Annotated in this window: 42 protein-coding genes; 13 read left to right on the top strand and 29 right to left on the bottom strand. The window is 71.3% G+C overall.

Features of this window, described 5'->3' with window-relative positions; all coding sequences use genetic code 11:
• Window positions 1–90: 90 nt before the first annotated feature.
• The 17 genes from ACZ6I1_RS30690 to ACZ6I1_RS30770 all read right to left on the bottom strand — a co-directional run bounded on the left by ACZ6I1_RS30690 (window position 91) and on the right by ACZ6I1_RS30770 (window position 22,052).
• Window positions 91–2,160 (bottom strand): peptidoglycan binding domain-containing protein, encoded by a 2,070-nt coding sequence (locus tag ACZ6I1_RS30690; RefSeq protein WP_469292161.1) that lies wholly within the window; start codon window positions 2,158–2,160, stop codon window positions 91–93.
• A gap of 205 nt (window positions 2,161–2,365) precedes the next feature.
• Entirely contained in the window at window positions 2,366–2,749 is a 384-nt protein-coding gene (locus ACZ6I1_RS30695) for a DUF6113 family protein (RefSeq protein ID WP_469292162.1), read from the bottom strand.
• Window positions 2,746–3,645: an N-acetyl-1-D-myo-inositol-2-amino-2-deoxy-alpha-D-glucopyranoside deacetylase gene (mshB, locus tag ACZ6I1_RS30700; protein WP_469292163.1), complete on the bottom strand. Its 900-nt coding sequence runs from the start codon at window positions 3,643–3,645 to the stop codon at window positions 2,746–2,748. Before mshB ends, ACZ6I1_RS30695 begins: the two co-directional genes overlap by 4 nt.
• Before the next feature lie 23 nt (window positions 3,646–3,668).
• The gene (locus tag ACZ6I1_RS30705) at window positions 3,669–3,863 is read right to left on the bottom strand and encodes a hypothetical protein (RefSeq protein ID WP_053677094.1); all 195 of its coding nucleotides are present in this window, start codon (window positions 3,861–3,863) and stop codon (window positions 3,669–3,671) included.
• 361 nt (window positions 3,864–4,224) lie between these two features.
• On the bottom strand, window positions 4,225–5,280 hold the full coding sequence (locus ACZ6I1_RS30710; RefSeq protein ID WP_469292164.1) for an ABC transporter ATP-binding protein: 1,056 nt from the start codon (window positions 5,278–5,280) through the stop codon (window positions 4,225–4,227).
• Window positions 5,273–6,247 carry an ABC transporter ATP-binding protein gene (locus ACZ6I1_RS30715; RefSeq protein WP_469292165.1) on the bottom strand — a complete coding sequence of 325 codons (975 nt, stop codon included), beginning with the start codon at window positions 6,245–6,247 and terminating at the stop codon, window positions 5,273–5,275. The genes ACZ6I1_RS30710 and ACZ6I1_RS30715 overlap by 8 nt, the downstream gene beginning before the upstream one ends.
• 12 nt (window positions 6,248–6,259) lie before the next feature.
• Window positions 6,260–7,306: an ABC transporter permease gene (locus tag ACZ6I1_RS30720; RefSeq protein WP_469292166.1), complete on the bottom strand. Its 1,047-nt coding sequence runs from the start codon at window positions 7,304–7,306 to the stop codon at window positions 6,260–6,262.
• Window positions 7,299–8,222, bottom strand: a complete 924-nt coding sequence (locus ACZ6I1_RS30725) for an ABC transporter permease (protein ID WP_469292167.1) — start codon at window positions 8,220–8,222, stop codon at window positions 7,299–7,301. Before ACZ6I1_RS30725 ends, ACZ6I1_RS30720 begins: the two co-directional genes overlap by 8 nt.
• A gap of 30 nt (window positions 8,223–8,252) precedes the next feature.
• A complete protein-coding gene (locus ACZ6I1_RS30730; RefSeq protein ID WP_469292168.1) occupies window positions 8,253–9,887 on the bottom strand; it encodes a peptide ABC transporter substrate-binding protein in 1,635 nt (544 codons plus the stop codon).
• Between the two features lie 106 nt (window positions 9,888–9,993).
• Entirely contained in the window at window positions 9,994–10,950 is a 957-nt protein-coding gene (locus ACZ6I1_RS30735; RefSeq protein WP_469292169.1) for a GNAT family N-acetyltransferase, read from the bottom strand.
• Between the two features lie 171 nt (window positions 10,951–11,121).
• Window positions 11,122–12,174 carry an ABC transporter ATP-binding protein gene (locus tag ACZ6I1_RS30740; RefSeq protein ID WP_469292170.1) on the bottom strand — a complete coding sequence of 351 codons (1,053 nt, stop codon included), beginning with the start codon at window positions 12,172–12,174 and terminating at the stop codon, window positions 11,122–11,124.
• Window positions 12,167–13,222, bottom strand: coding sequence for an ABC transporter ATP-binding protein (locus tag ACZ6I1_RS30745; RefSeq protein WP_469292171.1), 1,056 nt, complete (start codon window positions 13,220–13,222; stop codon window positions 12,167–12,169). Before ACZ6I1_RS30745 ends, ACZ6I1_RS30740 begins: the two co-directional genes overlap by 8 nt.
• Before the next feature lie 13 nt (window positions 13,223–13,235).
• A complete protein-coding gene (locus tag ACZ6I1_RS30750) occupies window positions 13,236–14,192 on the bottom strand; it encodes an ABC transporter permease (protein WP_469292172.1) in 957 nt (318 codons plus the stop codon).
• Window positions 14,185–15,132: an ABC transporter permease gene (locus ACZ6I1_RS30755; RefSeq protein WP_469292173.1), complete on the bottom strand. Its 948-nt coding sequence runs from the start codon at window positions 15,130–15,132 to the stop codon at window positions 14,185–14,187. Before ACZ6I1_RS30755 ends, ACZ6I1_RS30750 begins: the two co-directional genes overlap by 8 nt.
• 96 nt (window positions 15,133–15,228) lie before the next feature.
• A complete protein-coding gene (locus ACZ6I1_RS30760; protein ID WP_469292174.1) occupies window positions 15,229–16,848 on the bottom strand; it encodes a peptide ABC transporter substrate-binding protein in 1,620 nt (539 codons plus the stop codon).
• A 594-nt stretch (window positions 16,849–17,442) separates the two neighbouring features.
• The gene (gene typA / locus ACZ6I1_RS30765) at window positions 17,443–19,347 is read right to left on the bottom strand and encodes a translational GTPase TypA (protein WP_469292175.1); all 1,905 of its coding nucleotides are present in this window, start codon (window positions 19,345–19,347) and stop codon (window positions 17,443–17,445) included.
• 347 nt (window positions 19,348–19,694) lie between these two features.
• The gene (locus tag ACZ6I1_RS30770) at window positions 19,695–22,052 is read right to left on the bottom strand and encodes an ABC transporter family substrate-binding protein (protein ID WP_469292176.1); all 2,358 of its coding nucleotides are present in this window, start codon (window positions 22,050–22,052) and stop codon (window positions 19,695–19,697) included.
• A 349-nt stretch (window positions 22,053–22,401) separates the two neighbouring features.
• Between ACZ6I1_RS30770 and ACZ6I1_RS30775 the strand changes: the two genes are divergently transcribed.
• From ACZ6I1_RS30775 to ACZ6I1_RS30800, 6 genes are all read left to right on the top strand, one after another.
• Complete coding sequence (locus ACZ6I1_RS30775) at window positions 22,402–22,635, top strand: hypothetical protein (protein ID WP_469292177.1); 234 nt, start codon at window positions 22,402–22,404, stop codon at window positions 22,633–22,635.
• A 108-nt stretch (window positions 22,636–22,743) separates the two neighbouring features.
• Complete coding sequence (locus ACZ6I1_RS30780) at window positions 22,744–23,568, top strand: hypothetical protein (protein ID WP_469292178.1); 825 nt, start codon at window positions 22,744–22,746, stop codon at window positions 23,566–23,568.
• Window positions 23,569–25,470 (top strand): fumarate reductase/succinate dehydrogenase flavoprotein subunit, encoded by a 1,902-nt coding sequence (locus tag ACZ6I1_RS30785; protein ID WP_469292179.1) that lies wholly within the window; start codon window positions 23,569–23,571, stop codon window positions 25,468–25,470.
• Entirely contained in the window at window positions 25,467–26,243 is a 777-nt protein-coding gene (locus ACZ6I1_RS30790; protein ID WP_469292180.1) for a succinate dehydrogenase/fumarate reductase iron-sulfur subunit, read from the top strand. Before ACZ6I1_RS30785 ends, ACZ6I1_RS30790 begins: the two co-directional genes overlap by 4 nt.
• A gap of 119 nt (window positions 26,244–26,362) precedes the next feature.
• On the top strand, window positions 26,363–28,465 hold the full coding sequence (locus tag ACZ6I1_RS30795; RefSeq protein WP_469292199.1) for a TPM domain-containing protein: 2,103 nt from the start codon (window positions 26,363–26,365) through the stop codon (window positions 28,463–28,465).
• A 46-nt stretch (window positions 28,466–28,511) separates the two neighbouring features.
• Window positions 28,512–29,231 carry a PspA/IM30 family protein gene (locus tag ACZ6I1_RS30800; protein ID WP_469292181.1) on the top strand — a complete coding sequence of 240 codons (720 nt, stop codon included), beginning with the start codon at window positions 28,512–28,514 and terminating at the stop codon, window positions 29,229–29,231.
• 293 nt (window positions 29,232–29,524) lie between these two features.
• On the opposite strand, the gene ACZ6I1_RS30805 is transcribed toward ACZ6I1_RS30800, so the two are convergent.
• The 7 genes from ACZ6I1_RS30805 to ACZ6I1_RS30835 all read right to left on the bottom strand — a co-directional run bounded on the left by ACZ6I1_RS30805 (window position 29,525) and on the right by ACZ6I1_RS30835 (window position 37,656).
• Window positions 29,525–32,131: a SpoIIE family protein phosphatase gene (locus tag ACZ6I1_RS30805; RefSeq protein WP_469292200.1), complete on the bottom strand. Its 2,607-nt coding sequence runs from the start codon at window positions 32,129–32,131 to the stop codon at window positions 29,525–29,527.
• A 158-nt stretch (window positions 32,132–32,289) separates the two neighbouring features.
• Window positions 32,290–32,718, bottom strand: a complete 429-nt coding sequence (locus tag ACZ6I1_RS30810; protein ID WP_469292182.1) for an ATP-binding protein — start codon at window positions 32,716–32,718, stop codon at window positions 32,290–32,292.
• Between the two features lie 154 nt (window positions 32,719–32,872).
• The gene (locus tag ACZ6I1_RS30815; RefSeq protein WP_469292183.1) at window positions 32,873–33,307 is read right to left on the bottom strand and encodes a (deoxy)nucleoside triphosphate pyrophosphohydrolase; all 435 of its coding nucleotides are present in this window, start codon (window positions 33,305–33,307) and stop codon (window positions 32,873–32,875) included.
• A gap of 28 nt (window positions 33,308–33,335) precedes the next feature.
• A complete protein-coding gene (locus ACZ6I1_RS30820) occupies window positions 33,336–33,521 on the bottom strand; it encodes an SPOR domain-containing protein (protein ID WP_469292184.1) in 186 nt (61 codons plus the stop codon).
• 368 nt (window positions 33,522–33,889) lie between these two features.
• Window positions 33,890–34,642, bottom strand: coding sequence for a GntR family transcriptional regulator (locus tag ACZ6I1_RS30825; RefSeq protein ID WP_469292185.1), 753 nt, complete (start codon window positions 34,640–34,642; stop codon window positions 33,890–33,892).
• Window positions 34,643–34,779: 137 nt separating this feature from the next.
• Window positions 34,780–35,946: a DUF4190 domain-containing protein gene (locus tag ACZ6I1_RS30830; RefSeq protein WP_469292186.1), complete on the bottom strand. Its 1,167-nt coding sequence runs from the start codon at window positions 35,944–35,946 to the stop codon at window positions 34,780–34,782.
• A gap of 138 nt (window positions 35,947–36,084) precedes the next feature.
• Window positions 36,085–37,656, bottom strand: a complete 1,572-nt coding sequence (locus ACZ6I1_RS30835; RefSeq protein WP_469292187.1) for a S8 family peptidase — start codon at window positions 37,654–37,656, stop codon at window positions 36,085–36,087.
• A gap of 224 nt (window positions 37,657–37,880) precedes the next feature.
• Here ACZ6I1_RS30835 and ACZ6I1_RS30840 point away from each other — a divergent pair, with 224 nt between their 5' ends.
• The 3 genes from ACZ6I1_RS30840 (at window position 37,881) to ACZ6I1_RS30850 (ending at window position 40,879) form a co-directional block, all read left to right on the top strand.
• Window positions 37,881–38,978, top strand: a complete 1,098-nt coding sequence (locus tag ACZ6I1_RS30840; RefSeq protein WP_469292188.1) for a pyridoxal-phosphate dependent enzyme — start codon at window positions 37,881–37,883, stop codon at window positions 38,976–38,978.
• A 133-nt stretch (window positions 38,979–39,111) separates the two neighbouring features.
• Complete coding sequence (locus ACZ6I1_RS30845; protein ID WP_469292189.1) at window positions 39,112–39,930, top strand: isocitrate lyase/PEP mutase family protein; 819 nt, start codon at window positions 39,112–39,114, stop codon at window positions 39,928–39,930.
• Window positions 39,931–39,943: 13 nt separating this feature from the next.
• Window positions 39,944–40,879 carry an EamA family transporter gene (locus tag ACZ6I1_RS30850; RefSeq protein WP_469292190.1) on the top strand — a complete coding sequence of 312 codons (936 nt, stop codon included), beginning with the start codon at window positions 39,944–39,946 and terminating at the stop codon, window positions 40,877–40,879.
• 35 nt (window positions 40,880–40,914) lie between these two features.
• Here ACZ6I1_RS30850 and ACZ6I1_RS30855 read toward each other — a convergent pair whose 3' ends face one another.
• The 4 genes from ACZ6I1_RS30855 to ACZ6I1_RS30870 form a co-directional block, all read right to left on the bottom strand.
• Window positions 40,915–41,712 (bottom strand): trypsin-like serine peptidase, encoded by a 798-nt coding sequence (locus ACZ6I1_RS30855; protein ID WP_469292191.1) that lies wholly within the window; start codon window positions 41,710–41,712, stop codon window positions 40,915–40,917.
• Window positions 41,709–42,836: an alpha/beta hydrolase gene (locus ACZ6I1_RS30860; protein WP_469292192.1), complete on the bottom strand. Its 1,128-nt coding sequence runs from the start codon at window positions 42,834–42,836 to the stop codon at window positions 41,709–41,711. Before ACZ6I1_RS30860 ends, ACZ6I1_RS30855 begins: the two co-directional genes overlap by 4 nt.
• Before the next feature lie 136 nt (window positions 42,837–42,972).
• On the bottom strand, window positions 42,973–44,070 hold the full coding sequence (locus ACZ6I1_RS30865; RefSeq protein ID WP_469292193.1) for an alpha/beta hydrolase: 1,098 nt from the start codon (window positions 44,068–44,070) through the stop codon (window positions 42,973–42,975).
• Between the two features lie 232 nt (window positions 44,071–44,302).
• Complete coding sequence (locus ACZ6I1_RS30870) at window positions 44,303–44,740, bottom strand: MarR family winged helix-turn-helix transcriptional regulator (protein WP_469292194.1); 438 nt, start codon at window positions 44,738–44,740, stop codon at window positions 44,303–44,305.
• 82 nt (window positions 44,741–44,822) lie between these two features.
• On the opposite strand from ACZ6I1_RS30870, the gene ACZ6I1_RS30875 reads away from it, so the two are divergent.
• The 4 genes from ACZ6I1_RS30875 to ACZ6I1_RS30890 all read left to right on the top strand — a co-directional run bounded on the left by ACZ6I1_RS30875 (window position 44,823) and on the right by ACZ6I1_RS30890 (window position 47,930).
• Window positions 44,823–45,824, top strand: a complete 1,002-nt coding sequence (locus tag ACZ6I1_RS30875; RefSeq protein ID WP_469292195.1) for an SMP-30/gluconolactonase/LRE family protein — start codon at window positions 44,823–44,825, stop codon at window positions 45,822–45,824.
• A 61-nt stretch (window positions 45,825–45,885) separates the two neighbouring features.
• Window positions 45,886–46,668, top strand: coding sequence for an SDR family oxidoreductase (locus ACZ6I1_RS30880; RefSeq protein WP_469292196.1), 783 nt, complete (start codon window positions 45,886–45,888; stop codon window positions 46,666–46,668).
• 79 nt (window positions 46,669–46,747) lie between these two features.
• Entirely contained in the window at window positions 46,748–47,389 is a 642-nt protein-coding gene (locus tag ACZ6I1_RS30885; RefSeq protein WP_469292197.1) for a HEAT repeat domain-containing protein, read from the top strand.
• The gene (locus tag ACZ6I1_RS30890; protein ID WP_469292201.1) at window positions 47,382–47,930 is read left to right on the top strand and encodes a Uma2 family endonuclease; all 549 of its coding nucleotides are present in this window, start codon (window positions 47,382–47,384) and stop codon (window positions 47,928–47,930) included. Before ACZ6I1_RS30885 ends, ACZ6I1_RS30890 begins: the two co-directional genes overlap by 8 nt.
• Before the next feature lie 54 nt (window positions 47,931–47,984).
• On the opposite strand, the gene ACZ6I1_RS30895 is transcribed toward ACZ6I1_RS30890, so the two are convergent.
• The coding region (locus ACZ6I1_RS30895) for an SDR family NAD(P)-dependent oxidoreductase (protein ID WP_469292198.1) at window positions 47,985–52,340 on the bottom strand (4,356 nt) is incomplete at its 5' end.

A 52,340-nucleotide genomic window follows, 5' to 3' on the forward strand; every position in this document is an offset into this window, starting at 1 on the left:
CAGCGATCTGGCACAACCGGGCCAACGGCACAGCCATCACACGATCACTCATCGCCTACGACCACTGACGAAGACTTCGGACTTACTCGTCTAGGTGGCGTTGGTGTCGACGACCACGGTCCGTTCGGCCGTGGTCTTGCCGCGCAGGGCCTTGCCGAGGGCGCCGGCCACGTCCTGCGGGGTGACGGCGGTCTTGTCGCCGGTGCCCCGGGTGATCGTGATGCCGTCGAAGGTGTTCCCGTAGGTCTCCTTGAGGGCCTCCAGGTCGAACTTCTCGACGAGGTGGCCGTCGACGGCCTGCATGCTCAGGATCTTGGGCAGGGACTTGGCGCCGAAGGCGATGGACTTGCTGCCGATCTTGACCGTGGCGTTGGCGGACATCGCCGGTTCGGCGAACTCCTTCATCGCCCGGTTGAGTTCGGCCTCGTCGATGACCGGCGCCTTGGTGGTCACGGGCAGTTCGGCCACGGCCGCGTTGCCGGTGGCGACCATGTCGCGGAAGGCCTGGGTGACCTTGTCCACGGAGGCGTCCACGTCGAGGGTGGTCCCGGGGGTGCCGGGGACGGCCACGGCCTTGCCGGTGTCGAACTTGATCGTGCCCTCGGTGACCGTTCCGGCGGTGCCCGCGAGCTCCTGGAGCGCGACCTGGAGCTTCTCCTCGTCGACCGGCATCACGGGGTCGGCCTTGCGCTCGTTGCCCAGGAGGGAGCCGATGACGGTGATCGGGTTGTAGTCGCTGCCCGCGGCGTTGCGGACGGTGGTCTGGCTGTCCAGGGTCAGGCCGGCCTTCTCGGGCTTCAGCTCGACCTGCTTGCCGCCGACGCTGAGCTGGAGCGGGGCGGCGGCGCGGGTGCCGAAGGCCGTCTGGAGCTTGGCCACGGCCTCGTCGCGGCTGCCGCTGATGTCGACGCTGAGGACGGTGGTGCCCTTGGGGACGTCGGAGTGGTTCAGGAGCAGCCCGGCGCCGTAGGCCACGCCGAACAGGACCACGATGCCGCCGCCGAGCAGGACCAGCTTGGAGCGGCCCTTCTTGGCGGGCTTCGCGGCCTTGGCGCCCGCCTTCTGCTGCGCGGGCGCCGGGCGCGGGGCGGCGGGCGCGGGGGCCGGTACCGGGGTGGGCGCCGACGACGGGTCCACCTCGGGGCCGGGCCAGCGCGGGGCCTCCGCGCCGCCGGGGCCGCCGACGGGGCCGCTCCCGTACCCGGGGCCCGCGGTGGGACCGGCCGGGATGCCGTCGCCCTGGCTGCCGTAGGCGGGGAACGCCTCGGTGACCGGGCCGGTGTCGTCCCGGTCGCCGGGGTACGCCGGGAAGCCCTGGCCCTGGGCCGACCCGGCGCCGGGGGCGCCGGGGCCGCCGGGCGCGCGGGGGCCGGCCGTGAGCGGGCCGTAGTCCGCGACCGGCGGGGGCGGGGTCCGCGGCGGTGCGAAGCCCGCGTCGGGCGCGGGCGCGGCCTGGGTGCGTACGGGCAGCGGCGGGTAACCGGCGCCCGGCCCGGCCGGAGGCGGCGGGGTGGTCCCCGGAGCGGGGGCCGGGGCGGGACGCGGAGCCGCAGACGACGCCTGGTGCGGGGCCGGGGCCGGGGCCGGTGCGCGCCCGGCGGCGGTCCCGGGCGGCGGCGTGGGCGCCGGGGCGGTAGCCGGGGCGGGGGCGGGCGCCTTGCGCGGAGCGAACCAGTTGCTGGCGGGCTCCTCGGCCGGCGCCGGGGCCTGGGCTGCGGGCGCGGGCGCCGGCCGCCCGTCGGGCTCCCGCTCGGCTTCGATCCGGGTCGGCACGGGCTGCGGCCGCTGGGCGAGCGGCGGCGCGGCCTCCCGGCCCGGCGCCGGCTGGGGCGCCTGCGGCCCTGCCGGCGGCGCGGCCTCGGCCGCGTCGCCGGCAGGGCCCATCGCCTTGCGGACGACCACCGGCGGGATCGGCCGCGAACCCGGGATGTTGATCCGGATCCGGGTCGTCAGGGTGGTCTCGGTCTTGGGCCCGTCCGAGTCGGGCGTGGACGGCTTCGAGGTCACAGGGTTCTCCTCCGGGGCAGTCGACGCGCCAGGCCCAGCAGGCACAGCCGTGGACGGGTACTGGCCGGTTCCGTACGGCGGTGTACCCGAGGGGTAGGCGGCTCCACCGCGCCCTGTGGGCCCGGAGGACGAACTGTCGGTTTCACGACTCAAGGCAGGTTCTCCCGGTTGGCTCCGCCGCCCGTCATACCGTGCGCGGGCAGCTCGGCGGCCCGTCCACCATACTGGCCGCCGCCCTCGCGCAACTGACCACCAGGAATCAGGGGTTCCTCATAGCTCCCGCCAAACCCCCCTGAAGCCGCCCTCGAGGCCCCGCGCAGCACGGGGACCGGCCACCTCTACGGAGTCCGACACCACGTCACTTGGCAGGACGCGCGGCCGAAACCGGCCGGTCCAGCGGACCGCGCATCGTGGCGCACATCACAGCGAAGACCGTTCCACCCAAAAGGTAGACGTACATGCCGATTCCGGACGAACTGAGCAGGAAGTCGCCCTCGGGACGCGGGAAACCGAGCAGCACGTACGCCAGGAACCAGCCGAAGGCGGCCCCGCCCACGCCGAGTCCGGTGCCGAGCGCGATCCGGCCGCCGAGGAAGAGCCCGAAGGCCGCCAGCACGGCGAGCAACAGGCCGCCGGGGAACCACAGGTCGACCACCAGCCAGCCGGCCGCGCCGGTCAGCGCGCCCAGCACCAGCAGGCCCAGGCAGCCGGCGATCCGGGCCGGGGTCGGCGTCCCGGTCACGAGGCCACTCCCGCGAACAGGTCGCGCTCGCGCTCGCCCGCCGGTACGCCCGGCCGTCCGGCGACGAGTTCGTAGTACTCGCGGGCGAACAGCGGCTGCGCCAGGTCGTTGGAGAGGGCGAAGAAGGGCCCGTCCACGGCGATCTGGGTGGCGTGGGCCCGCATGGCGGCCGCCTTGGCCGCCACGAGCTCTTCGGCGGCCTCGATCTCGGCGGTGATCTTCTCGTCGGGCACGACCCCCGGCACGTCCTCGGGCGAGGCCAGTCCCGGGAAGGGCACCTCGGAGCCGGTGGCCGCGCGCAGTGCGGCGAAGCCCTCCTCGACCACCGAGCGGGGGACGCGGTTCCAGTAGATCTTCCCGACCGCGTGCGGCTCGCCCAGGTCGCGCCGGTACGCGCCCTCCGCGGCCAACTCGGCGCCGCGCATGGCGACGCGGTGGGCCTGGATGTGGTCGGGGTGGCCGTAGCCGCCGTGCGGATCGTAGGTGACCAGCACCTGGGGCCGTACCTCCCGGATCACCTCCACGAGGTGGGCGGCGGCCTCGTCCACGTCGGCGGACCAGAAGGCCTCGGGGCGGCGGTTCTGCGGGGCGCCCATCATCCCGGAGTCCCGGTAGCGGCCGGCGCCGCCGAGGAACCGGTGGTCGGTGACGCCCAGTTCGGCCATGGCGGCGGCGAGTTCGCCGACCCGGTGGGCGCCGAGCATGTCCTCGCGGTCGGCCGCCAGGTGGGCGAGACCGGGCGGGATGACCTCGCCCTCCTCGCCGAGGGTGCAGGTCACCAGGGTGACGTGGGCCCCCTCGGCCGCGTACTTGGCCATGGTGACGCCGTTGTTGATCGACTCGTCGTCCGGGTGCGCGTGCACGAGGAGCAGCCGACGGGCGGGAAGACCGTTCATGGCCCTAGCCTACGAGGCACGGCTCAGAACTTGAGGCCACTGATCATGCTGGCCACGTTCGAAGTGAGCTGGCTGAGGGTCGGGGCGATGGTGGAACTCGCCAGGTAGAAACCGAGGAGCACACAGACCACCGCGTGTCCCGCCTTCAGGCCCGACCTTCGGACCAGCAGGAATACGACGATCGCCAGCAGCACCACGGCCGAGATCGAGAGTGCCACGGCGTTTCACCTCCACGTCGAGCGGACATCGGTACGCGTATCAGTGCTCGGCGGGACTCATACCCACCGTGCGCTACGGATCATAACTTTCCGTACCAGCGCATCGATCGAATTCCGGCAGCACGAGGGGCGCATGGCGCGCACGTTCGGGGGCACACGCGTGGCCGGCCGAAGGGGTGTACGCCCCTCCGGCCGGCTGTCGGCACCCGCACGGCCGCACACCGCCCAGGCTGCACGCCCCAGATCTCGGGGCAGAAACGGTCAAGTTGCCCGCGTGTAAACGGTGTTGGCGATGAGGCGGCCGTCGTGGCGTGGGATATGCGGGGTGGCCGGAAATAGTCGGCCGCGAGGGAGGGGCTGTTCAAGGAGCGGGACGCTCCGGGCCGGCTTCCTCCGGGGCCGAGGGGACCACGTGCTTCTCCGCGGCGAAGTGACAGGCCGACGGGTGCGCCGCCGGACCGGAGGGGAAGACCGCGGGGACCGCCAGCAGCGGAACCTCCAGGGTGCACTTCTCCTGGGCCTTCCAGCAGCGGGTGCGGAAGCGGCAGCCCGAGGGCGGGTTGGCCGGTGAGGGCACGTCGCCGGAGAGGATGATGCGCTCGCGGCGGGCCCGGGCCTCCGGGTCGGGCACCGGGACCGCGGACAGCAGGGCCTGGGTGTACGGGTGGGTCGGGTGCTCGTAGATCTGGGTGTCGGAGCCGATCTCCACGATGCGGCCCAGGTACATGACGCCGACCCGGTCGGAGATGTGCCGCACGATCGACAGGTCGTGCGCGATGAACACGTACGACAGGTCGAACTCGTCCTGAAGCCGCTCCAGGAGGTTGATCACCTGGGCCTGGACGGAGACGTCGAGCGCGGAGACCGGCTCGTCGGCGACGATGATCTCGGGCTGGAGGGCCAGGCCGCGGGCGATGCCGATGCGCTGGCGCTGGCCGCCGGAGAACTGGTGCGGGTAGCGGTGGATGTACTCGGGGTTCAGCCCGACCACGTCCAGGAGTTCCTGGACCTTGCGGCGCCGGTCGCCCTTCGGAGCCACCTCCGGGTGGATCTCGTACGGCTCCCCGATGATGTCGCCGACCGTCATGCGCGGGTTCAGCGAGGTGTACGGGTCCTGGAACACCATCTGGATGTTGCGCCGGACGGCCTTGAGGGCCCTGCCGGACAGCTTGGTGATGTCCTCGCCCTTGTACGAGATCGCGCCGGCCGTCGGCCGCTCGAGATTGACCAGCATCTTGGCCACGGTCGATTTCCCGCAGCCGGACTCGCCGACGATGCCGAGGGTCTCGCCCGCGCGCAGCTCGAAGGAGACCCCGTCGACGGCCTTGACCGCGCCGACCTGCTTCTTGAACAGGATGCCCTGGGTCAGCGGGTAGTGCTTGACCAGGTCCTTCACTTCCAGAAGGGACTCAGGCATGGAGGCACTCCGTCCAGAAGAAGCAGGCGCTGGTGCGGTCCTCGGCGACCTGTGCCAGCGGCGGGACCTCGGCCCGGCAGACGTCCCGGGCCAGCGGGCAGCGCGGGTTGAACGCGCAACCGGGCGGAATGGCCAGCAGGTTGGGGGGCAGGCCCTTGATGGCGTACAGCTCCTGGCCCTTCTGGTCCAGGCGCGGGATGGAGTCCAGCAGGCCGCGGGTGTACGGATGGGCGGGCGCCTTGTAGATCTCGTGGACCGGGGCCGCCTCGACGATCCGGCCCGCGTACATGACGGCGATCTTGTCGGCGACGTCGGCGACCACGCCCAGGTCGTGGGTGATCAGGATGAGGCCCATGTTGAGCTCCCTCTGGAGCTCGGCCAGCAGGTCCATCACCTGGGCCTGGACGGTGACGTCCAGGGCGGTGGTCGGCTCGTCCGCGATGATCAGCGAGGGTTCCAGGGCCAGCGCCATCGCGATCATGATGCGCTGGCGCATGCCCCCGGAGAACTGGTGCGGGTAGTCCCCCACGCGCTGCTTGGCGGCCGGGATCTTCACCCGGTCCATCAGTTCGACGGCCTTGCCCCTGGCGTCCTTGCGGGACATCCCTCGGTGGACCTCGTACATCTCGGCGAGCTGCGCGCCCACGCTGAGCACGGGGTTGAGGGAGGACAGGGCGTCTTGGAAGATCATCGCCATGTCGGCGCCGCGGATCTTCCGCCGGTCCTCCTCCTTCATCTTCAGCAGGTCCTGGCCCTTGAAGAGGATCTCGCCGCCCGCGATCCGGCCCGGCGGCATGTCCAGGATGCCCATCACGGCCTGGGCGGTCACCGACTTGCCGGAGCCCGATTCGCCGAGCACGGCGAGCGTCTCCCCCTCGTCCACCGAGTAGTCGACGCCGTTGACCGCCTTCGCGACTCCGTCGCGCGTCGTGAATTCCACGTGCAGGTCGCGGACTTCGAGCAGCATGTGCGGGGCTCCTCAGCGCAGCTTGGGGTCGAGGGCGTCGCGCACCGCGTCGCCGAGCATGATGAAGGCGAGCACGGTCAGGCTGAGCGCGCCCGCCGGGTAGAGCAGCATGTGCGGGGCGTTGCGGATCTGCGAGGCCGCGTTGGAGATGTCGATGCCCCAGGAGACGGTGGGCGGGCGCAGGCCGACGCCGAGGAAGGACAGGGTGGCTTCCAGGGCGATGTAGGTGCCGAGCGCGATGGTGGCGACGACGATGACGGGCGCGACGGCGTTGGGCGCCACGTGCCGCAGCAGCATCCGGCCGTTGCCGGCGCCGAGCGCGCGGGCGGCCTGGACGTAGTCGTTCTGTTTGGCGGTGATCACCGAGCCGCGGGCGATGCGGGCGAGCTGCGGCCAGCCGAGCAGCACGATGAAGCCGACCACGGGCCAGACGGTGGTGCTGGTGACGACGGACAGGAAGACCAGGCCGCCGAGGATCACCGGGATGCCGAAGAAGATGTCCGCGACCCGCGAGAGCAGCGCGTCCCACCAGCCGCCGAAGAAGCCGGCGAGCCCGCCGAGCGCGGAGCCGAGCAGGGCGGCGCCGAGGGTGGCGCACACGCCGACGGTGATGGAGGCGCGGGCGCCGTGGACGGTGCGGGTGTACACGTCGCAGCCCTGGGTGTCGTAGCCGAAGGGGTGGCCGGGGGAAGAGCCCTGCTGGGACTTGGACAGGTCGCACCGGAGGGGGTCGCCGCCGGCGATGAGCTGGGGCCAGATCGCGATGAGCACGAGGAAGAGGATCAGCAGGGCGGAGAGGAGGAAGACGGGGTTGCGGCGCAGCTGGTGCCAGGCGTCGGACCACAGCGAGCGGGCCTTCTCGGCGGGGCCGGGCCCGCCGGCGGGCGGGGCGAGGGGCTTCTCGAGGCTTTCGCCCTCTTCCAGGGCGAGGTCCATGGCTCCGCCCTGGCCGGTGGGGGACATCGCCTCGCGCGGGCGGGGGCCCACGGGGTCGTAGCCCTCGGGGCGCTCGGAACGCTCGGGACGCTCGGGACGCTCGGGACGCTCGGGCTCAGGCATAACGGATCCTCGGGTCCAGGACCGCGTAGAGCAGGTCGACGAGCAGGTTCGCCAGCAGGAAGACGATGACGAGGATGGTCACGAAGCCGACCACGGTGGGGGCGTTGTTGCGCAGGATGCCCTGGTAGAGCTGGTAGCCGACGCCGTGGATGTTGAAGATCCGCTCGGTGACGATGGCGCCGCCCATCAGCGCGCCGATGTCGGTGCCGATGAAGGTGACCACCGGGATCAGCGAGTTGCGCAGCAGGTGGCGGGTGATGACCCGGCGGCGCGGCAGGCCCTTGGCGACGGCGGTGCGGACGTAGTCGGCCTTGACGTTCTCGGCGATGGAGGTGCGCGAAAGCCGGGTCACGTACGCGAGCGAGACGAGGGCGAGGACGACGCCGGGCAGGATCAGCTCGTCGAAGGGGGCGTCCGGGGAGACGGTGGGCCGGACCCAGCCCCATGTGACGCCGAAGAGGAACTGGAGCAGGTAGCCCGTCACGAAGGTGGGCACCGAGATGACGACGAGGGTCATCACGAGGACGGAGGTGTCGATGGTCTTGCCCCGGCGCAGTCCGCTGACCACGCCGAGGGTGATGCCGACGACGATCTCGATGAGGATCGCGACGATGGTCAGCCGCAGGGTGACGGGGAAGGCCGTCGCCATGAGCTCGGTGACCTTCTGGCCGTTGAAGGCGGTGCCGAAGTCGCCCTTGAAGATCTGGCCCATGTAGTGGAGGTACTGCTCCCACAGGGGGCGGTCGAGGTAGAGGTCCTTGCGGATGCGCGCGGCGGTGGCCGGGTCGGGCGCCTTGTCGCCGAAGAGGGCGGCGACCGGGTCGCCGAGCGCGTACACCATGAAGAAGATCAGGAAGGTGCTGCCGATGAACACGGGGATCATCTGGAGCAGCCGCCGGATCACATAACGTCCCATGGACTGCTCCAGGATCGATCCGTCGGTGGGTCAGCTGACCTTGATCTGGTCGTAGACCGGCACGCTGAACTGGTTGAGGGCCACGTCCGAGATCCGCTCGGAGTGCCCTGCGCTGCCGTTCTGGTACCAGAGCGGGATGGACGGCATCTGGTCGGCGAGGATCTTCTCGGCGTCCTGGAAGGTGGCGGTGGCCTTGGCGGCGTCGCTCTCCTGGTTGGCCTGGTCGACGAGCTTGTCGAACTCCGGGTTGCTGAACTTGCCGTAGTTGGAGGAGGCGCCGGTGTAGTACAGCGGCTCCAGGAAGTTCTGGATCAGCGGGTAGTCGGCCTGCCAGCCGGAGCGGAAGGGGCCGGTCAGCTTGAAGCTGCTCTGCTGGTTGCGGAAGTCGGCGAAGGTGCCGACGGGGTTGACCGTGCAAACGGGGCCCTCGCCCAGGGCGTTGTTGATGCTGTTGCAGACGGCGTCCATCCAGTCGCGGTGCGAGCCGGTGTCCACGTTGGAGGTCAGGGTGACCTTGCCCCCGGGCAGTCCGCCGCCCTCCTGGATGAGCTTCTTCGCCTCGGCGGGGTCGAAGGTGCAGGCGTCGCCGCAGGCGGTGTCCTTGAAACCGCCCTTGTCGCCGAGGGCCGGGGAGGTCCAGTCCTTGGCGGGGGTGCGGGTGTCGCGGAAGATCTGCTTGGTGATCTCGTCGCGGTTGATCGCCATGGAGATGCCGCGGCGGACCTTCTCCATGCCCTCCTTGCTCCACCGCGGGTCGTACAGCGGGAAGGTGAGGGTCTGGATGATCAGGGCCGGCTGGTTGATGTAGCGGTCGCCGAGGTCGTTCGCGACGTTCTTCAGCTGCTGCGCCGGGACGTCGTCGACGAGGTCGAGGTTGCCGGAGATCAGGTCGGTGTAGGCGGTGTTGTTGTCCGTGTAGACCTTGAGGTCCACGCCGCCGTTCTGCGCCTTGTCCTCGCCGGGGTAGCCGTCCCACTTGCGCAGCTTCATGGCGGTGCCCTTGGTGTACGAGTCCACCGTGTACGGGCCGTTGCCGACGGGCTTGGCGAGCCAGGCGCTGTGGTCGGTGAAGAAGGCCTTGGGCAGCGGGGAGAAGGCCTGGTAGCCGAGGGTCTCCGGCCAGGTGGAGAACTTCTCCTTCAGGGCGACGGTGAAGGTCTTGGCGTCCTTGACGACCAGGCCCTTCATCGTCTTGGCCTTGGGGTCGCCGGAGGCCGGGTGCAGGTCCTCGTAGCCGACGATGTCCGAGAAGAACGGCGCGTTGTTCTGCTTGTTGCGCACGTCCGCCGCGTAGTTCCAGGCGTCCACGAAGGACTGGGCGGTGACGGGCTCTTCGTTGCTGAACTTCCAGCCGTCCTTCAGGGTGATCGTGAAGTTCTGGCTGTCGGTGGTCTCGATCTTCTCGGCGAGGAAGTTCAGCGCCTCGCCGGTCTTCGGGTCGTAGCGCTTGAGACCGCGGAAGAGCATGTCCAGGACCTTGCCGCCCTGCACCTCGTTGGTGTTGGCGGGCTCCAGCGGGTTCTGCGGGTCACCCCACGAGGAGCTGATGATTCCGGCGCCTTCGCCACCACCTCCGCCGCCGTCGCTTCCGCCGCCGCAGGCCGTCGCCGCGAGGGCGACGGCCATCGCACATGCGGCCCACTGGGCGTGGGTGGCTCCGCGCATGGAGTGCCTCCTAGGGATCCCAGACTCACTTAGGGGCCAATGTCACCCTATGTGGGGTCCCGCACACCCGTGGTTCGACCGATTGCACCCGCGCGTCCCCCGCCTGTCACCCCTGGGGGTGCAAAGGCAGCTCCCAGGTGTCGACCGCGTAGTGCAGGCCCATGCCGTGCGCCTCGTAAAGAGCGAGTGCGCCGGTTTCGTTGTGGACGTCCACGCCGAGGCCCACGGTGTCCCGGCCGCGCGCCGCGTACGCGGCGAAGCCGTGGCGGAGCAGGAAGCCGCCGATGCCGCGGCCGCGCAGGTGCTCCCGTACGCCGATGTGGCTGAGCCAGCCCATGCTCGTACGGTCGTCCCGGGAGAGCAGCACGGCCACGTCCCCCTCGCCGGGCAGGGAGGCGATCCACACCAGGGACCAGTCGAGGTCGCGCGCGTCCAAGTGGTCGAGCCAGGGCTCGTACGCGCGCTCCACATGGCCGAAGTGCGCGGCGAAGGTCTCCTCGACCAGGGTGTGGGCCCGGCGGCGGTCGGCCTCGTCGGCGGAGCAGTCGCGCAGGGTGAGCCCCTGCGGCGGGGCCGGGGGGAGGTCGGTCGCGGGGTGCACGGCGCGGGTCATGACCTGGTAGCGGCGTACGGAGCGGTAGCCGCGGCCGGTGAGGAGGGAGAGGTCGAGGGTGGGTTGGATGTTGAGCTGGAGCCGCAGCCAGGCCTGGTCCGCCCCCGCGGCCAGCTCGCGGGCCCGGATCTCCATCAGCTCCAGCAGCCGCTGGGCGACTCCTCTGTGGCCGGGCAGTACGTAGTGGTCGCCGTAGACGTGGCCCGGTTCTCCGTCCGCCCAGACCAGGGCGTAGCAGACGAGCCGCGAGCCGTGGAAGGCGAGCCAGGAATCGGTGGCCAGGTCGATGTCGGGGCGGTTCAGATCGGCTTCGACGCTGCCAAGGTCCGTCTCCGGCCGGCCGATCTCGATCACGTCGACGGCATTGAGCAGGGCGCAGATGTCGGCCGCGTCCCCCGGTCCTGCGGGGCGGTGGTTCAGGACGGTCGGGACGGGCATCTCATCGGTCATCCGGCCACTGTCGGGCGGCGCGCCGTGCGCGCGCAACTCCCTTTCGGCGCAAGGCCCCCGTGACGGCGCCGCAAGCAACGCCGCGGGTTCGCCGCGGGGGGAAACGGCAGGGCGCCCGGTACCGGATGAGTCCGGTACCGGGCGCCCTGAACGCCGTGCGGCTACGGGGGATCAGACCGCCAGAACGGCCTTCTCCTCCGCGAAGTGGCACGCCGACTCGTGCGCGGCGAAGACGTCCTGGCCCTTGAAGCGCTCCGGGATCGCCAGCAGCGGCTCCTCGGTGGAGCACTTGTCCTGGGCCTTCCAGCAGCGGGTGCGGAAGCGGCAGCCCGACGGCGGGTTGGCCGGGGACGGGACGTCACCGGTGAGGATGATGCGCTCGCGGTTCTCGCGGACCTCGGGGTCCGGCACGGGGACCGCCGACAGCAGCGCCTGGGTGTAGGGGTGCGTCGGGTGGTCGTAGATCTGCGTGTCCGTGCCGATCTCGGCCATCTTGCCGAGGTACATGACGCCCACGCGGTCCGAGATGTGCCGGACGATCGACAGGTCGTGCGCGATGAAGACGTAGGACAGGTTGAACTCGTCCTGGAGCTTCTCCATCAGGTTGATGACCTGCGCCTGCACCGACACGTCGAGCGCGGAGACCGGCTCGTCGCAGATGATGATCTCCGGGTTGAGCGCGAGGCCGCGGGCGATGCCGATGCGCTGGCGCTGGCCGCCGGAGAACTGGTGCGGGTAGCGGTTGATGTACTCGGGGTTGAGGCCCACGACGTCCAGGAGTTCCTGGACCTTGCGGCGCCGGTCGCCCTTCGGAGCCACCTCGGGGTGGATCTCGTACGGCTCCCCGATGATGTCGCCGACCGTCATGCGGGGGTTCAGCGAGGTGTACGGGTCCTGGAACACCATCTGGATGTTGCGCCGGACGGCCTTGAGGGCCCTGCCGGACAGCTTGGTGATGTCCTGGCCCTTGTAGAAGACCTCACCGGAGGTGGCGCTCTCCAGGCTCATCAGGAGCTTGGCGACGGTGGACTTGCCACAGCCGGACTCGCCCACGATGCCGAGGGTCTCGCCCTGGTAGAGGTCGAAGGAGATCCCGTCGACCGCCTTGACCGCGCCGACCTGCTTCTTGAACAGGATGCCCTGGGTCAGCGGGAAGTGCTTGACCAGGTTGCGGACCTGGAGGATCGGCTCGCGCTCGGTGACGTTCTTGGTGAGCTCAGCCATGGAGCTGCTCCTTCCAGAAGTGGCACGCGCTGCTGCGACCGGGCAGCTCGGTGCCGTCCTGCGCGGACACCCGGTGCAGGACCGGCACGTCGGTGCGGCAGATGTCCTGCGCCTTGGGGCAGCGCGGGTTGAAGGCGCAGCCCGAGGGGATGTTGAGCAGGTTGGGCGGCAGACCCTTGATCGCGTAGAGCTCCTGGCCCTTCTGGTCCAGGCGCGGGATCGAGTCCAGCAGGCCGCGGGTGTACGGGTGCGCCGGGTTCTTGTAGATCTCGTGGACCGGGGCGTTCTCGACGATCCGGCCGCCGTACATGACGGCGATCTTGTCCGCGACGTCGGCGACCACGCCGAGGTCGTGGGTGATCAGGATCAGGCCCATGTTCATCTCGCGCTGGAGCTCCGCGAGCAGGTCCATGACCTGGGCCTGGACCGTCACGTCGAGAGCCGTGGTGGGCTCGTCGGCGATGATCAGGTCGGGCTCCAGGGCCATCGCCATGGCGATCATGATGCGCTGGCGCATGCCGCCGGAGAACTGGTGCGGGTAGTCGCCCACGCGCGCCTTGGCGGCGGGGATCTTCACCCGGTCCATGAGCTCGACGGCCTTGGCCGTGGCGTCCTTCTTGGACATCCCGCGGTGGACGCGGAACATCTCGCCGAGCTGGGCGCCGACGGTGTGCACCGGGTTCAGCGAGGACAGCGCGTCCTGGAAGATCATCGCGATCTTCTGGCCGCGGACCTTGCGGAACTCCTCGGCCGGGAGCTTCAGCAGGTCGGTGCCCTGGAACAGGATCTCGCCGGACGGGATCTTGCCGGGGGGCATGTCGAGGATGCCCATGATGGCCTGCGCCGTCACGGACTTGCCGGAGCCGGACTCGCCGAGGACGGCGAGGGTCTCGCCGGCGTTCACGGAGTACGAGACGCCGTTGACGGCCTTGGCGACACCGTCGCGGGTGTGGAACTCGACGTGCAGGTCGCGCACTTCGAGCAGGGGGGTCCCCTCCGGCGCCGAGCGGGGCGCGGGGACGTTCGAGGTCTTGTCGATGATGGTCAACGTACGCCCTTCCTCAGCGCAGCTTCGGGTCGAGGGCGTCGCGCACCGCGTCGCCGACCATGATGAACGCGAGCACCGTGATGCTCAGCGCGCCGGCCGGGAAGAGGAGCACGTGCGGAGCCTGCAGCCAGCGGACGGAGGCGTCGCTGACCATGAGGCCCCACGAGATCTCCGGGGGCTGGACGCCGATGCCGAGGTACGACAGGGCCGCCTCGGCGGAGATGTACACACCCAGGCTGATCGCGCCGACCACGATGACGGGGGCGATGGCGTTCGGCAGGATGTGGCGGATCGTGATGCGCCAGGCGCCGGCACCGAGGGCGCGGGCGGCCATGACGTAGTCGTTGTTCTTGTTCTGCAGCACCGAGGAACGCATGATGCGGAAGATCTGCGGCCAGCCGAGGGTGGCCAGGACGATGGAGACCGTCCAGGCGTTGCCGGGCAGGGCGGACATGATCAGCATGCCGCCGAGGAGCAGCGGGAGCGCGAAGAAGATCTCGGCGAAGCGGGACAGGACGCTGTCGACGATGCCGCCGAGCCAGCCGGCCAGCAGGCCGAGACCGCCGCCGACGAGGATCACCAGCGTGGTGGTGACGACGCCGACGATCACGGAGTTGCGGGCCGCCCAGACGGTACGCGTGTAGACGTCGCAACCCTGGATGTCGAAGCCGAACCAGTGGTCCGCGCTCGGGGTCTTGAGCGAGTTCTGCAGGGTGCAGGCGGTGGCGTCGAACGGGCTGCCGTCGGTGAACCACTGCGGCACGGCCGACAGGATCAGCATGCCCAGCACCAGGATGGTACCGATCAGGAAGATCGGGTTGCGGCGCAGGTCCCGCATCGCGTCGGACCAGAGGCTGGCCTCGCGGTCCTTCTTCTTGCCGTTGCCCTTGTTGACCGGGGCGCTCGCGGCGGGGGCTCCGGTGGTCTGGGTGTCGGTCAACTCATCCCCCACCGTAGTTGTGTCACGCATAGCGGATCCTCGGGTCGAGCACGGCGTACAGCAGGTCCACCAGCAGGTTGGCGACGAGGTAGATGAGGACCAGGAGCGTCACACCGCCGACGACGACGGCGCCCTGCTTGAGGTACACGGACTGGGCGAGCAGACCGCCGAGGCCGTGGATGTTGAAGATGCGCTCGGTGATGACCGCGCCGCCCATGAGGCCACCGAGGTCGGCGCCGAGGAAGGTGACGATCGGGATGAGCGCGTTGCGCAGCGCGTGGCGCACGACGACGCGGCGGCGGGGCAGGCCCTTGGCGGTCGCGGTGCGGACGTAGTCCGCGCGCATGGTCTCCATCAGGCTGGTCCGCGTCAGCCGGGCCACGTAGGCCAGCGAGGTCGACGCGAGGACGAAGGCCGGGAGGAGGTAGGCACGGATGCCGTCGGCCTCGTTGAAGGAGACCGGGAAGAAGTCGATGCCCCAGGCGTCCTTGAGCTCCACGCCGAGCGTCAGCTGCAGCACGAAGCCGGTGACGAAGACGGGGATGGAGATGACCATCAGGGTGGACAGCAGCACCAGCTGGTCGAGGAACTTCCCGCGGCGCAGGGCGGCCATGACGCCGGCGAGGACACCGACGACGGCCTCCATGGCGAACGCGATGAGGCCGAGGTTCACCGTGTACGGGAACGCTTCGCTGATGAGGTCGCTCACCTTGCGTCCGGTGAGGGTTTCACCGAGGTCGCCCTGGAAGACGTTGCTGATGTAGTTCCAGTACTGCATCAGGAACGGGTCGTCGAGGTGGTACTTCTCGCGCAGCATCGCCGCGACGAGCGGGTCGGCCTTCTTGTCACCGGCGAGGAGCTGAATCGGGTCGGCTCCGGGCATGTGGAAGGTCAACGTATAGATCAAGAAAGTGGCACCGAGCAGAACAGGGATCGCCTGTATGAGTCGGCGGATGAGGTAGCGGCCCATCAGACCTCCAGCAGAAGAGCAGGGGGAAGGGGCAGGCAGGCGGAAACCTGATTCCGCCTGCCCGCCCCCGTTGTCCCCTTGGTGTGAAGAGGGGTGTTAGTTGAGCTCGACCTTGGCCAGGTCCATGCGGCCCTGGGCGTCGATCTCAACGTTCTTCACGGACTTGGAGTAGGCCGAGGAAGACATGTAGGTGAAGACCGGGATGTACGGCAGGTCCTTGATGATGATGTCATCGGCCTGCTGGTACAGCTTGATGGCCTCCGCCTCGTTGGCGGTCTTGTCGGCCTGGTCCATCAGCGTCTCGAACTCTTCGTTGACGTAGGCGCCGTAGTTGGAGCCGTGGTCGATCGCGATCTTCGAGAAGATCGGACGGAGGTAGTTCTCGGCCGCCGGGTAGTCCATGGACCACGCCATGCGGAAGGCGCCCTTGTACTTCTGGTCGCCCAGCTCGGTCAGCATGTCGCCGAACTTGGTGAACGGCTTGGCGGTGACCTCGATGCCGAGGTTCGCCTTCAGCTGGTTGGCGACGGCCTCGATCCACTCCTTGTGGCCGCCGTCGGCGTTGTAGCCGAGCTCCAGCTTGTTGCCGGGGACGCCGCCCGCCTGGGTGTAGAGCTCCTTGGCCTTGGTCGGGTTGTACGTACCGACCTCACCCAGGGCGCCCTTGCGGTAGCCGGGGATGATGGGGCTGATGAAGTCGTCGGCCGGCTTGCGGGTGCCGTTGAAGATGGTCTTCGAGATGGCTTCCCGGTCGATGGCCATCGAGATCGCCTTGCGGATCTCGACCTTGCCGAACGCCTCGGCGTTGGTCTTCAGCGGGAGGCCGATGTAACCGACGCCCGACTCCGGCTTGTAGAGGTAGCGGTCGCCGAACTCCTGGGAGACGGTGGCCATCGCCGAGATCGGGAGCTTGTCGACGATCTGGATGGTGTCGGCGCGCAGGTCGTTGTACGCGGTGTCCAGGTTGTCGTAGATCTTGAAGGTGACGCCCTCGAGCTTCGCCTTCTCGCCACCGAACTTGTCGTAGCGCTTGATCTTGATCTGCTTGTTGTGCTCCCAGGCGCCGTCCATCTGGAAGGGGCCGTTGCCGATCGGGGCCTCGCCGAACTTCGTCGGGTCGGCTTCGAAGGCCTTCGGCAGCGGGTAGAAGGCGTTGTAGCCCAGCATCGTCTTGAACTGGGAGAACGGAGCCTTCAGCGTGACGGTGAAGGTCTTCTCGTCGACGACCTTCAGGCCCTTGAGCTCGGTGGCCGTGGGCTTCTTGTCCTTGCCCGGCGCCAGCTCCTCGGAGCCCTCGATCTTGTCGAAGAAGGGCAGGCCCTCGGCAGCGTTCTCCTGGTTGGCACCCCAGTTCCAGGCGCGGACGAACGACTGGGCGTCGACCTTCTCGCCGTTGTGGAAGGTGTAGCCGTCCTTCAGCTTGACCGTCCAGACCTTCGAGTCCGTGGTCTCGATGGACTCGGCGACCGCGAGCTTCGGCTCGTTGGTCTTGTTGTCGTACTCGACCAGGCCGACGAAGAGCGCGTTGAGAACCTCAGCGCCCTCGGACTCGGCGGTGTTCTGACCCACCAGACCGTGCTGCGGCTCGCCGAGCACCACGGTGATGTTTCCACCGGACTTGCTGCCGGCCTCGTCCTTGCTGGTGCTGCATGCCGTGGCGGCCATCGCCACGATGACGGCACCCGCGACCCACTTGGCGCTCGTTGCTCCGCGCATGGGTAATTGCCTCCTCAGGAGTCACTGTCGATACGTGAAGGGCCCGGCGCCCGCTGACACCCCTGACAGCGACTTCCGGCCCCATCGTGTGTGCTCGTGAGTCGGCGCTCCCCACAGCGCGTGACCCATTGACCCGAGCTCAATGGAGCCATCCTCGGGGACGCCTAGTCCGTAAACCACACTTAAGTGGTCTCGTTTTCACAACATCACCCCATACCCAAAACCCGAAATCCGGACAAACAGATAGGAGACAGACACGTGCGAAACGGACTGTTAGCTCACCTTCCGGAGTGTCACGGTCGGTATGCGGACACCTGAACCCATAAATCCGCTTGACAAACGGGAACGGTCACCGTTCCGTCAACGGGCGATCGGGGCGCGTACGTTCTCGGCCCGCCCGGCATGCAGAGCCTCGTACACGGCCAGGGCATCCGTCCAGGTCCGCAGGGCCCCTTTCTTCATCGCCGCACCGCGCCGGCCCCGTGCGCGGCGGCCTGCGAGCCGTGCGGCGCGGGGCTACCCAGGGACAACACGAGCCCGGCCCCGCACGGGATTTCGTGCGGGGCCGGGCTGCGAGTCGCTACAACTCAGGTGTTACTTGGCGGACTTGGCGCGCGACGCGGTGCGCGAGCGCTCCTTCTGGTCCAGGACGACCTTGCGGATGCGCACGGCCTCCGGGGTCACCTCGACGCACTCGTCGTCGCGGCAGAACTCCAGGGACTGCTCCAGGGAGAGCTTGCGCGGCGGGATCACGTTCTCCGTGTTGTCCGCGGAAGCCGCACGCATGTTGGTGAGCTTCTTCTCCTTGGTGATGTTCACGTCCATGTCGTCGGAGCGCGAGTTCTCGCCGACGATCATGCCCTCGTACACCTCGGTGCCGGGCTCGGTGAACAGGACGCCGCGCTCCTGCAGGTTGATCATCGCGAACGGCGTGACCGCACCCGCGCGGTCCGCGACCAGCGAACCGTTGTTGCGGGTGACCAGCGGGCCGAACCACGGCTCGTGGCCCTCGTGGATGGAGTGGGCGATACCGGTACCGCGGGTGTTCGTCAGGAACTCCGTGCGGAAGCCGATGAGGCCGCGGGACGGGACGACGAACTCCATGCGGACCCAGCCGGAGCCGTGGTTCGACATGTTGTCCATGCGGCCCTTGCGGACGCCCATGAGCTGCGTGACCGCGCCCATGTGCTCCTCGGGGACGTCGATCGTCATGCGCTCGACCGGCTCGTGCACCTTGCCGTCGATCTCCTGCGTGACGACCTGCGGCTTGCCGATGGTCAGCTCGAAGCCCTCGCGGCGCATCTGCTCGACCAGGATGGCGAGCGCGAGCTCACCACGGCCCTGGACCTCCCAGGCGTCCGGACGCTCGGTGTCGAGGACGCGCAGCGAGACGTTACCGATCAGCTCGCGGTCGAGGCGGTCCTTGACCTGGCGGGCGGTGACCTTGCGGTCCTTGACGGCGGACTTGGCGTCCGCGCCCTTGCCCGTGCCGCCGCGGCCGACCATCGGGGAGGTGTTCGTACCGATGGTCATGGAGATCGCCGGCTCGTCCACCGAGATCAGCGGCAGGGCGATCGGGTTCTCCGGGTCGGCCAGGGTCTCGCCGATCATGATGTCGGGGATACCGGCGACCGCGCAGATGTCACCCGGGCCCGCCACCTCGGCCGGCTTGCGGGTGAGCGCCTCGGTCATCATCAGCTCGGTGATGCGGACGTTCGACATGGTGCCGTCGCGCTTGATCCACGCGACGGTCTGGCCCTTGCGCAGCTCGCCCTGCTCGACGCGGAGCAGAGCGATGCGGCCGAGGAAGTTGTCGGCGTCCAGGTTGGTGACGTGGGCCTGGAGGGGGGCCTCCTCGTCGTACACCGGGGCCGGGACGTGCTCCAGGATGGTGGAGAAGAACGGCTCGAGGTTGTCGCTGTCCGCGGGGACGGTGCCGTCCTCGGGCTTGGTCAGCGAGGCGACGCCGTCACGGCCGCAGGCGTAGACGATCGGGAACTCGATCTGGTCCTCGTCCGCGTCCAGGTCCAGGAAGAGGTCGTACGTCTCGTTGACGACCTCGTCGATCCGGGAGTCCGGGCGGTCGGTCTTGTTGATGCAGAGGATGACCGGCATCTTCGCCTGCAGGGCCTTGCGCAGGACGAAGCGGGTCTGGGGCAGCGGACCCTCGGAGGCGTCCACCAGCAGAACGACGGCGTCCACCATCGACAGACCGCGCTCGACCTCACCACCGAAGTCGGCGTGGCCGGGGGTGTCGATGATGTTGATCGTGATCGGGGCCCCGCCGTCCTTGGGGTGATACTTCACCGCCGTGTTCTTGGCGAGGATCGTGATGCCCTTCTCACGCTCCAGGTCGTTCGAGTCCATCATGCGGTCGTCGAGCTGCTGGTGGGCGGCGAAGGCACCGGCCTGCTTGAGCATGGCATCGACGATGGTCGTCTTGCCATGGTCGACGTGGGCGACGATGGCGACGTTACGGATGTCGTGGCGCGTGGGCACTTCGGCGCTTCTCCCGGGATCGTGGATGGCGTCGCGTACGGCCTGGCACGCGCGCCTCGGCCGGGCGAAAACCTGCCACGGCCTTACCCCATGGTACGTCGCGCGGCGGGAACCGCCCGCCGGGGGGTCTGTCAAGAGGCCGGACGAATGAGGGTGGCCGGGGCTTGGGTGGGGGGCGCCGGCCGTCGTTCCTGCCGGAAATCATGCGGGTCAACGGGTGTCTACGACCTTGCCCGCCGGGGGATCCGGCGGGCAAGGGACTTGAGTCACATCTGAGCTTGGATCCCGGCGGTCAACCTGACAGGCACCGCTTTGTCACCACTTCTTCGCCCACTCTCCTTCTGCGCCTACTTCTTCTTGCCCTTGGCCGCCGGGGGCTTCTTCCAGCCGATGTCCTCGAAGCGGGGGGCGCCGAGCCCGAAGGCGCCGGCGTTGGCCAGCGACGGCTTGACGGCCACCAGCTCCGGGCGCTGGTAGAGCGGCACGGAGCCGGCGGCGGCCCAGATCCTGGCGTCCGCCTTGCGCATCAGCTCCCGGGCCTGCTCCTCGTCCAGCTCGCCGGCCGCCTGGTCGAAGAGCTGGTCGATGTGGTCGGTGCCGACCCGTGTGTAGTTCTGTTCGACGAGGAGCGAGCCGTCGGCGGCCGGCTCCGGCTTGGCGAAGATCGGCCGGGCGTCGGTGGCGGGGTAGGCGGTCGCCGGCCAGGAGTACAGCGCCAGGTCGTACTGGCCCGAGGCGATGTGGTCCTTGAAGAAGCTCTCGTCGGCCACCTTCGTGATCTCGGTGTTCACCCCGATCTTGTGGAGCATCTGGGCGATCCGCTCGCCGACCGCGCGCAGGGACTCCGACCCGGGGCCCGCCGGAAGCACGAAGCGCAGGTCGAGCTGCTTGCCGTCCTTGGCGAGCATCGCGCCGGAGGTGCGGGCGGCCTGCTTGGCCGGGGCCGCACTGCCCTGGGCGGGGTCGCCCGGCTCGGCGGCGGCCACGGCAGCCCCGGCGGCCTCGCCCGCCTTGTCGTCCTTCGTGCCGTCCTCGGTGCCGTCCTTGCCCTCGGCGGCCGCGGCGGCCGCCGCCGCGGCCGCCTGGGCCCGCAGGAAGCCCTCCTGCCGGGCCGCGAACGGCGCGGGGGCCAGCACCGGGGACGGCATGTCCTGGGCCGCGCCCGGCCCGCCCGGCGTGAAGGCGCCGGGCTCGGCGTTCTCGCCGTTGCGCTCGTCGTCCTCGCCCACGATGTAGAGGCCGTCGTTGCCGGTGCCGGGGCCCTGCGGGGTCTTCCCGTCGTCCTGCGGCGCGCTCTGCGGCCCCGCCTTCGCGCCCGCAGGCTCGGTGATCTTGCCGCCGCGTCGCCAGCCCGCGTCCGCGAGGAGGGCCTGGGCCGCCTGGGTGTCCTGGCCGCCGAGGGCCTCGCTGTTGTCGGCGTACGCCGGCTGCCCGGCCAGTGCCACGTGGCTGCCGACCGGCTTCGCGGGCAGGCCGAGCGGCTTCAGCACCAGCTCGGCCAGCTCCTTGCGGTTCAGGGCCCGCGCCACCGCCCGGCGCACCCGCTCGTCGGACAGCGGACCGGCGGAGCCGTTCATCGCCAGCTGCGTGTAGGCCGGCTCCAGCGACTTGCGGACGACGAATTTCCGCAGGGCCGCCTGCTCGGCGGCGTACCGCTGGACCGAGTCGGCGTGCTTCTTGCGGGTCTCCGTCTCCGCCAGGGCCTTCTCCTCGTCCGCGCCGAAGGCGATCGCCCAGGACATGGTGGCCTGCGCCGCGGTCATCGAGGCGCCGGGGCCGTGCGCCGGGGCCCCGCCCGCGCCCGTACCGACCGCACCGCCCGCGCCGCCCTTCTGCGCGTCCCGGTGGGCCAGCGCGATCCGGTCGGCCCCGGAGCGGTCGATCTCCGCCAGATCGACCTTCCCGGCGGCCAGCGCGGACGGGCGTTCCGCCCGGGGCACCGCCGTCAGCACCAGGCTGTCCAGCTTGGCCGGCCGGCCCCACCAGCGCGGGTTGCGGGTCAGCGCGGCGGTGCCGGTCTTCTTGTCGATCGCCCCGAGGCCGAAGGGTCCGGCGGTGACCTTGAGGGCGCCGCGGGCCCCCTCGTTGAAGGCCTCGGGGGTGGCCGTGACCTGCTTGGGGTACAAGGGGCTGAACAAGGAGCGCCAGTCGGCGTACGGCTTGCCGAAGGTGACCTTGACCTCCAGGTCGGTCTTGCCCCGCTCGATCTTCTCGATCCGCTCGTAGCCGGCGTTGCGGGCCGTCCAGAACGCCGAGTCCTTGCCGTTCAGGGCCCGCCACTGCGCGACGAAGTCGGGGGCGCCGATCTCGCGGCCGTCGCTCCACACCGCCTGCTGGTTCAGCTTGTACAGGACGACCTGCTTGGGCTCCCGCTCGACGACCTCGGCCTTCTCCAGGTAGTCGGGATTGGCGGCCGGCCGCCCCTTGGCGTCCAGCACGAACAACTGCGGCAGGACGGCCGCGGCGATCCGGCTGGTGGTGGCGTCCGCGTCGGCCTGGAAGGTGTTCAGGGTTTCCGGCAGGGAGTCCACCGCCCAGCGCAGCACGCCTCCGTCGGCGACCTTGTCGCGCGCGGTCTGCGCGATGTCCGGTCCGGCGGCGACCGGCCCGCCCTCGTCGTCACCCGCGCCGCAGCCCGTGAGGAGCGGCAGTGCGAGGACTCCCGAGGTCAGGAGCGCCAAGGACCTGCGCCTTCTCTGGGACATGGGTGGTACCTCCGGGGGCGGGGCGTGGGGGAAGCATGATCACGTTCGGCGGTATATGGAGCTGATCACACCGGTTGCCGGAATCCACTGAAATCGACGGCCCGCCGCACCCCCCGCAGCCGCCTCGCGCCACGCCGCGAACCCCACCCGTGCGGACCAATCCCGCTTGCGCGCCGAAGCGCGTTCCCTCGGAAGAGGGATGAGAATGGGGTCCAGGGAGGGGCGCACAGTTCACGCCTGCGCGCCCGCAATCGCTGCACGTCCCTTCACAACCGGGGACGCGAAGGGCGACACTGCCAGGCGCACATGAGCGTTGCCACCGCACCCTGCGGAAGTGAGGGCAAGAATCATGTCCCTGCAAGACGATCTGAATGCCGTACGGCGCAACCTGGACGAGCTGACACGCAAGGTCGAACAGCTGGAACAGAAGGCCAAGGGGCAGCCTCCGGCCGCCTCGCGGACCGGCACCACCCCACCGGACCCGTCACGGATGGTGACGGTCCCCGACACCCCGTACGACAGCTCGCTGTGGACGGACACCGACGACGAGGGCCTGGGCGCCCGCGACCGCCGCGCCCCCTGACCTCCCGCCCCCGTCCCGCGAGCACCCCCGTACGCCCTTCGCCCCATCTGGCCCGGCCGTCCCCGGCGGCCGGGCCTCCTGGGCCCTTCACTCCTCCCGGAGTCTCCTTTGGCCACAGGCACACAACCACCCCAGCAGCGGCCCGGCGGCGTGCACGACGCCTCCCGGGCCGCGATCGCTGCCCGGCACCTGCGGACCGACCGGTGGTGGCTGGCCCCCGCCGGAACCGCGGCCGGGCTGCTCGCCTTCATCGTCTACTCGACCTGGCGGGCCTTCGCGAACGCCGACTACTACGCGGCGCCGTACGTCTCACCGTTCTACTCGCCCTGTCTGGCGGAGAACTGCGTCCCGATGAAGGACGGACCCAACTGGGAGGTCTTCGGCAGCTGGTGGGGCCTGTCCCCCGCGCTGCTGATCCTGGTCTTCCCGCTGGGCTTCCGGCTGACCTGCTACTACTACCGCAAGGCCTACTACCGGGGGTTCTGGGCCTCGCCGCCCGCCTGCGCGGTCGCCGAACCGCACGCGAAGTACACCGGTGAGACCCGCTTCCCGCTGGTCTTCCAGAACATGCACCGGTACTTCTTCTACGCGGCGCTGCCGGTCGCGGGCATCCTCACGTACGACACCGTGCTGACCTTCCGCGACGCGCACTACGCCTGGGGCCACATGGGCCTGGGCACGCTGATCTTCCTCGTCAACATCGTGCTGATCTGGGCCTACACCCTCTCCTGCCACTCCTGCCGGCACATCATGGGCGGCCGCCTCAAGCACTTCTCGAAGCACCCGGTGCGCTACCGGCTGTGGGGCTGGGTCAGCCGGCTGAACACCCGTCACATGCAGCTGGCCTGGGCCTCCCTGCTCAGTGTCGCCCTGTGCGACTTCTACGTGTACCTGCTGGCCAGCGGCGCCTTCACCGACCCGAGGATCTTCTAGATGACTCAAGTGGAACGGCAGCAGTGGGACGTGGTCGTGGTCGGCGCGGGCGGCGCCGGGCTGCGGGCCGCGATCGAGGCCCGCGAGCGCGGCGCCCGTACGGCCGTGATCTGCAAGTCCCTGTTCGGCAAGGCCCACACGGTGATGGCGGAGGGCGGGATCGCCGCCTCCATGGGCAACGTCAACGAGGGCGACAACTGGCAGGTGCACTTCCGCGACACCATGCGCGGGGGGAAGTTCCTCAACCAGTGGCGGATGGCCGAGCTGCACGCGAAGGAGGCCCCGGACCGGGTCTGGGAGCTGGAGACCTGGGGCGCGCTCTTCGACCGCACGCCCGACGGGAAGATCTCCCAGCGCAACTTCGGCGGCCACGAGTACCCGCGCCTCGCACACGTCGGGGACCGTACCGGCCTGGAGCTGATCCGCACCCTCCAGCAGAAGATCGTCCAGCTCCAGCAGGAGGACTTCAAGGAGCACGGGGACTACGAGGCCCGGCTCAAGGTCTTCCAGGAGTGCACGGTCACCCGGGTCTTGAAGGACGGGGACCGCGTCTCGGGCACCTTCTGCTACGAGCGGGAGTCCGGCCGCTTCTTCGTCCTGGAGGCCCCGGCGGTCGTCCTGGCCACCGGCGGGATCGGCAAGTCCTTCAAGACCACCTCCAACTCCTGGGAGTACACCGGCGACGGCCACGCGCTGGCCCTGCTCGCGGGCGCGCCCCTGCTGAACATGGAGTTCGTGCAGTTCCACCCGACCGGCATGGTCTGGCCGCCGTCGGTGAAGGGGATCCTCGTCACCGAATCGGTGCGCGGCGACGGCGGGGTGCTGCGCAACAGCGAGGGCAAGCGGTTCATGTTCGACTACATCCCCGACGTCTTCAAGGAGAAGTACGCCGAGTCGGAGGAGGAGGGCGACCGCTGGTACGAGGACCCGGACCACAACCGGCGTCCTCCCGAACTGCTGCCGCGCGACGAGGTGGCGCGGGCCATCAACTCCGAGGTGAAGGCGGGCCGCGGCTCCCCGCACGGCGGGGTGTTCCTGGACGTGTCCACCCGGATGCCGGCCGAGAAGATCAAGCGGCGGCTCCCGTCGATGTACCACCAGTTCAAGGAGCTGGCGGATGTGGACATCACCGCGGAGCCCATGGAGGTCGGGCCCACCTGCCACTACGTGATGGGCGGGATCGCGGTCGATTCGGACACCGCCGCCACGGTCGGGGTGCCGGGGCTGTTCGCGGCGGGCGAGGTCGCGGGCGGGATGCACGGCTCGAACCGGCTCGGCGGGAACTCCCTGTCCGACCTGCTGGTCTTCGGGCGGCGGGCGGGGCTGCACGCGGCGGAGTACGCCTCGCGGGCCGGCGCGCGGCCGGAGGTCACCCAGGCCGGGATCGACGCGGCCGCGGCGGAGGCGCTGGCCCCGTTCCACGCGGAGGCCGGCGCGGAGAACCCGTACACGCTCCACCAGGAGCTCCAGACGACCATGAACGACCTGGTCGGCATCATCCGCCGGGCGGGCGAGATGGCCGAGGCCCTGGAGAAGCTGGCGGGACTGCGGGAGCGGGCCGCACGGGCGGGCGTCGAGGGGCACCGGCAGTTCAACCCGGGCTGGCACCTGGCCCTGGACCTGCGGAACATGCTGCTGGTCAGCGAGTGCGTGGCCCGCGCCGCCCTGGAGCGCACCGAGAGCCGCGGCGGGCACACCCGCGAGGACTGCCCGGCGATGGAGCGCGACTGGCGCCCGGTGAACCTGCTGTGCCGTCCCGTGGACCCGCCCCCGGCTGATCCGGCGGCCGACCGGATCGCCCTGGTCCGCAGCCGCACGGAGCCCATCCGCCCCGACCTGCTCGCGCTGTTCGAGAAGGAAGAGCTGGTCAAGTACCTCGCCGAAGAGGAGCTGTACGAATGAGCACGTACGACGCGAGCTTCCGGATCTGGCGGGGCGACGCGGAGGGCGGGGAACTGCGGGACTTCACCGTCGAGGTGCACGACGGGGAGGTGGTCCTGGACATCGTCCACCGGCTCCAGGCGACGCAGGCCTCGGACCTCGCGGTGCGCTGGAACTGCAAGGCGGGCAAGTGCGGCTCGTGCAGCGCGGAGATCAACGGCCGGCCGCGGCTGATGTGCATGACGCGGATGTCGACCTTCGAGCGGTCCGAGACGATCACGGTCACCCCGCTGCGGGCGTTCCCGGTCGTCCGCGACCTGGTCACGGACGTCTCCTTCAACTACCGCAAGGCCCGGGAGATCCCGGCCTTCGTCCCGCCGGAGGGAGTGGCCCCGGGCGCGTACCGGATGCAGCAGATCGACGTGGAGCGCTCGCAGGAGTTCCGCAAGTGCATCGAGTGCTTCCTGTGCCAGGACACCTGCCACGTGGTGCGGGACCACGAGGAGAACAAGACCGCCTTCGCCGGTCCGCGCTTCCTGATGCGGGTGGCGGAGCTGGACATGCATCCGCTGGACGCCGCGGCGGAGGAGGGCCTGGACCGCAAGCGCACCGCGCAGGAGGAGCACGGACTGGGCTACTGCAACATCACCAAGTGCTGTACGGAGGTCTGCCCCGAGGGCATCAAGATCACCGACAATGCCCTGATCCCGCTGAAGGAGCGGGCGGTGGACCGCAAGTACGACCCGCTGCTGTGGCTGGGGAGCAGGATCCGGCGCCGCTCCGACACCCCGTAGCAGGCGGCGGCCCCCGTGGGTGTGCGCACGTACGGGGGACCGGCCGTCGGTGATCACTCCGGGTGCGGGGCGGCCAAAGCGCCCATACCCTCCCACATGTGACTGTGCCGAGAAGCACCATGGTCGTCCGGGCCGGGCTCGCGCTGGCCGCCGCGCTGCTGGCGCTCGGCGGCTGGGGCGTGGCCGGGGCGCCGCCCGCGCGGGCCGAGGACCCCGTCACCCTCTCCGCGCAGGGGCAGATCACCGACCGGGTCGGGGCGCTCGGCGACCGGAAGGCGGCGGTCACCGCCGCGCTCGACACGCTGTACGCCGACCGGCGGATCCAGCTCTTCGTGACGTACGTACGGGACTTCTCCGGGCGCTCCGCGCAGAGCTGGGCCGACGCCACCGCGGAGAAGAACGGCCTGGGCCAGGGCGACGTCCTGCTGGCGGTGGCCACCGGGGCCCGCCAGTACGCCTACTCCGCCGCCGTCGACTCCGGATTCACCGAGCAGCAGCTCACGGACGTCGCCCGGACGGCCATCGAGCCCGCCCTGAAGGAGAACGACTGGGCGGGCGCCGCGATCGGCGCGGCGAACGGCTACGGCGCCGTCCTCGCCGGGCGGCCCGTACCGGCGCCGGCCATCACCCCGGGCCCGGCCGATCCCGGCGGCGGGGCGAGCGGGGAGAGCGGCGCCGGGGACTACGTGCTCCCGGTGGTCGCGGTCGGCGCGGCCGCGGCGCTCGGGGCGTACGCGTACAGCCGCCGCAAGCGCTGGATCTCCGGCGGCGGACGTGCGGCGAAGACCGGACCGGGCTGGCCCGAGGGGGCGCCCGACCGGCTCCCGCTGCCGGAGCTGGACGCGCAGGCCAAGGCGCTGCTGGTGGAGACCGACGACGCCATCCGCACCAGCATCGAGGAACTGGGCTTCGCCACCGCGCAGTTCGGTGACGAGGCGGTCGCCCCCTTCAAGTCGGCCGTGGAGTACGCCAGGGACGAGCTGACGCACGCCTTCCGGCTGCGCCAGCAGCTCGACGACGCCTACCCCGAGGACGACGCGACCCGGCGCCGGATGCTGGACGAGATCGTCGCCCGGTGCACCGAGGCGAACCGGCGGCTGGACGCCGAGACCGCGGACTTCGACCGGCTGCGGGACCTGGAGAGGAACGCCCCGCAGGCCCTCGCCACCGTGGAGGCGCACTTCCGGGCGCTGGACGGGCGGACCACGACGGCGGTGGCCACCCTGACCGCGCTGAAGCAGCGGTACGCGGACTCCGCTTCGGCGCCCGTCGCCTCCCACCCCGAACAGGCCGAGGAACGGATGCTGTTCGCCACCACCCACCTGGGCGAGGCCCGCACGGCCGTCGACGCGGGCGACAACGGCCGGGCGGCCGTGCACGTACGGGCCGCCGAGGGCGCGGTCGACCAGGCCGCGACGCTGGTCGACGCGGTGGAGCGGCGTGCGCAGGAGCTGGCGGAGGCGGCGGGGAAGCTGCCGGGCGCGCTGGACGAGACGGAGACCGACCTCGCGGACGCGGGCGGGCTGCTCGAGGGCACCGCGGAGGGCACCTCGACGGCGGACCTGCGCGGCCGCATCGGCCGCGCCGAGGCCGTCCTGGCCGGCGTACGGCGGGAACAGGCGGAGGGCAGGTACGACCCGATCGACGCGCTGCGCCGCGTCGAGGAGGCCGACGCGGCCCTGGACGAGGCACTGGCCGGGGCGCGGGAGCGGGAGTCGGGCCGGCAGCGGGCGGCGGCCCTGCTCGACCAGGCCGTGTTCACGGCGCGCAGCGCGATCGGCGCGGCCACGGACTACATCACCACCAGCCGGGGCGCGGTCGGCAGCCAGGCCCGCACCCGGCTGGCGGAGGCGCAGCGGCACATGGAGCGGTCGGTGTCCCTGGCGGCCCAGGACCCCGCGGGCGCCCTGGCGGAGGCCCAGCAGGCGGACGCGCTGGCCCGGCAGGCGCAGCAGCTGGCGGAGCAGGACGTACGGGCGTACCAGGACCCGTACGCCGGCCGGCGGGGCGGCGGCGGCCAGGGCGGCGCCGTACTCGGCGGGATCATCCTCGGCGAGATCCTGCGGGGCGGCGGGGGCGGCTTCGGGGGCGGCGGGGGTTTCGGAGGCGGGGGTTTCGGCGGCGGGGGCTTCGGGGGCGGGGGCTTCGGAGGCGGCCGCGGCCCCGCGTCCTTCGGCGGCGGCGGAACCCGCGGCCGGATGGGCGGCGGCGGCCGCTTCTGAACCCCGGCACGCACCCACACCACCCTTTGACCAGGAGAGGCCCGTCATGAGCAAGCAGACCATCCTCGGCCGCGTCACCCAGCTCGCGAAGGCCAACATCAACGCGCTGCTGGACCAGGCGGAGGACCCGCAGAAGATGCTGGACCAGCTGATCCGGGACTACACGAACAACATCTCGGAGGCGGAGCAGGCCGTGGCGACGACGATCGGCAACCTGCGGATGCTGGAGGCCGACCACAAGGAGGACGTGGAGGCGGCCGCCGAGTGGGGCGGCAAGGCCCTGGCCGCGAGCAGGAAGGCGGACGAGCTGCGGGCGGCGGGCGCCGCGGCGGACGCGGACCGGTTCGACAACCTCGCGAAGGTGGCGCTGGGCCGCCAGATGCAGTCCGAGAAGGAGGCGCGGACGGCGGAGCCGGCGATCGCCGCCCAGACGGAGGTCGTCGACCAGCTCAGGTCGGGCCTGGACTCGATGCGGAACAGGCTGACGGAGCTGCAGGCGAAGCGCGACGAGCTGGTGGCGCGCGCGAAGACCGCGCAGGCGCAGAACACGATGCTCGACGCGGTGAAGAGCATCGACGTCATGGACCCGACCAGTGAGCTGTCGCGCTTCGAGGACAAGGTCCGGCGGGAGGAGGCCAGGGCGCTGGGCAGGCAGGAGCTGGCCGCGTCCTCCCTGGACGCGCAGTTCGAGTCCCTGGACGACCTCGGCAAGGCCTCGGAGATCGAGGCCAGGCTCGCCGCCCTCAAGCAGGGCCGGGCCGCCTGATCCCTCCGGGGGACGGGCGGGCGTGCCGCTGCGCGGGGCCGTCCCCTCCCCGCCCTTCCACCGTTCCCCGGGCTCCGCCCGGACCCGCGCCTCAAACGCCGGCGGGGCTGGATGCGGCCGAGCGCCGCTCACAGGTGCCGCCCTGGCGGGCTGACTTGCCCGTAGGGCAATTTCAGCCCCGCCGGCGTTTGAGGCGTGGGGGTCCCCACGGACGGAGTCTGGGGGAGGGTCTGGGGCGGAGCCCCAGCAGCGGCGCTCAGCCGTACCTCCGGCACCGCCCCCGGCAGGCGCGCTCAGCCGTACATGCTCAGGAGTTGCTCCGCCGACAGTTCGGCCGCCGGCTCCGCGCCCGGGAGCGGGAGCTCGAACCAGACCGTCTTGCCGCGGTGGGTGCGCCGGGTGCCCCAGCCCGCGGAGAGGAGCCCGACGAGCTGGAGGCCCCGCCCGCCCTCGTCCGTGTCGCGGGCGCGACGCCGCCGCGGCTGGACCAGGTTCGCGTCCCAGACCTCGCACACCAGGGTCCGGTCCAGCAGCAGGCGGAGCCGGATCTCGCCCTCCCCGTAGCGCAGGGCATTGGTGACCAGCTCGCTGACCAGCAGCTCGGTGGTGTCCAGCAGGCCCTCCAGGCCCCACGCCGGCAGCTTCGCCCGCGCCAGCTCCCGCGCCCGGCCCACCGAGCGGGCCTCGCGCGGCAGCTGCCAGTCCCCCACCGCGTCCTGCGGCAGACCCTGCACCCGGGCCATCAACAGCGCGATGTCGTCCTCCCCGTGCCGGGTGTCCAGGGTGTTCAGGACGTGGTCGCAGACGTCCTCCAGGGGGCGGACCGGGTCCGCGAGGGCCTCCCGCAGGCCGCGCAGCCCCTCCTCCAGCGGATGGGTCCGCGACTCGACCAGCCCGTCGGTGTACAGGGCCAGCAGCGCCCCCTCCGGCAGATCCACCTCGACCTCCTCGAACGGCTCCCCGCCCACGCCCAGCGGCATCCCGGGCGGTACCTCCAGCAGCAGCGCGGGCCGCGGCCGCCCGGCCTCGTCCGGCGGTTCGACCAGGACGGGCGGCATGTGGCCCGCGTTGGCGATCGTGCAGCGCCGCGTCACCGGGTCGTAGACGGCGTACACGCAGGTGGCGAGGTACACCTCCGAGCGGTCGGCGTCCCGCGAGTGCAGGGCCGCCCTGGAGGCCTGCTGGGAGCCGCCGGGCGCGCCCAGGCCCCGGGCGATCTCGTCGAGCGCGGTCAGTACCTCGGCCGGTTCGAGGTCGAGCAGCGCCAGGGTCCTTACGGCGGTCCGCAGTTCGCCCATGGCGACGGCGGCGCGCAGCCCCCGTCCCATTACGTCGCCGACGACCAGCGCCGTGCGGTGCCCGGGCAGTTCGATGACGTCGAACCAGTCGCCGCCGACCTCGGTGGCGGCGTTGCCCGGCAGGTAGCGGCAGGCGATGTCGAGGCCGGCCGCCTCGGGGTCGCCGGGCGGCAGCAGGCTGCGCTGCAGTATCAGCGCCCGTTCGTGCTCGCGCCGGTAGAGCCGCGCGTTGTCGATGCAGACGGCGGCCCGTGCCGCCAGCTCCACGGCGACCGCCCGGTCCCGTTCGCCGAAGGGTTCGCTGCCCTTGGTACGGGAGAACTGCGCGAGGCCGACCACCGTGTCGTGGGCGACCATCGGCACGACGAGCGTGGACTGTACGAGGTCGTCGGCGCCGCCCCCCTCGATGAGCCGCGGCCGGGCGGTGCGCAGCGCGAGGGCTCCGGGGGAGGCCGCCGGATAGCGGTGCACTTCTCCTACGGAGACCAGCGCGCCCGGTCCCGAGAGCGGGGCGTCCGAGACGGCCGAGGCGAAGGCGACCCGCCGCAGCGGTGCGGACGGGGCCCGTCCGGTGCCGAGTCCGGGGGGCAGCGAGGGCACGCCGGGCCCTTGGGGGCGTGCGGGCCGGTCGTCGTCGCCGAGGAGCAGGCCCTGGTAGAGGTCGACGGCGGCCAGGTCGCAGAAGCCCGGGACGGTGACGTCGAGGAGTTCGCGGGCGGTGGTCTCCAGGTCGAGGGAGTTCCCGATGCGGTGTCCGGCCTCGTTGAGCAGCGCGAGGTTGCGCCGTACGCCGGCGGCTTCGCGGGCGGCGAGGTGGCGGCGGGTGACGTCGGTGCCGATCCCGGCGACGCCGATGGGCCGGCCGGTACCGCCGTGGACGCGGTAGAGGTTGATGGACCAGTGGCGGTTGTCGCGGCTGCCGGGGGCGGCTCCGGTGATGCGGAGGTCGGTGACCGAGTCGCCGGTCTCCAGGACCCGGCGCAGGGCCTCGGCCATCCGGTCGGCCTCGTGCGGGGGCAGGTAGTCGTGCACGGTCCGGCCCCGGTGCTCTTCGGCGGCGCCGCCGAAGACGGCGGCGAAGCGGCGGTTGGCCCGCTGCACGGTGAGGTCCGTACCGAAGAGCAGGAAGCCGAAGGGAGATTGGCCGAATATGGCCTGGGACGCCGCGAGATCGGATTCGATCCGCCGCAGCGCGCGGACGTCGACGACGACGCACAGCGCGGCCCGCTCGGCGGTTTCGGTCTGCGTCGGCATGACATAGATCTCGGCCACGCCGTGCTCGCCGTCGCCGCCGGGGATCCGGAAGGGGACGAGGCCCGTCCATTCCTTGCCGTCGAGAATCTCGGCGACCCGGCGGTGCCCGCCCGCGCGCAGCTCGGGCGGCATGAAGGCGTCGACCGGATCGCGGCCCACGGCTTGGGCGGCGCTCAGTCCGAAGAGGTCCTCGGCGCGCAGGCTCCACTGGTCGATGAGCCCGTCGGGCCCGATCGAGAAAGACGCGACCTTTATGTAGTCATATATCGAGCCAGGCGGACTGCTGTGCCACAAGGAGTCGTGCCATGTCTCCCCAGGCACCCTGGTCTGATGTGCCTGCGCAGGTATCTCGCTCACGCGACCGTCCCCTCCAGCTCACCGCAACCGGACCGGCCATGACCGCAGTATTCAGCACCACGGCCCCGGACGGCACGGCGTTCACGATCACAAAAAGGTCCCGTTAGTTTCGAGCCACCTCGTGTGATGGTCGGCCACCCGTCACCTTGTTACTCACCAGGAAGAGCCAACTCGAACCACACAGTCTTGCCCGACTTCCCGTGGCGGGTCCCCCAGCGCTGCGAGGAGACGGCGACGAGATGCAGCCCCCGGCCGCCTTCGTCGTCGGGACGGGCGACCCTTTCGAGGGGCGGATCCGGAAGCGGATCGGAAACTTCCACGAGGAGCGCGGCGCCGCCGAGGGGGCTTTCGGCGGCCGGATTCCGCCGTACCAGGCGGACCCCGATGGGGCCGGACGCGTACCGCAGGGAGTTGGTGACGAGCTCGCTGACCAGCAGGACGGTCACATCGCCGACGGAATCGAGGCCCCAGGCCCGGAGGGTGCCGCGGACGGCGTGGCGGGCGGTTCGGACGGCACCGGGCTCGGCGGGGAAAGCCCACTCGGCGCATTCACCGTCTGTGTCGATCACGCCGATCACTTCCCGGGCCGGCAGCGACCCCAGTCCGGTTCGTCGGGGACGAAAGGGGGACGAGATTGGGACTAATAGCGACATACCCGATATTCGAGGCGTCGTACCACTCGATCCCTCACGCACCGGCGCACTGTGGCGCAGACGGCCTAGAGGGGGCGCGTCACGCGCCCCCGGGCGCCCCGTCGTGCAGCTGCGGGCGCCGCCCGGCGCGCAGCCGGCGCCCGGCCTCGGCGACCGCGGGCCGGTCCTGGTCGAGCCAGTCCACCGACTCCAGCTCCTCCGGCGCCAGCCAGCGCAGTTCGTCGTGGTCCTCCAGCGGTGCCGGTTCGCCGGAGAGCAGGCGGGCGGTCCACACGTGCAGGACGAGGCCGGGCTTCAGCGGCCACTCCCCCGGGATCCGCTCCAGCGGTTCGGTCTCGACGCCGAGCTCCTCGCGCAGTTCGCGCACCAGCGCCTCGGGGACGGACTCGCCCGGCTCGGCCTTGCCGCCCGGCAGTTCCCAGCGTCCGGCCAGCTCCGGGGGCGCGCTGCGACGGGCGGCCAGCAGGCGGCCCTCATGACAAAGGGCTCCGCCCACGACCACTCGTACCGTCATGGGCGGAGCCTATGCCAAGGCCGGATGCTCAGTTCATCGTGGCGGTCTGGCCGATCCGCTCGACCCAGTAGAGCTGCTTGTGGCCGCTGCCGTCGAGGCTGTCGGCGACCTTCTGGGCCTCGGCCCGGGTGGCGTACCGGCCCACCCGGTAGCGGTTGCCGTTGTCGTCCTGACGTATGACCAGCCACGGGAGCAGGGCACCGCTGTCGTTCATCGCGTTTCACCCTCCGCCGACGTACCTGCCCGGGAAACCGCATTGCGCATATGCCCGAGCTTACGCCCGGACTTTACGGAGCGGATACGGTTTTTCACGAAGAGGTACCCCGCGGCGTACGCATTCGGCCATGCGTACGAGTGCGCCGTTCGCGCCGGTTCAGGACCGGCGTACGGCGCCGCGGTGTGATGCCCTGTCACCTCTGGTGCACGGCCGCGCGGTTGCGTGCCGGCCGCCGCCCGGGGGCCGGTCGATCCGGCGGACAACGTCGGCCGGATCCGGCCCCGTCCGGGGGTCGTCCCGGACGGGGTCCCCGTCTCGAGCCGCGGCGGCGACGGCCACGGCGGCAGCGGCAGCGGGCCGCCGCGTCAGCGCACCGGCAAGTGGTACGACAGGCGGTAGCGGTCCGCCGGGACGACCACGTCGGCCGTTTCCACCGCGCGGCCCGAGGCGTAGTACGTGCGGCCGATGACGAGCACCACGTGCCCCGGCACTCCGCCGAGGAGGAAGATCTCCTCCGCCAGGCCCGGTCTCGCGCCGACCTCCTCGACCACGTTGTCCACGACGACGTCGATCGCGGCCATCCGGTCGACCACCCCGGAGCCGCCCAGCGGGCCCTCCTCCGGCAGCATCACCGGGGTCCGGCCCGTCACGGCGAGCGGCTCCCACGAGGTCGACAGCATCATCGCCTCGCCCGCGTCGCGGAACACGTACCGCGTGCGCATCACCCGCTCGCCCGGCTCGATGCCGAGCCGCTTGGCGATCTCCGCCGGGGCGGCCGTCTGTTCGCTGTTCGACTCCCAGGTGCCGCGTGCGCCCGACTCCGCCTGTTCCTGCCGGAAGGGGGTCGAGGTGCCGCCCGTGCGGTAGCCGGAGCGGGCGACCCGCCGCGGTACCGGCTGCTCCCGTACGTACGTACCCGATCCGGAACGGCCCTCGACCAGTCCCTCCGCCATGAGGACCTTGCGCGCCTCCAGCGCCACGGTGTCGGAGACCCCGTACTCCTCGCGGATGCGGGCCTGCGAGGGGAGCCGGGCGTGCGGGGGCAGGGAACCGTCGACGATCTTGCGCCGCAGATCCCCGGCCACGCGCAGGTAGGCCGGCTGCTCACCGAAAGTCACTGGCCACTCCCATCAGGTTGACAGACAGCTACACCCTGGCAACCGACGGTTGAAGACCGCAAGCAAGGGCCAGAGTTTCACCCGAAGTGATGAAGCCAGGTCACTCAAACCCGTTACCGCGCGTTACGCGGACGACGTCAGGCCGGCTGCGCCGAAGGACCCCGGCCGGGCTCGCCCCCTGGGGCCGCCGGGGACTCCGTCAGCCACTCCGGAACCTCCGTCGAAAGCCCGTACGCGCCGCGCAGCGCCTTCTCCGTCTCCACCGACATCGCGCCCAGCGCGCGCTCCCACTGCCGGTCGAACTCGGCCGCCGTCTTGGCCTGGGAGGTCTTCTGCCAGGCCGCGCGGGCCGCCTGGATCTCCTTAAGCTGCGCCTGGACCGCCTTCTCCATCCCCGGCCGGGCCTTGTCGGCCTCCAGGGCCTTCGCCTCGTCGCCGAGCGCCGCGTACACCGTGCGCGCCCACGCCTGGTGCTCCGGGAGGGTGTCCTCCAGCTCCCCCTCCGGCGGCCTGCCGAGGACGAACTCGACCTCGTTGGCCACCCGCAGGAAGGCCGCCTGCTCGGGCGTGAGCGATCCGGCGTCCTGGCGCAGGCTGCCCCGCCGCTCCTCCTCGGTCGTACCGATCACGCACACCAGCCGCCGGTCCCCCTGGCGCCAGGACTGGCGCGAGGGCGCGAAGTAGAACATCTCCGCGTAGGCGGGCAGCGCCCAGGTGTCCATCGCGTACGCGTCCTGCGCCCTCCAGCACTCGTCCTCGGACACCCGGTCCGCCTCGGCCGACTCCGGGGCGCCCTCCAGGTCCACCAGCTTGGAGGCGGTCACCTCTCCGTGGTGCGGCTGCGCGCAGTCGATCGTGTACGTCAGGGGCCGGTCGGCCAGCAGGTCGCCGCCCGGGACGTTGAAGCAGTCGCCCGCCCTGAGGTCGTCGAGGTCCTTGAGATCACCTTCGACGTCGGCGAACTCGCCCATGGCGTCCATCCGGTCGCGGACGGCCGCGGCGACCCGGTCCACCGTGAACACCATGACGCCCGTCATGAGCACCGACACCGCCAGGCCCACGATCGCGAGCGCCTTGCCCCGCTGCCGCTGCTTGGCGATCTGTACGAGGGCCACGATGCCGAAGACGATGCCCAGCGGCGGCAGGCACAGCAGCCCGACCAGCAGCGAGGCGAGCGCGAAGCCGTTGAGCCCCTGCTCCGGACGCGGCTGCCCGTAGCCGGGGGGCGGTCCCCATCCCGGCTGCGGGGAGGGCGGCGGCCAGGAGTGGCCCGGTCCGGGGGGAGGGCTCGGCGGGGTGCTCACGGGCGGGGACTCCATCACAGGGGGCGCGAACGGATGCGCGAATAGTACGCAGCGGGGGCGACCGCCCTATCGGTCGCCCCCGCCTGTTCATCGCGGCTCAGCGCGTGCGTTCAGTCCCTGTACGCCGGTCCCGGCGTCTCAGAACTGGAGCGCCCAGGAGTCGATCTTCCCGGTGTCGATGTTCGCGTTGTCGTTCACCCGGAGCTTCCAGACGCCGTTGGCCACCTCGGAGGAGGCGTTGACCGTGAACGTCTGGATGATGTTGTCGGCGCTGCCGCCCGCGCGGTTGTGCAGGGTGTAGACGGTGCCGTCGGGGGCGACGAGGTCGACCTTCAGGTCACCGATGTAGGTGTGCTTGATGTCGACCGGCACGCTCAGGGTCGCCGGGGCGTTGCCGGAGACTCCGCTGACGGTGACCGGCGATTCGACGGTCGAGTTGTCGTTGATCGCGTAGTCGGCGGTGTTCTCGAACCGCGGGCCGGGCGGGACGGTGCCGCCGGCGCCCACGTTCAGCAGGCGGTTCGGGGAACCGGTGCCGGGGCTGGTCACCACGTTCGGGGTCGACGCGCTCACCAGGCCGTCGCGGACCTGGACCGGGGTGCTGGCCGGGTTCTGCGACAGGTAGAGGGCAGCGGCGCCCGCGACGTGCGGCGAGGCCATCGAGGTGCCGGAGATGGTGTTGGTGGCGGAGTCGCCCGTGGCCCACGCGGAGGTGATGGAGGAGCCCGGCGCGAAGATGTCCAGGATGGAGCCGTAGTTGGAGTAGCTGGCCTTCGCGTCGCTGCTGGTCGTGGCGCCGACCGTGATGGCCTCGGCGACGCGCGCCGGGGACTTGGTGGAGGCGTCGGTGGACTCGTTGCCCGCCGCGACGGCGTAGGTGATGCCGGAGGCTATGGAGTTGCGTACGGCGGTGTCGAGCGCGGAGTCCGCGCCGCCGCCGAGCGACATGTTGGCCACGGCCGGCTTGACGGCGTTCCGGGTCACCCAGTCGATGCCGGCGACGACCTGGGCGGTCGTGCCCGAGCCCTGGTTGTTGAGCACGCGGACGCCGACGATCTTGACCTTCTTGGCCACGCCGTACGCGCCGCCGCCGACGGTACCGGCGACGTGCGTGCCGTGGCCGTGGCCGTCCTGGGCGGTGTTGTCGTTGTCGATCGCGTCGTAGCCGTCGGATGCCCGGCCGCCGAAGTCCGTGTGCGTCTTGCGGACGCCGGTGTCGATGATGTAGGCGGTGACACCCTCACCGGCCTTGTCCGGGTAGGTGTAGCTCTGGTTCAGCGGGAGCGCCCGCTGGTCGATGCGGTCCAGACCCCAGGACGGCGGGTTGGGCTGGGTGGCGTCGACGGTGAAGACCCGGTTCTGCACGACCGACTTGACCGCCGGGTCGGCGGCCAGCTTCCTGGCCTGCGCCTCGGAGACCTCGATGGAGTAGCCGTTGAGGGCGGCGCTGTAGGTGCGGTCGATCTTCGCGCCGTACCGCTTGGCGACGGCCTTGCCGCTGTCCGCGGTGGAGCGGGCTGCGGAGTCGTGCAGGGTCACGATGTAGCTGCCGGGGACGGCTCCGGCGACGCCGGCGTTCTCGATGACGCCCTGCGGGCCGTTGTCGGCGGCCGAGGCGGGCAGCGCCGCGGCCGTGCCGAGCGCGAGGGCCACGACGGCGGTCGCACTGATGCCGGCGAGCTTCCGGCGGGTGTGACGCATCACGGACATGTGAGGGGTCCTCCTCATAAGTGGTGCGCTGCGGGGGGTGAGGCGGAGCCGTGCGTTCCGGCGCACGGGCACGTGGGATAGCCATGCCCATGACAATTCATTCGGTGCGACGGGCTGCCGCCTCCGAAAGATTGACGCACCCTCACCAGCTCCCACAAGAGGCCGGAACGACGCGTAACATCCGTGCCACACACCCGCCATGATCGAGCAAAGGCGCCTCGCACGTGACGCACGCACTCCCCGGATACCTCTGTCCCGAGGACGGTACGCGCGCGGACGTCCGGACCGCCCCCTGGTGCTGCCCGGTCTGCGCCGGCCCCTGGGACCTCGACTTCACACCGGATCCGGCCAGCTCCCTGGAACCGTCCGCCGGGCCGAACTCGCTGTGGCGGTACGCTGCCGCGCTGCCGCTGCCGGGGGCGTTCTCCGTGTCGCTGGCGGAGGGCAACACTCCGATGGTGCCGCTGGCGGAGCGGGTTCACGCCAAACTCGACTACCTGATGCCGACCCTGTCGTTCAAGGACCGGGGCGCGGTGATGCTCGCGGAGGTGGCCCGGCGGCTCGCCCCGCGGAGGGTGGTGGCGGACAGCAGCGGCAACGCGGGGGCCGCGGTGGCGGCGTACTGCGCACGGGCCGGGCTGAGTTGTGAAGTTTTCGTGCCCGAGGGCACCTCGGAGCGCAAGACCGGCCGGATCCGGGCCCACGGGGCGGCCGTCCGGGTGGTGCCGGGCGGGCGCGAGGCGGCGGCGGAGGCGGCCCGGGCCGCGGCGGACGAGCCGGGGGTGTTCTACGCGAGCCACGTCTTCAACCCGTACTTCCTGCACGGCACGAAGACGTACGTGTACGAGATCTGGGAGGCCATGTCGGGCCGGCTGCCGGACGCGCTGGTGGTCCCGGTGGGCAACGGCACCCTGCTGCTGGGGGCCGCGCTGGCCGTGGAGGAGCTGGCCCGGCGCGGAGTGCGTCCGCCGGCGCTGATCGCCGTCCAGGCGGAGGCGGTGGCTCCGCTGGCGTCGGCCTTCGCCGCCGGGGCGCAGGAGGCGGAGCCGGTCGCGCAGCTGCCGACCCTGGCCGAGGGGATCGCGATCCCCTCGCCGCCGAGGGGCCGGCAGATCCTGGCGGCGGTCCGCAGGTCGGGCGGCACGTTCCTGACGGTTCCGGACGACCGCCTGTGCGAGGCCCGTGCCGACCTGGCCCGCCGCGGCCTGTCCGTGGAGCCGACGGCGGCGGCGTGCTGGGCGGCGGTCGGCCCGCTGTCCCCGGACGACCCCTTGCAGGGCCGCACGGCGGTGCTGCCCTTGTGCGGCGCGGGCCCGAAGTAACCTGCGGCGCCGCCTCCTGGGGCTCCGCCCCATGTGGGCTGATGCCGGGCGGAGCCCCCGCAACGGCGCGCCACCCGCCCTACACGTCGGAAAACCGCGAGCCCGGGGCCGCAGGGTCTGCTGAACTGGCCCCATGACCAGCAACCTTGACCTCGCAGCCCGCGCCAAGGCCTTCGCGGCCCTGCACACACCGGCGCAGCCCCTGGCCCTCGCCAACGCCTGGGACGTCGCCTCCGCCCGCCTCGTCGAGGCGGCCGGCGCACCGGCCGTCGCGACGACCAGCGCCGGCGTCGCCTGGTCCCTGGGGTCGCCCGACGGCGACGCCCTCGCCCGCGACCGCGCGCTCGACCTCATCGCCCGCGTGGCCGGCGCCGTCTCCGTCCCGGTCACCGCCGACATCGAGGGCGGCTTCGGCGCCGACCCCGCCGCCGTCGCGCGGACCGTCACCGGGGTGCTCGCCGCCGGCGCGGTCGGCATCAACATCGAGGACGGCTCCCGCACCCCCGCCGAGCACGCCGAGCGCCTGGCCGCCGCCCGCTCCGCCGCCGACTCCGCCGGGGTCCCGCTCTACGTCAACGCGCGCGTCGACACGTACCTGCGGGGCCTCGGCGACCCCGCCACCCGCCTCGACGAGACCCTGGCCCGCGCCGCCGCCTACCTCGGCGCCGGAGCGACCGGCATCTTCGTGCCCGGCGTCACCGACCCCGCCACCGTCGCGGAGCTCGCCAAGGGCATCGACGCCCCGCTCAACATCCTCGTCGGCCCCGGCGCCCCCTCCGTCGCCGAGCTCGGCGCCCTCGGCGTGTCCCGGGTCAGCCTCGGATCCTGGGTGGCCGGGGCCGCGTACGCCGTGGTCCGCCGCGCCACCGAGGAGCTGATGTCCGGGGGCACGTACGGATCCCTCGCGGACTCCCTGCCGTACGGCGAGCTGAACGGCCTGCTGCACGACTGAGAGGATCCCTGTCATGCGCACAAAGTCCCCGGCGGAGAGCCGGTCCACGACCGCACCGCCCCGCAAGACCACCGGCGCGGTCTGGACGGCCCTCGTCCTGGTGTACGTCGTCTGGGGCTCGACCTACCTCGGGATCCGGATCGTCGTCGAGACCATGCCGCCGTTCCTCTCCGCCGGGGCCCGCTTCATCACCGCCGGCCTGCTGCTGGCCGGCGCCGTGGCCTGGCGGTCCGGCCCGGCCGCGCTCCGGGCCACCCGCGCGCAGCTCGGTTCGGCCGTGCTGGTCGGCCTGCTGCTGATCCTCGGCGGCAACGGCCTGGTCGTCCTCGCCGAGACCACGGTGCCCTCCGGGCTCGCCGCCCTGCTGGTGGCGGCCGTGCCGATGTGGGTGGTGCTGCTGCGCGCGGGCAGCGGGGACCGGCCGCCGCTGCGGACCCTGGCCGGAGTGCTGGTGGGCCTCGCCGGGCTCGCGGTGCTGACCAGCCCGGGGCTCAGCGGCGCGGTGCAGCTGTCGGGGGTGCTGCTGGTGGTGGCCGCGTCGGTGCTGTGGTCGCTGGGCTCGTTCTCCGGGTCGAAGCTGAGCCTTCCGGAGAATCCTTTCACCGGGAGTGCCTACCAGATGCTCGCGGGCGGGCTCGGCGGAGTGGTCGTCGGCCTGCTGCGCGGCGAGCACCGCGGCCTCGACCCGGCGGCGTATTCCACCGCCTCCTGGCTGGCCCTCGGCTACCTGATCGTCTTCGGCTCGCTCGTCGGGTTCACCGCGTACGCCTGGCTGCTGCGCAAGGCGCCGCTGTCGCTGGTGTCCACGTACGCGTACGTCAATCCGGTGGTGGCCGTGGCGCTCGGCGCGCTGATCCTGGGCGAGGCCCTGACCTGGCCGATCGTGCTCGGCGGCACGATCGTCGTGGCGGCGGTGGGCGTGATCGTCAGCACGGAGCGCAGGAAGTAGCGGGCAGCGGCCCCACCCGGGCGGCCCGGCCCCTCTCAGCCGCGCGCGGCCCGCTCGTACAGCGCCTTCGCGTGCTCGTCGAACAGGGCGGCCGTGGAGTCCACGTCCGTGTCCCCGCCGCTCAGCACCCCGATCAGCCGGCCGGGACGCTCCGGTCCGCCCCGGTCGGCGATCCAGGGACTGCCGCTGGTTCCCGTCCAGAACCCGGCGCAGCTGATGTACAGCATGTCCGGGTCGTCATCGTCGTGGCGGGTCTGCGTCGTGCAGGAGACGGGCTTGTTCTGCGGGTTGTGCTCGGACTGCGGGTATCCGATGACGGTCACGTCCCGCTCGTACCCCGAGGTCCAGTCGGGTTTGGGGGTCTCGGCGCTGCCGCCGACGGCCTCCTGGACGCTGCGCCCGTCGTCGTCCGGCGCGATGGTCAGGAAGGCGAAGTCGGCGGTGTCCTCGCCCCACTTCGTCCAGCGGTCGTCGACGTGGATCGAGCGGACCTTCCACGTGCCCAGGGGCCGGCTGCCGTCGCCCTCGCCGGAGAAGGCGGGGGCGAAGGCGAGCTCGCCGATGGCCAGGCCGTCGTGGGCGACCTCGCCCGGCTGCCCGTCCTCGCCGGCCGGGGCCACGCAGTGCGCGGCGGTCGCGACGACGTTGCCGCGGGGGCTGTCGACCACGCTCGCCGTGCACCAGTGCTCGCCGTTGGCCATGAGCACGCCGACGGTGGGGAAGGGCTGCACCGGCAGCTCGACGGGCGACTTCAGGAACACCACGGCGCACATCGCCGCGATCCCCGCCGCCACGGCCGCGACCGCCGAGGCGCCCTTCACCACCGGGCTCACCGCACGCCGGGCTCGGGTGTCGGCGCCGCCATCACCTTGCTGATCCACGCCAGTGCGCCCTCCCGCATCCCGCGTACGTACGACTTCCCGTTGTGCTCACCATCCTGGATCACCTGCAGTGCGGTGTGCACGGGACCCTTGCCGTAATCCTTCATGAACTGCTCGGCCTTCTCGCGGCCGGTCTCCGCGGTGCCGATCTGGAAGTTGATGTAGACGTCGGGGCCGCCCGCGCCGATCAGCTTCTGGGCGAGCTTCTCGGGGTTGTTCTCGTCCATGGCCTGCGTGTTCCCGTTCCACAGCGGGGAATCGGGGACGATGTCGACCCCGCTGGCGATGGCCGCCTTGAAGCGGTCGGGGTACTTCAGGACGTGCTTGAAGGCGCCGAATCCGCCCGCGGAGGAGCCCATGAAGGCCCACCCGTCACGGGAGGTGAAGGTCCGGAAATTGGCCTTCGTGAAATCCGGGACGTCTTCGACCATCCAGGTGCCCATCTTGGGCTGGCCGGGGATGTCCGAGGCGTCGAAGTGGTGCTTGGTGTCGGCGTTGTGCACCGGCATGATCAGGATGAAGGGCAGGCTCGTACCGGCCTTCGCGCCGTCGCTCACGGCCTTCTGGAGGCCGAGGCCCGGGCCCGTCCCCCAGTAGTTCGTGGGGTAGCCGCGGCCGCCGGGCAGGGAGATCAGGACGGGGAAGGCGCTCTTGGCGTACTTCGGGTCGTCGTACTCCTTGGGCACCCACACCCACACGTCGCCCGTGAACCCGGACTTCGGGCCGGTGAGCGTGGTGCGGGCGATCTGGGTGCCGTCGGGCAGCCGGTTGGTGCGGATGAACTCGGCCTTCGGGCCGGTGGGCATGCGGACGCCCGGACGGGTGTCGGAGGCCGCGGTGGCCTTGTCCTTGCCCGTCCCCTTGCCCGCCTCCTTGCCCGTCTCCTTGGCCTCGACCTTCCCGAAGGAGACCGGCTCCCCTATGTCCGAGAAGAGCCCGTACTTGTACGCCGCGGCGCCGCCCCCGGCGGCGAGGGTGAGCGCGAGGCCACCGCTGATCAGAAGCAGGCGCAGGCGCTTGGGACGACGGCCGCCCCCGGTCGTGGGGCTGCCGTCGCCTTGCTGGTCATGCTGCACGGATTTGTCCCGTTCCTTCTCCGGCGCTCACGTGGGAGCGCGGGCCGGACCGATCGGTCCCCCTTACACCCCTTACAGAGGTATGAACGACGGGATGGGTTGCCTGGGACGGATGTGACGTGCCGCGGGGATGCCGTCAGGCCGCGTCGGGCTTCGGGGCCTTGAGCACCTTGCTGATCCACTCCAGGGAGCCCTCCTTCATGCCCCGGACGTAGTGCCAGCCGTTGTGCTCGCCGTTCTGGATGTCGCGGATGGTCGTCTTGACGGGGCCCTTGCCGTACGTCTGCACGAACGCCGTCATCCGCTCCTTCCCGCTCTCCTTGGTGCCGATCTGGAAGTTGATGTAGACCTCGGGCCCGTTGGTGTCGATCAGCTTGCGCGCGAGCTTCTCCGGGTTGTTCGCGTCCATCTCCGCCTGGTGGCCCTTCCAGAGCGGGGAGTCGGGGACGATCTCGCCGCCGCTGGCGATGACGGCCTTGAACTTGTCCGGGTGCTGCAGCACGGTCTTCATGCCGACGAAGGCACCCGAGGAGGAGCCCATGAAGGCCCAGCCGTCGCGGGACTTGTACGTGCGGAAGTTGGCCTTGGTGAAGGCCGGGACGTCCTCGGCGATCCAGGTGCCCATCTTGGGCTGGCCGGGAATGTCGGCGCCGTCGTAGTAGTACTTGTTGTCCGGGTTGAGCACCGGCATGATCACGATGAAGGGGAGGCTGGTGCCGGCCCGGACGCCCTCGCTGATGGCCTTCTGCAGGCCGAGGCTGCGGTCGGACCAGTAGTTCGCGGGGAAGCCGTTGCCGCCGGGGAGCGCGATGAGCACCGGGAACCCGCTCTTGGCGTACTTCGGGTCGTCGTACTCCTTGGGCGCCCACACCCATACGTCGCCCTCGAAGCCGGACTTCGCGCCCGCGAGGCGGGTCTTGGCGATGATGGTGCCGTCGTCGAGCTTGGTGGTCTGCTTGAAGTCGGCCTTCGGGCCCGTCGGCATGAGCACGTCCGGGTCGCCGGTGGGCGAGGGCTTGCCGGACGGGGACTTGCCCGCCTGCGGGTCCGCGGCGGCCGAGGGCTGGCTGCCGGTCTTGCCGAAACTCACGGCCTCACCGTTGCCGGAGAACCAGTCGAGCTTCCAGGCGGCGAATCCGCCGCCGCCGAGTAGGAGCGCGAGGGCGGCCACCGCGCTGATCCATATGAGGCGGCGGGAGCGCTTGGGCTCCGGCTGGTACGGGTCGTGGTCCACGAACTTCGCTCCGAACGGTCTTGACTGCCCCCGAGGGCCGGGGGCAGAACGGCTGGGCACGCGGGGCGCGGGGGCATGACCGGGCACGCCGGGCGCGCCGGGCACGGCTGGGCATGACCGGGCACGCTCGGGCACCCGTTAGTCCTGATGCACGAAATCCCAGCACAGTTCCAAATCCGAGCAAAAACCCGTCAGGGAAACCCGGCCGATCCCGCCGCAAAACGGGCGGCGTTCAGCGCTGGCCGTCGAGGACCTCCGCACACCGGCCGAGCAGCCGGATGAGCTGCTCCCGCTCCTCCCCGGTGAACGCGGCGGCCAGCGCCCGCTCCACGCGCACCGCACCGGAGTCGGCCAGCTCGAGCGCCGCGCGTCCCGCGTCCGTCAGGCGGGTCTCCAGCACGTTGCGGTGCCACTCGTGCGGGGTCCGCTCGATGAACCCGCGCTCCTGGAGGTTCTTCAGCACCGTGTTCATGGTCGGCGGGGTGACCCCGCACAGCCGTGCGAGCGCGGCGGCGGAGATGCCGGGCTTCTCGTCCAGCCAGAGCAGCGCGGCGTACTGCGGAACCGTTACTGCGGCCGGCTTGCACGCGGCGTTCTTCGCTGCCAGAAGCGCCTGCTCAGCGCGCTTGATGTGCGAGCCGATGCGCTCCGCGGGGGCCATGGACGTCATGACCGCATCCTACGGCCCGACCCTTGCGGACATTAGAGCTCTCACATACATTCGCCCACACCCGACCAGTAGAGGACACCTGATGAAGCTTCGGGCCACCGCCCTGACCACCACCACCGTGACCACCACCCTGGCCACCGCCCTGGCCGGAGCCCTCACCCTGGGCGCGGCCGCGCCCGCGTCCCCCGCGACGGACGCCCGCATATCCACGGCCTTCTCCATACCCGGCGCGAAGGTCTACCCGGAGGGCATCGCCACGGATGCCCGTACGCGCACCGTCTACGTCGGCTCGTACGCGGACGGCACCGTCTACCGGGCCCGCCCCGGCCGGTCTCAGGCCGAGGTCTTCCTGCCCGCCGGCACCGACGGCCGCCGCACGGCGAACGGACTGCGCGTCGACGCGCAGGGCCGCCTGTGGGTGACGGACTCCACCGCCGGGGTCGCCGTGTACGACACCGCGACCGGGACCCGCCTGGCCCACTTCGAGGTGGCCGGCGACGCGCCCCGCTTCGTCAACGACCTGACGATCACCCCGGACGGCACCGCCTACCTGACGGACAGCATCCGCGGAGCGGTGTACGCGGTGACCCCCGCCCAGCTGGCCGCCGGCAGCGGCCCGCTCACCGAGGCCTACGACCTCGCCCCGGCCCTGCGCCCGCGGCCCGCGGGCGGGTTCAGCCTCAACGGCATCGTCTCGGACCGGGCGGGCCGCTACCTGCTCACCGTCGACATGGTCGGGGGCGACCTCTACCGCGTGGACCTGCGCACCGGCGCCGTCCGCCGCGTCGACCTCGCCGGCGCCGACCTCAAGGCCGCGGACGGCCTCGACCTCTCCCCCGACGGCACCCTGCGCGTGGCGCACAACACGACGAACACGCTGACCCGCTGGCAGCTCACCACGGACGGCACCCGCGCCCGGCTGCTGCACACGCTCACGGACCCGTCCCTGCAGATCCCCACCACCCTCGCCCACACCCGCGGCCGCACCCTGGTGGTCCGCTCCCAGTTCGACAAGGGCGGCCCCATGTCCCCGGGCACCGGCACCCCCACGACGTTCACCGTCGCCTCGGTCCGCGGCCTCTAGTGCCGCTGTGGGCCTCCCCGTACAGTGCGATCACGAGGGTGTTCCGATAAAAGAGGCGGTCGTGGGGGAACTGGACGGCAAGTCCGCACTGGTCACGGGCGGTTCGCGGGGGATCGGGCGTGCGGTCGCCCTGCGGCTCGCCGCCGAGGGGGCGCTGGTCGCGGTCCACTACGGCGGCAACGACGAGGCCGCCGCGGAGACCGTGGCGTCGATCGGCAAGGCCGGCGGCCGGGCGTTCGCGGTGTCGGCCAGGTTCGGCGAGAGTGGTGCGGTGGGCCGGTTGTTCGAGGGGCTCGGGGCCGGGCTCGCGGAACACGGCGCGGACGGCGGCCTGGACATCCTGGTGAACAACGCGGGCATCCACTCGGTCGGTTCGATCGGGCAGCTCACCGAGGAGGAGTTCGAGCGGCTCGTGACGGTCAACCTGAGCACGCCGATCTTCGTGATCCAGCGGGCCCTGCCGCTGCTGCGGGACGGCGGCCGGATCGTCAACATGGGCTCGGCGGCCACCCGCATCGCGAACCCCCTCCAGATCGGCTACACCGCCACCAAGGCGGCACTGGCCGCCCTGAGCCCCTCGCTCGCCAACGAACTGGGCCGGCGCGGGATCACGGTGAACACGGTCGAAGCCGGGGTGGTACTGACCGACATGACCGCCGCGTGGACCGGTGTTCCCGAGGCGATGGCCGGACTCGAGTCGATCACGGCGCTCGGACGGATCGGGCAGCCGGAGGACATCGCGGACGTGGTGGGCTTCCTGGCGGGTCCGCAGGGCCGCTGGGTGACCGGCCAGATCATCGACGCCTCCGGCGGCACCTACCTCGGCCCGATCACGGGCGGCTGACCCTGCGGACGGCCGGGGGCGCCGAGGCAGAGAAATCCGTGGCGCACCGGCCGGACCCGCGCCGCGACCACCGGGCGTCATGACCTCCCGCATCGAGCGACTCGTCCAGCAGCTCGACGGCAAGGCCGACGCGTCCTACGACGCCCTCGCGGAACTGCTCCGGATCGGCTCCGACGCCATCCCCACCATCATCGACGGACTCCCCTCCCTCAGCGGCTTCGGCCGGCTGACCGCCATCGAGGTCTTCCAGGAGGTGGGCGACCCCCGCTGCCGCCCAGCCCTCATCGGGCTGCTGGAGAGCGATAACCCGACCGTCCGCGCGTGGACGGCCACCGCCCTGGCCGGGCTGGAGATCGACGACGCGGTCGAGCCCCTGCGCCGCGCCTACGGCGCCTGCCTGGAGCGGGCCACTCCGCCGGACTGGACCGAGCCCGATGCCCTCCGCTGGGCCCTGACGGAACTCGGCGCCCGCAGCCCCGTCGTCCCCTCCCTGACCGCGAAGCTCCGCACCGATACCGGAGCGGACAGCCCCGGCCGGCCCTCAGCCCACTTCACGGCGATCATGGACGACCTGGCCGACCACTCCCAGCTGCTCCTCCACTCCCAGTTCTGGCGGGTGGACGCCGGATCGACCGCACCGACCTCTACCCGGAGAGGTGAGCCCATGCCGTTCCAGCACCCGAGGAGATCGGCTACCGCTACGTGGTCGAGCGCTGGGTGATCGCCCTGGCCCGCTTCGGCACGCACGCGGACGCCGAGATCTCCGCCACACCGAGCTGATCGATGGAGCCCTCGTCTTCATGATCTCGCCCCAGAGGTGGTGGCACGGCCACCTCGTCACCATGCTCACCGTCGCGCTCATGGAGCAGGTGCCGGCCGACAGCCGAGTCGGCCGCGAGATGACCATCAAGCTCGACCCCCGCAACCGTCCCGAACCGGACCTGCTGGTGATGACGGCCGATTTCGACGGCGACCGCACCTGGTTCGCACCGGAGGACGTCCAGCTCGTCATCGAGGTCGTCTCCCCTGAGTCCGCCCATCGCGATCGCACGGTGAAGCTCCGCAAGTACGCCGAGGCCGGCATCCGGCACTACTGGTGCATCGAGGACGAGGACGGGGCGCCCGTCGTCCACGTCTACGAGCTGGACGAACCCACCGGCGCCTACGCGCCCGCCGGGATCTTCCGGGGCACGCTCCGGCGCCCAGTGCCCTTCGAGATCAGCCTGGACCTCGACAAGCTCACACCGCCCCGCAGCAGCTGACTGCGGAGGCGGACGTGGCGTCCGTCGTCGGGTGACGACGGACGCCACGGGCGCTCATGCGTCGAGCGTGAGCTCGGCGGGCAAGGCCGAGGCCAACAGCTGGGCCATGGCCGCCGGGTTCTCGAGCGGCGCCGAATGCGCGCCCTCGATGCTCCGGGTCACGAACGTGCCCCTGGTCAGTGCGGACCAGCCCTTCATCGTGCCCTCGGGCAGCACCGGGTCGGCCGTGGCCGACACCGCCGTGATCGGGATGTCCAGCGGACCCCTGCGGTCACCGTCCAGCATGAGCTGGTACCGGCTCCACATCGCGGAATCGTTCCGCAGGTTCTCCACGTAGGCGGCGAAGACCTCGTCGCTGGCGAGGATCTCGTCGGGCAGCACCCCCCGGAAGAACTCGATCAGGGTGCCCGGCTCCGCCGTGTCCCACCTCACCGACACCTCCTGGAAGCGCTTGAGCGCCTCCGGCGCCTCGCTGAACGGCGGCAGCGCACAGGCGACGACGAGGGACAGTTCCGGTCCCCCCGCCCTGCTGCCCAGCCGGTGGGCGATCTCCCATGCTCCGCATGCGCCCTGGCTGTGGCCGTACAGGACGGTCGGCACGTCGAGACGGTCGGACATCTCCGCCACGACCCGGTCGACGAGGACGTTCACATCGGTCACCGGTGCTTCCCCACTGCGTCCCTCACGGCCGGGAATCCGGATGCCGAGCAGTTCCACGTCCTCGGGAAGGTGCGGGATGAGCGGGACGTGGGCGGTGGTCGTGCCTCCCATTCCCGCCATGCACAGGATCCGTGCCCGGGGGTGTCGCGCCGGCTTGAGCACCCGCACCAACTGGTCGGGCACGGCCTCGGTGACGGGCTGCCGCCCGGTGAGTTCGTCGACCAGGTGTTCCGCGATGCCCGCACACGTGCCGTACCGGAACAGCGCGTCCGTGGCGAGCGGCAGGCCGCTTCGCCGGGCGAGCCTGGCGCGCAGGCCGACCGCCGTCAGCGAGTCCATCCCGAGCTGCTGCAGAGGCCGTTCGGCGGGGATCTGCGCTACCCCCAGGGCAGCCGCGGCCTCGACGCGGACCAGTTCGAGCACCGTACTGAGCTGTGCGTCCCGCCCCATGCCCGCCAGCCGCGCTTCGAGTCCGCTCTCCCGGCGCTCGCCGGCCATCTCGGCGCGCGCCTCCGGAATCCCCAGCAGCAGCGGACGCCGCCTGGCGACGCAGAACGTGGGGGTGAAGCGTGACCAGTCGACATCGGCCACGCCCAGCGCCACCCGGTCCGTTCCGAGGACCAGGTCCAGTGCGCTCAGTGCCAGGTCCGGGGACATCATCCGCAGACCCCGTGCCCGGAGCTGCTCCTCGACCTCCGCCGTCACCATGCCTCCGTCGGCCCAGCCACCCCAGTGCACCACGGTGGCCGTGCGGCCGCCCGCCACCCGGTGCCGGGCGAGGGCGTCCAGCGCGGCGTTGCCGGCCGCGTAGGTCGTCCCGCCGCCCGCACCCCACAGACCGGCGCCACTGCCATAGAGCAGGAACGCGTCCAGTGGCCGGTCGCCGAGCAGTTCGTGCAGGTGCCAGGCGCCGGACACCTTCGCGGAGAGTTCCTCGGCGGCCTGGGCGCCGTCGAGCTCGGCCAGGAGTGTCATCCCGGCGATGCCCGCGAGGTGCGCGACGACCGTCAGCGGCGGGCCGTCGGCGTCGATCCGGTCGATCAGTTCGGCGACCTGCCTCCTGTCGCCGACGTCGCAGGCCGTCGTCACGATCTCCGCCCCGGTCGCCGCGAGTTCCTCGCGCCACTGTGCGGAGACCTCACCGGAACGGGAGGCGAGTACGACGCGCCGCGTTCCGCGTTCCACCAGCCAGCGGGCGAGTCGCCGGCCGAGGGCTCCCGTGCCACCGGTGATCAGGGCGGTGCCGCTGGTCGTCCACGGCGACCGCGGTGCGGGCGTGGTGCGGCGCAGCCTTCGCACGTACCGGCCGCCGGCGCGCAGGGCGATCTGGTCCTCGTCGTCACCGGCGAGAACGGCGCGGACGAGCTGCCCGGCCCAGTCCGGGTGCGGCTGTTCGGGCAGGTCCGCGGTACCGCCCCAGCCTTCGGGGCGTTCCAGTGCCGCGACCCGGCCCAGTCCGCTGATCAGAGCCTGTTCGGGACGCGTGACCGGGTCGGCTTCGTCCACACCGACAGCGCCCCTGGTGACCAGCCACACCGGAGTCCTCGGGTGACGTGTTCCGAGTTCCTGCAGCAGTCGCAGCGTTCGGAGGAAGCCTTGCCGTGTGCCGTCCTCGTCCAGTGGCGTCAGGATGATCACACCTTGCATCTCCGTCGGCAGGGAGGCCAGGTCCCCCGGATCCGTGCCGGCCCGGTGAGTGCCCGCTCCGGCCTCGCGCAGGGCCGTCACCAGCTCCGCGGCGGGTGACGCGGGGTCTCCGAGGACGGCCCAGACCCCGTCGGCCGGTGCCGGGTCGGGCTCGATGGCCTGCCAGGTCTCCTCGTACAGCCAGTCGGCGATCCCGGCGTGGTCGTCGCGGGCCTCGTGCCAGCGCCGGAGCAACGGCAGCAGGTCCACGACGCTGTCCCTGTGCTGCCCGGACGCGCCGAGCAGTTCGGCGAGCCCGTCCGCCTCGCCCGCACCGACGGCGTCCCAGAAACGCTGGTCGGTCGTCTTGCGGGGAGCGGGTTCCTTCCAGTGGCGCTGCCGCTGGAACGCGTAGCCGGGCAGGCCGACCAGGCGACCGTCGGGGACGGCCGCCGACCAGTCGATCCCGACACCGTGCGCGTGCAGGGCGCCCAGTGTGCGCTGGAGCCGGTCCAGGCCGCCCTGGTCCCGTTCCATGGCCGCCAGGACCACCGCGTCCCGGTGCGCGCCGCCGTCGGCCAGCGGCATTGCCAGCACGGGATGCGGACTGATCTCGACGAACACCGTGTATCCGTCGGCGAGCAGCTCTTGCTGGGCGAGGTCGAGCCGTACGGGTTCGCGCAGGTTCCGGCACCAGTAAGCGGCGTCCAGTTCCTCACCTGCGGCCCGCCGGCCCAGCACCGTGGAGTACAGCGGGATCCCGGTCGGGCGGGGACGCAGCGAGGCGAGCTGGTCCCGGAGGCCGGGCAGCAGCGCGTCCATGTGCGAACTGTGGGATGCGCAGGCGGCGTTCAGCTTGCCGCACCACACGTCCTGGTCGTCCCACCGGTAGAGCAGCTCTTCCACGATCGCGCGGTCTCCTGAGATGACCGTGGATCCGGGTGTGTTCACCACGGCGACCGAGACGGCGTTCCCGTAGGGAGCCAGTGCCGCCTCGACATCGGCGACCGGGAGTTCCACCGTCGCCATCTCACCGCCCGAGGGCAGCGCGGCGAGGGCCGTGCTGCGTTCGGCCACGATCCGGGCGCCCTCCTCCAAGGTCAGGGCGCCGGCGACCACGGCTGCGGGTATCTCGCCCTGGCTGTGTCCGACGACGGCCTGTGCTTCCAGGCCCAGATCCCGCATGGCCGCCGCCAGGCCGAGGTACATGGTGAACAACACCGGCTGGGCGACGTCCAGACGGTCCCACGCGATGCGGTCCTCATCCTGGAGCAGTTCGAGGACCGACCAGCCGGTCCAGGGGCGCAGTGCCTCGTCACAGCGGGCGACCGTGTCGGCGAAGGCCGGGCTTTCGGTGAGCAGCCGCTGCGCCATGCCCGGCCACTGCGAACCCTGGCCGGGGAAGACGAACACGACCTTGCCCGGACGTGCGGTGGCGAGCGTGACCGACGCGTGCGGCTGGTCACGGGCGATGGCGGTCAGTCCTTCGATGACCGTGGACAGATCAGGTCCGGCCACCGATGCGCGTTCGGCGAAGTGCCGGCGGTGCCGGGTGGTGGTCCAGGCGAGGTCGGTGAGGGTGGTGTCGGGGTGTTCGGTGAGCCAGTGGGCCCACTGCCGGGCCTGGTCCCGGAGTGCCTGGGGGGTGCGTCCGGAGACGACCACCGGCGCTGCGGCCCGTGTCCGGGCAGGTGGCGCGGCCGGCTGGGGTGCCTGTTCCAGCACCAGGTGGGCGTTGGTGCCTCCGATGCCGAACGAGGACACTCCGGCGCGCCGGACGCCCGGCCAGGCCCGTGTGTCGTCGCTGATCCGCAAGACCGCCGGATCCAGCCCCAGTTCGGGGTTGACCCGCTGGAAGTTGACCGTGGGTACCAGTTCGCCGTGGTAGACGCACAGTGCCGCCTTGACCAGCCCTGCCAGGCCCGCGGCCACGTCGACGTGGCCGATGTTGGACTTCACCGAGCCGACCGCGCAGGGCTCGTCGCGGTCGGCGGAGAAGACCTCCTGCAGGGCCTGGACCTCGATGGGATCGCCCATGGCGGTGGCGGTGCCGTGGGCTTCGACGTAGCCGATGTCGGCGGAGGACAGCCCGGCGTCCGCGAGGGCGTCGGTGATGACGGTGGC

The sequence above is a fragment of the Streptomyces sp. NPDC046303 genome, from assembly GCF_055588085.1.

Coding starts and splice junctions, on each gene's coding strand:
- ACZ6I1_RS30725 (WP_469292167.1), bottom strand. CDS start 8,222: ATGGGACGTTATGTGATCCGGCGGCTGCTCCAGATGATCCCCGTGTTC.
- ACZ6I1_RS30885 (WP_469292197.1), top strand. CDS start 46,748: ATGACCTCCCGCATCGAGCGACTCGTCCAGCAGCTCGACGGCAAGGCC.
- mshB (WP_469292163.1), bottom strand. CDS start 3,645: ATGAACGGTCTTCCCGCCCGTCGGCTGCTCCTCGTGCACGCGCACCCG.
- ACZ6I1_RS30715 (WP_469292165.1), bottom strand. CDS start 6,247: ATGCTGCTCGAAGTCCGCGACCTGCACGTGGAATTCACGACGCGCGAC.
- ACZ6I1_RS30875 (WP_469292195.1), top strand. CDS start 44,823: ATGAAGCTTCGGGCCACCGCCCTGACCACCACCACCGTGACCACCACC.
- ACZ6I1_RS30835 (WP_469292187.1), bottom strand. CDS start 37,656: ATGTCCGTGATGCGTCACACCCGCCGGAAGCTCGCCGGCATCAGTGCG.
- ACZ6I1_RS30845 (WP_469292189.1), top strand. CDS start 39,112: ATGACCAGCAACCTTGACCTCGCAGCCCGCGCCAAGGCCTTCGCGGCC.
- ACZ6I1_RS30815 (WP_469292183.1), bottom strand. CDS start 33,307: ATGACGGTACGAGTGGTCGTGGGCGGAGCCCTTTGTCATGAGGGCCGC.
- ACZ6I1_RS30720 (WP_469292166.1), bottom strand. CDS start 7,306: ATGCCTGAGCCCGAGCGTCCCGAGCGTCCCGAGCGTCCCGAGCGTTCC.
- ACZ6I1_RS30730 (WP_469292168.1), bottom strand. CDS start 9,887: ATGCGCGGAGCCACCCACGCCCAGTGGGCCGCATGTGCGATGGCCGTC.
- ACZ6I1_RS30710 (WP_469292164.1), bottom strand. CDS start 5,280: ATGCCTGAGTCCCTTCTGGAAGTGAAGGACCTGGTCAAGCACTACCCG.
- ACZ6I1_RS30750 (WP_469292172.1), bottom strand. CDS start 14,192: ATGCGTGACACAACTACGGTGGGGGATGAGTTGACCGACACCCAGACC.
- ACZ6I1_RS30740 (WP_469292170.1), bottom strand. CDS start 12,174: ATGGCTGAGCTCACCAAGAACGTCACCGAGCGCGAGCCGATCCTCCAG.
- ACZ6I1_RS30770 (WP_469292176.1), bottom strand. CDS start 22,052: ATGTCCCAGAGAAGGCGCAGGTCCTTGGCGCTCCTGACCTCGGGAGTC.
- ACZ6I1_RS30735 (WP_469292169.1), bottom strand. CDS start 10,950: ATGACCGATGAGATGCCCGTCCCGACCGTCCTGAACCACCGCCCCGCA.
- ACZ6I1_RS30800 (WP_469292181.1), top strand. CDS start 28,512: ATGAGCAAGCAGACCATCCTCGGCCGCGTCACCCAGCTCGCGAAGGCC.
- ACZ6I1_RS30785 (WP_469292179.1), top strand. CDS start 23,569: ATGACTCAAGTGGAACGGCAGCAGTGGGACGTGGTCGTGGTCGGCGCG.
- ACZ6I1_RS30760 (WP_469292174.1), bottom strand. CDS start 16,848: ATGCGCGGAGCAACGAGCGCCAAGTGGGTCGCGGGTGCCGTCATCGTG.
- ACZ6I1_RS30850 (WP_469292190.1), top strand. CDS start 39,944: ATGCGCACAAAGTCCCCGGCGGAGAGCCGGTCCACGACCGCACCGCCC.
- ACZ6I1_RS30775 (WP_469292177.1), top strand. CDS start 22,402: ATGTCCCTGCAAGACGATCTGAATGCCGTACGGCGCAACCTGGACGAG.
- ACZ6I1_RS30790 (WP_469292180.1), top strand. CDS start 25,467: ATGAGCACGTACGACGCGAGCTTCCGGATCTGGCGGGGCGACGCGGAG.
- ACZ6I1_RS30820 (WP_469292184.1), bottom strand. CDS start 33,521: ATGAACGACAGCGGTGCCCTGCTCCCGTGGCTGGTCATACGTCAGGAC.
- ACZ6I1_RS30755 (WP_469292173.1), bottom strand. CDS start 15,132: ATGGGCCGCTACCTCATCCGCCGACTCATACAGGCGATCCCTGTTCTG.
- ACZ6I1_RS30795 (WP_469292199.1), top strand. CDS start 26,363: ATGGTCGTCCGGGCCGGGCTCGCGCTGGCCGCCGCGCTGCTGGCGCTC.
- ACZ6I1_RS30870 (WP_469292194.1), bottom strand. CDS start 44,740: ATGACGTCCATGGCCCCCGCGGAGCGCATCGGCTCGCACATCAAGCGC.